This window comes from Stappia stellulata (genome assembly GCF_020176715.1).
Lineage (GTDB): Bacteria > Pseudomonadota > Alphaproteobacteria > Rhizobiales > Stappiaceae > Stappia.
This window is the reverse complement of record NZ_JAIVMF010000019.1, coordinates 1-55,198: the sequence shown is the minus strand read 5'-3', so window position 1 is coordinate 55,198 and position 55,198 is coordinate 1. Positions and strand designations below refer to the sequence as shown.

56 protein-coding genes (1 of these 56 cut by a window edge) are annotated in these 55,198 nt (G+C 66.7%); 28 read left to right on the top strand and 28 right to left on the bottom strand.

Translation table 11 applies throughout. The features are described 5' to 3' along the window. The 4 genes from LC092_RS18180 to LC092_RS18165 all read left to right on the top strand — a co-directional run. Positions 1-460, top strand: the final stretch of a protein-coding gene (locus LC092_RS18180) for a DUF1499 domain-containing protein (RefSeq protein WP_224808851.1). Its footprint begins 578 nt before the window's first position; only the last 460 of its 1,038 coding nucleotides appear in the window; its start codon lies off the left edge, out of view; it ends in the stop codon at positions 458-460. Positions 461-519: 59 nt separating this feature from the next. Next, positions 520-1,899, top strand: coding sequence for an aminotransferase (locus tag LC092_RS18175; RefSeq protein ID WP_224808849.1), 1,380 nt, complete (start codon positions 520-522; stop codon positions 1,897-1,899). A 218-nt stretch (positions 1,900-2,117) separates the two neighbouring features. Beyond that, positions 2,118-2,264, top strand: a complete 147-nt coding sequence (locus LC092_RS18170; RefSeq protein ID WP_224808847.1) for a hypothetical protein — start codon at positions 2,118-2,120, stop codon at positions 2,262-2,264. A gap of 269 nt (positions 2,265-2,533) precedes the next feature. Beyond that, entirely contained in the window at positions 2,534-3,511 is a 978-nt protein-coding gene (locus LC092_RS18165; protein ID WP_224808845.1) for a magnesium transporter CorA family protein, read from the top strand. Here the strand turns inward: LC092_RS18165 and LC092_RS18160 are convergent. Continuing rightward, positions 3,489-4,064 carry a GNAT family N-acetyltransferase gene (locus LC092_RS18160; RefSeq protein WP_224808843.1) on the bottom strand — a complete coding sequence of 192 codons (576 nt, stop codon included), beginning with the start codon at positions 4,062-4,064 and terminating at the stop codon, positions 3,489-3,491. The genes LC092_RS18165 and LC092_RS18160 overlap by 23 nt on opposite strands. Positions 4,065-4,284: 220 nt before the next feature. On the opposite strand from LC092_RS18160, the gene LC092_RS18155 reads away from it, so the two are divergent. From LC092_RS18155 to LC092_RS21200, 3 genes are all read left to right on the top strand, one after another. Next, complete coding sequence (locus LC092_RS18155) at positions 4,285-4,782, top strand: RT0821/Lpp0805 family surface protein (protein ID WP_224808841.1); 498 nt, start codon at positions 4,285-4,287, stop codon at positions 4,780-4,782. A gap of 117 nt (positions 4,783-4,899) precedes the next feature. Continuing rightward, positions 4,900-5,880, top strand: a complete 981-nt coding sequence (locus LC092_RS18150) for a DnaJ C-terminal domain-containing protein (protein WP_224808839.1) — start codon at positions 4,900-4,902, stop codon at positions 5,878-5,880. 15 nt (positions 5,881-5,895) lie between these two features. Further along, the gene (locus LC092_RS21200; protein WP_263627198.1) at positions 5,896-6,030 is read left to right on the top strand and encodes a hypothetical protein; all 135 of its coding nucleotides are present in this window, start codon (positions 5,896-5,898) and stop codon (positions 6,028-6,030) included. 19 nt (positions 6,031-6,049) lie between these two features. On the opposite strand, the gene LC092_RS18145 is transcribed toward LC092_RS21200, so the two are convergent. From LC092_RS18145 to LC092_RS18135, 3 genes are all read right to left on the bottom strand, one after another. Next, the gene (locus LC092_RS18145) at positions 6,050-6,913 is read right to left on the bottom strand and encodes an SDR family oxidoreductase (protein WP_224808837.1); all 864 of its coding nucleotides are present in this window, start codon (positions 6,911-6,913) and stop codon (positions 6,050-6,052) included. 66 nt (positions 6,914-6,979) lie between these two features. After that, a complete protein-coding gene (locus LC092_RS18140; protein ID WP_224808835.1) occupies positions 6,980-7,732 on the bottom strand; it encodes a crotonase/enoyl-CoA hydratase family protein in 753 nt (250 codons plus the stop codon). Positions 7,733-7,788: 56 nt separating this feature from the next. Beyond that, positions 7,789-9,558 carry an acyl-CoA dehydrogenase family protein gene (locus LC092_RS18135; protein ID WP_224808833.1) on the bottom strand — a complete coding sequence of 590 codons (1,770 nt, stop codon included), beginning with the start codon at positions 9,556-9,558 and terminating at the stop codon, positions 7,789-7,791. A 192-nt stretch (positions 9,559-9,750) separates the two neighbouring features. On the opposite strand from LC092_RS18135, the gene LC092_RS18130 reads away from it, so the two are divergent. The 3 genes from LC092_RS18130 to LC092_RS18120 all read left to right on the top strand — a co-directional run bounded on the left by LC092_RS18130 (position 9,751) and on the right by LC092_RS18120 (position 12,416). Next, complete coding sequence (locus tag LC092_RS18130) at positions 9,751-10,755, top strand: L-threonylcarbamoyladenylate synthase (RefSeq protein WP_224808831.1); 1,005 nt, start codon at positions 9,751-9,753, stop codon at positions 10,753-10,755. 372 nt (positions 10,756-11,127) lie between these two features. Beyond that, positions 11,128-12,057 carry a histone deacetylase family protein gene (locus LC092_RS18125; protein WP_224808828.1) on the top strand — a complete coding sequence of 310 codons (930 nt, stop codon included), beginning with the start codon at positions 11,128-11,130 and terminating at the stop codon, positions 12,055-12,057. A 77-nt stretch (positions 12,058-12,134) separates the two neighbouring features. Continuing rightward, complete coding sequence (locus LC092_RS18120) at positions 12,135-12,416, top strand: exodeoxyribonuclease VII small subunit (RefSeq protein WP_224808827.1); 282 nt, start codon at positions 12,135-12,137, stop codon at positions 12,414-12,416. Positions 12,417-12,428: 12 nt separating this feature from the next. Here the strand turns inward: LC092_RS18120 and LC092_RS18115 are convergent, their stop codons facing one another. The 12 genes from LC092_RS18115 to LC092_RS18060 all read right to left on the bottom strand — a co-directional run bounded on the left by LC092_RS18115 (position 12,429) and on the right by LC092_RS18060 (position 25,370). Continuing rightward, the gene (locus LC092_RS18115; protein WP_224808825.1) at positions 12,429-13,532 is read right to left on the bottom strand and encodes a class I SAM-dependent methyltransferase; all 1,104 of its coding nucleotides are present in this window, start codon (positions 13,530-13,532) and stop codon (positions 12,429-12,431) included. Positions 13,533-13,567: 35 nt separating this feature from the next. Beyond that, positions 13,568-14,827: a class I SAM-dependent RNA methyltransferase gene (locus LC092_RS18110; RefSeq protein WP_224808823.1), complete on the bottom strand. Its 1,260-nt coding sequence runs from the start codon at positions 14,825-14,827 to the stop codon at positions 13,568-13,570. 58 nt (positions 14,828-14,885) lie between these two features. Beyond that, a complete protein-coding gene (locus LC092_RS18105; RefSeq protein WP_224808821.1) occupies positions 14,886-15,629 on the bottom strand; it encodes a TlyA family RNA methyltransferase in 744 nt (247 codons plus the stop codon). Between the two features lie 21 nt (positions 15,630-15,650). Further along, positions 15,651-15,806 carry a hypothetical protein gene (locus tag LC092_RS18100; RefSeq protein WP_224808819.1) on the bottom strand — a complete coding sequence of 52 codons (156 nt, stop codon included), beginning with the start codon at positions 15,804-15,806 and terminating at the stop codon, positions 15,651-15,653. Between the two features lie 15 nt (positions 15,807-15,821). Further along, complete coding sequence (locus LC092_RS18095; protein ID WP_224808817.1) at positions 15,822-16,424, bottom strand: SCO family protein; 603 nt, start codon at positions 16,422-16,424, stop codon at positions 15,822-15,824. Between the two features lie 22 nt (positions 16,425-16,446). Further along, a complete protein-coding gene (locus LC092_RS18090; RefSeq protein ID WP_224808815.1) occupies positions 16,447-16,998 on the bottom strand; it encodes a copper chaperone PCu(A)C in 552 nt (183 codons plus the stop codon). A 128-nt stretch (positions 16,999-17,126) separates the two neighbouring features. Continuing rightward, entirely contained in the window at positions 17,127-17,534 is a 408-nt protein-coding gene (locus LC092_RS18085; RefSeq protein WP_224808813.1) for a hypothetical protein, read from the bottom strand. Between the two features lie 78 nt (positions 17,535-17,612). Further along, entirely contained in the window at positions 17,613-18,980 is a 1,368-nt protein-coding gene (locus tag LC092_RS18080) for an MFS transporter (RefSeq protein ID WP_224808811.1), read from the bottom strand. A gap of 233 nt (positions 18,981-19,213) precedes the next feature. Continuing rightward, on the bottom strand, positions 19,214-21,133 hold the full coding sequence (dxs, locus tag LC092_RS18075) for a 1-deoxy-D-xylulose-5-phosphate synthase (RefSeq protein WP_224808809.1): 1,920 nt from the start codon (positions 21,131-21,133) through the stop codon (positions 19,214-19,216). A gap of 323 nt (positions 21,134-21,456) precedes the next feature. Further along, complete coding sequence (ribB, locus tag LC092_RS18070; protein ID WP_224808807.1) at positions 21,457-22,776, bottom strand: 3,4-dihydroxy-2-butanone-4-phosphate synthase; 1,320 nt, start codon at positions 22,774-22,776, stop codon at positions 21,457-21,459. Positions 22,777-22,855: 79 nt separating this feature from the next. Then, positions 22,856-23,941 (bottom strand): chorismate synthase, encoded by a 1,086-nt coding sequence (aroC, locus tag LC092_RS18065; RefSeq protein ID WP_224808805.1) that lies wholly within the window; start codon positions 23,939-23,941, stop codon positions 22,856-22,858. Positions 23,942-24,101: 160 nt separating this feature from the next. Beyond that, positions 24,102-25,370: a DUF3095 family protein gene (locus tag LC092_RS18060; RefSeq protein WP_224808803.1), complete on the bottom strand. Its 1,269-nt coding sequence runs from the start codon at positions 25,368-25,370 to the stop codon at positions 24,102-24,104. 255 nt (positions 25,371-25,625) lie between these two features. Between LC092_RS18060 and LC092_RS18055 the strand changes: the two genes are divergently transcribed. Then, positions 25,626-25,886, top strand: a complete 261-nt coding sequence (locus LC092_RS18055; protein WP_224808801.1) for a DUF1344 domain-containing protein — start codon at positions 25,626-25,628, stop codon at positions 25,884-25,886. An 83-nt stretch (positions 25,887-25,969) separates the two neighbouring features. On the opposite strand, the gene LC092_RS18050 is transcribed toward LC092_RS18055, so the two are convergent. Further along, entirely contained in the window at positions 25,970-26,596 is a 627-nt protein-coding gene (locus LC092_RS18050; RefSeq protein WP_224808799.1) for a histidine phosphatase family protein, read from the bottom strand. Between the two features lie 86 nt (positions 26,597-26,682). Beyond that, a complete protein-coding gene (gene fabI / locus LC092_RS18045; protein WP_224808797.1) occupies positions 26,683-27,501 on the bottom strand; it encodes an enoyl-ACP reductase FabI in 819 nt (272 codons plus the stop codon). A 219-nt stretch (positions 27,502-27,720) separates the two neighbouring features. Between fabI and LC092_RS18040 the strand changes: the two genes are divergently transcribed. Next, positions 27,721-29,145, top strand: coding sequence for an FAD-binding oxidoreductase (locus LC092_RS18040; protein ID WP_224808795.1), 1,425 nt, complete (start codon positions 27,721-27,723; stop codon positions 29,143-29,145). A 92-nt stretch (positions 29,146-29,237) separates the two neighbouring features. Here the strand turns inward: LC092_RS18040 and LC092_RS18035 are convergent, their stop codons facing one another. After that, positions 29,238-30,017 carry an SOS response-associated peptidase gene (locus LC092_RS18035; RefSeq protein ID WP_224808793.1) on the bottom strand — a complete coding sequence of 260 codons (780 nt, stop codon included), beginning with the start codon at positions 30,015-30,017 and terminating at the stop codon, positions 29,238-29,240. 140 nt (positions 30,018-30,157) lie between these two features. On the opposite strand from LC092_RS18035, the gene LC092_RS18030 reads away from it, so the two are divergent. From LC092_RS18030 to LC092_RS18015, 4 genes are all read left to right on the top strand, one after another. Then, the gene (locus tag LC092_RS18030) at positions 30,158-30,676 is read left to right on the top strand and encodes a hypothetical protein (protein WP_224808791.1); all 519 of its coding nucleotides are present in this window, start codon (positions 30,158-30,160) and stop codon (positions 30,674-30,676) included. After that, the gene (locus LC092_RS18025; RefSeq protein ID WP_224808790.1) at positions 30,673-31,128 is read left to right on the top strand and encodes an NUDIX hydrolase; all 456 of its coding nucleotides are present in this window, start codon (positions 30,673-30,675) and stop codon (positions 31,126-31,128) included. The genes LC092_RS18030 and LC092_RS18025 overlap by 4 nt, the downstream gene beginning before the upstream one ends. A gap of 82 nt (positions 31,129-31,210) precedes the next feature. Next, complete coding sequence (locus LC092_RS18020; protein ID WP_224808789.1) at positions 31,211-31,657, top strand: TIGR02301 family protein; 447 nt, start codon at positions 31,211-31,213, stop codon at positions 31,655-31,657. 156 nt (positions 31,658-31,813) lie between these two features. Next, positions 31,814-32,086, top strand: a complete 273-nt coding sequence (locus LC092_RS18015) for a hypothetical protein (RefSeq protein WP_224808788.1) — start codon at positions 31,814-31,816, stop codon at positions 32,084-32,086. A 28-nt stretch (positions 32,087-32,114) separates the two neighbouring features. On the opposite strand, the gene LC092_RS18010 is transcribed toward LC092_RS18015, so the two are convergent. Then, positions 32,115-32,744 carry a LysE family translocator gene (locus LC092_RS18010; RefSeq protein ID WP_224808787.1) on the bottom strand — a complete coding sequence of 210 codons (630 nt, stop codon included), beginning with the start codon at positions 32,742-32,744 and terminating at the stop codon, positions 32,115-32,117. Between the two features lie 282 nt (positions 32,745-33,026). On the opposite strand from LC092_RS18010, the gene LC092_RS18005 reads away from it, so the two are divergent. Together LC092_RS18005 and LC092_RS18000 are read left to right on the top strand one after the other, a co-directional pair. Continuing rightward, on the top strand, positions 33,027-33,647 hold the full coding sequence (locus LC092_RS18005) for a hypothetical protein (RefSeq protein WP_224808786.1): 621 nt from the start codon (positions 33,027-33,029) through the stop codon (positions 33,645-33,647). Positions 33,648-33,694: 47 nt separating this feature from the next. After that, positions 33,695-34,078 (top strand): DUF427 domain-containing protein, encoded by a 384-nt coding sequence (locus LC092_RS18000; protein ID WP_224808785.1) that lies wholly within the window; start codon positions 33,695-33,697, stop codon positions 34,076-34,078. Positions 34,079-34,409: 331 nt separating this feature from the next. Here LC092_RS18000 and LC092_RS17995 read toward each other — a convergent pair whose 3' ends face one another. Further along, on the bottom strand, positions 34,410-35,684 hold the full coding sequence (locus LC092_RS17995) for a L,D-transpeptidase family protein (protein ID WP_224808784.1): 1,275 nt from the start codon (positions 35,682-35,684) through the stop codon (positions 34,410-34,412). A 359-nt stretch (positions 35,685-36,043) separates the two neighbouring features. Between LC092_RS17995 and LC092_RS17990 the strand changes: the two genes are divergently transcribed. Further along, complete coding sequence (locus tag LC092_RS17990; RefSeq protein ID WP_224808783.1) at positions 36,044-36,799, top strand: hypothetical protein; 756 nt, start codon at positions 36,044-36,046, stop codon at positions 36,797-36,799. 17 nt (positions 36,800-36,816) lie between these two features. Here LC092_RS17990 and LC092_RS17985 read toward each other — a convergent pair whose 3' ends face one another. Beyond that, entirely contained in the window at positions 36,817-37,599 is a 783-nt protein-coding gene (locus LC092_RS17985; RefSeq protein ID WP_224808781.1) for a class II glutamine amidotransferase, read from the bottom strand. A 267-nt stretch (positions 37,600-37,866) separates the two neighbouring features. Here LC092_RS17985 and LC092_RS17980 point away from each other — a divergent pair, with 267 nt between their 5' ends. The 7 genes from LC092_RS17980 (at position 37,867) to LC092_RS17950 (ending at position 45,337) form a co-directional block, all read left to right on the top strand. Further along, positions 37,867-38,775: a YgfZ/GcvT domain-containing protein gene (locus tag LC092_RS17980; protein WP_224808780.1), complete on the top strand. Its 909-nt coding sequence runs from the start codon at positions 37,867-37,869 to the stop codon at positions 38,773-38,775. An 8-nt stretch (positions 38,776-38,783) separates the two neighbouring features. Beyond that, positions 38,784-39,446 (top strand): HD family hydrolase, encoded by a 663-nt coding sequence (locus tag LC092_RS17975; RefSeq protein WP_224808869.1) that lies wholly within the window; start codon positions 38,784-38,786, stop codon positions 39,444-39,446. Between the two features lie 38 nt (positions 39,447-39,484). Next, positions 39,485-40,027 (top strand): tyrosine phosphatase family protein, encoded by a 543-nt coding sequence (locus tag LC092_RS17970; protein WP_224808778.1) that lies wholly within the window; start codon positions 39,485-39,487, stop codon positions 40,025-40,027. Next, positions 40,024-40,992: an NUDIX hydrolase gene (locus tag LC092_RS17965; protein ID WP_224808776.1), complete on the top strand. Its 969-nt coding sequence runs from the start codon at positions 40,024-40,026 to the stop codon at positions 40,990-40,992. Before LC092_RS17970 ends, LC092_RS17965 begins: the two co-directional genes overlap by 4 nt. 56 nt (positions 40,993-41,048) lie before the next feature. Then, entirely contained in the window at positions 41,049-41,720 is a 672-nt protein-coding gene (locus LC092_RS17960) for an RluA family pseudouridine synthase (RefSeq protein ID WP_224808775.1), read from the top strand. 218 nt (positions 41,721-41,938) lie between these two features. Beyond that, on the top strand, positions 41,939-43,153 hold the full coding sequence (locus tag LC092_RS17955; protein WP_224808773.1) for a cell wall hydrolase: 1,215 nt from the start codon (positions 41,939-41,941) through the stop codon (positions 43,151-43,153). A 321-nt stretch (positions 43,154-43,474) separates the two neighbouring features. After that, positions 43,475-45,337 (top strand): bifunctional diguanylate cyclase/phosphodiesterase, encoded by a 1,863-nt coding sequence (locus tag LC092_RS17950; protein WP_224808771.1) that lies wholly within the window; start codon positions 43,475-43,477, stop codon positions 45,335-45,337. Between the two features lie 27 nt (positions 45,338-45,364). On the opposite strand, the gene hyi is transcribed toward LC092_RS17950, so the two are convergent. The 3 genes from hyi to LC092_RS17935 all read right to left on the bottom strand — a co-directional run bounded on the left by hyi (position 45,365) and on the right by LC092_RS17935 (position 48,563). Further along, the gene (gene hyi, locus LC092_RS17945) at positions 45,365-46,153 is read right to left on the bottom strand and encodes a hydroxypyruvate isomerase (protein ID WP_224808769.1); all 789 of its coding nucleotides are present in this window, start codon (positions 46,151-46,153) and stop codon (positions 45,365-45,367) included. Positions 46,154-46,263: 110 nt separating this feature from the next. Next, entirely contained in the window at positions 46,264-47,400 is a 1,137-nt protein-coding gene (locus LC092_RS17940; protein ID WP_224808767.1) for an acyl-CoA dehydrogenase family protein, read from the bottom strand. Beyond that, positions 47,397-48,563, bottom strand: a complete 1,167-nt coding sequence (locus LC092_RS17935; RefSeq protein WP_224808765.1) for a CaiB/BaiF CoA transferase family protein — start codon at positions 48,561-48,563, stop codon at positions 47,397-47,399. The genes LC092_RS17940 and LC092_RS17935 overlap by 4 nt, the downstream gene beginning before the upstream one ends. Before the next feature lie 91 nt (positions 48,564-48,654). Here LC092_RS17935 and LC092_RS17930 point away from each other — a divergent pair, with 91 nt between their 5' ends. After that, entirely contained in the window at positions 48,655-49,563 is a 909-nt protein-coding gene (locus LC092_RS17930) for a LysR family transcriptional regulator (protein ID WP_224808763.1), read from the top strand. Between the two features lie 11 nt (positions 49,564-49,574). On the opposite strand, the gene nadC is transcribed toward LC092_RS17930, so the two are convergent. The 3 genes from nadC to nadA all read right to left on the bottom strand — a co-directional run bounded on the left by nadC (position 49,575) and on the right by nadA (position 53,290). Further along, entirely contained in the window at positions 49,575-50,441 is an 867-nt protein-coding gene (gene nadC, locus LC092_RS17925) for a carboxylating nicotinate-nucleotide diphosphorylase (protein ID WP_224808761.1), read from the bottom strand. After that, a complete protein-coding gene (locus tag LC092_RS17920) occupies positions 50,438-52,081 on the bottom strand; it encodes an L-aspartate oxidase (protein WP_224808759.1) in 1,644 nt (547 codons plus the stop codon). The genes nadC and LC092_RS17920 overlap by 4 nt, the downstream gene beginning before the upstream one ends. A gap of 123 nt (positions 52,082-52,204) precedes the next feature. Next, positions 52,205-53,290 carry a quinolinate synthase NadA gene (gene nadA / locus LC092_RS17915; protein WP_224808758.1) on the bottom strand — a complete coding sequence of 362 codons (1,086 nt, stop codon included), beginning with the start codon at positions 53,288-53,290 and terminating at the stop codon, positions 52,205-52,207. A gap of 488 nt (positions 53,291-53,778) precedes the next feature. Between nadA and LC092_RS17910 the strand changes: the two genes are divergently transcribed. Beyond that, positions 53,779-55,023, top strand: a complete 1,245-nt coding sequence (locus LC092_RS17910) for an MFS transporter (protein ID WP_224808756.1) — start codon at positions 53,779-53,781, stop codon at positions 55,021-55,023. The last annotated feature ends 175 nt before the right edge of the window (positions 55,024-55,198 follow it).

Below are 55,198 nucleotides of genomic sequence, written 5' to 3'. Positions count from 1 at the left end.
CGACGAGCCGACCCGCTTTCAGGCGGAAGCGGTCTCGCTCCTCTTTGCCTTTCGCGATGACGTGTCGGTGCGCATCCTTCCCGATCCGGTCGGGTCGCGCCTCGATATCCGCTCCGCCTCGCGGTTCGCGGAGCATGATCTGGGCGCCAATGCCCGCCGCATTCGCGGCTTCCTGGAAGATCTCGACGCGGTTCTGCTGGCGGCCTTCGGCGCCGTGGAGGCGATCGACGACGACGAGGACGTGCCCGAGCTGCCACCGCTCGATCCAAATGCGCCGCGCGAGGAAGACGACGGCCCTCCGCCGCTCCCCTCCACCAAACCGGAAGACGGCGGCGACCCCGCCCTCTCCGCAACGGATGGCCCTGCGACGGGCGGCGAAGCCGGCGGCATCGCCCCGCTGCCGGACGACATTTCGGAAATCTATCAGGACGATCCGGCGCCCGGCGCCGCGCAACAATAGCCGCTGCAAGGAACGGGGAATTGCCCCCGGCAGCCCGGCATATTCAGGAGACCGCGACCATGCCCTTGACCAACGTCCAGACCCGCGATGTGGAAGCGCTCCTGCATCCCTATACCGCGCTCCACACGCTGCGCGACACCGGCCCGCTGGTGCTCGACCACGGCAAGGGCGTCCATGTCTATGACACCCATGGCAAGGCCTATATCGAGGGCATGTCGGGCCTGTGGTGCGCGGGCCTCGGCTTCGGCGACGAGGAACTGATCGCAGCCGCCAAGGAGCAGCTCGACCGCCTGCCCTATTATCACCTGTTCGGCGGCAAGAGCATGGAGCCGGCGATCGAACTGGCGGAAAAGCTCAAGGAGCTCGCGCCTTTCGAGGCCTCCAAGGTGTTCTTCACCTCCTCCGGCTCGGAGGCGAACGACACCCAGGTGAAGCTTGCCTGGTACTACAACAATGCCCGCGGACGGCCGGAGAAGAAGAAGATCATCTCGCGGGTCAAGGCCTATCACGGCGTCACCATCGTCGCCGCCTCGCTCACGGGACTGCCCAACAACCACCGCGACTTCGACCTGCCGGTGGACCGGATCCTGCACACCGATTGCCCGCATGCCTATCGCTTCGCGGAACCGGACGAGGACGACGCCGCCTTTACCGCGCGGATCGTCGCCAATCTGCGCGCCATGATCGAACGCGAAGGCCCGGAGACCATTGCCGCCTTCATCGCCGAACCGATCCTGGGCGCCGGCGGCGTCATCGTGCCGCCCGATGGCTATTACCAGGCGGTGCAGGCGCTTCTGGCCGAACACGACATCCTGTTCATCGACGACGAGGTGATCAACGGCTTCGGGCGCACCGGCAACTGGTGGGGCTGCGAGACCATGGGCTTCGTTCCCGACACGATCTCCTGCGCCAAGCAGCTGACGTCCGCCTATGCGCCGCTCGGCGCGGTGATGGTGGGCGAGGAGCTGTATGACGCCTTCGTCGAGGAATCGCGCAAGATCGGCGTCTTCGGTCACGGCTTCACCTATGGCGGTCACCCGCTCGGCTGCGCGCTCGGGGTGAAGGCGATCGAGATCTACCAGAAGCGCGGGATCCTCGAGCGGGTGCGCGGCCTGACGCCGCAATTCGAGGCAAGGATGCAGCGCATCGCGGACCACCCGCTCGTCGGCGAAGTGCGCGGCAAGGGGCTGATCGGCGGCGTGGAACTGGTCTCCAGCAAGACCACGCGCGCGCCCTTCGATCCCGCGCTCGCCATCGGCGCGCGCTGCGTCGCCCACGCCCAGAAACACGGCGCGATCCTGCGGGCGGTCGGCGACACGGTGGCGCTCTGCCCGCCGATGATCATCTCCGAGGACGACCTTGACCGGCTGTTCGATTGCCTGGAGGCCGCCCTCAAGGACACGCTCGCGGAGCTGCCGGCGGGACTGCTGAAAGACTAACTTGCTGATTTTTTGTGCAATTTGAGCCTTTCCCGGCAAACAGCCACAGGCCGTTCCCTGCTCCAACTCGCGAATTCTTACAGGGCGAAAAGGAAAGTGACTGGATTCACAAGGTTTTGTGCCCGCATCCTTAGTTTCGTCCAATTCCGAGCCCCACTGTGCTCACGAGCTGACGGGAATACCCCCGGGCCGAACAAACCGACGCTGGACTGTCAAAAATGACCTCGAAGTCACATCAAACCGCCCCTGCCACGCCGCGCCCGAACCTCGACGCGCTTTACAAGCCGGTCGGCATCAAGTCGATCAACGCGGCGGCGCTTTGCAACAAGGGTGCGATGAAGACGGCGAGCGGTTCGGGCAAGTAACCTTGCTCGAGAACGCCAGCGACCGCCTCAGACCTCTGGCCGTCCGCCGTTGATCGCAACCGGCGGGAGACCAGTGTTGGAGGACCAACGTCGGGGGACCGGGCGAACCGGTCAGACTATTCAGGACGCGCGAACCGCGCGTCCTGGCGTTTTCCGGAACGCGGGCTTGGCGCGCATCCACGCGAGACGCAACGGTCATCTTCCTCCATCATGCTGCGACACGGGCCGGAACGCCACCGACCAGGGAGCGCAGCGGGAGTGCAAACGCGATGATGATCGCCTATGTGCGTGACGGGGCCGGACTGCGCCCCGCCACGAGCCAGTCCGGGAAAACGCCGATCCCGGCGGAAGCCGTCTGGCTCGACCTTTCCTCACCCGCCGCCGCCGAACGCCGCGCCGCCAGCGACTGGGTCGGCGCGCCCGTGCCCAGCGGCGAGGACATCGGCGCGATCGAGACCTCCGAGCGGCTCTACGAGGCCGGCGGCGCGCTGGTGATGACGGCGGTGCTGCCGCTGATCGCCCGCGATCCCAATCCGATGGTGTCCACCCTCAAGATCGTCGCAACGCCCGAGCGGATCGTGACGATCCGCCAGAGCGAGACGCTTTCCGTCGATCTTGCCGCGCGCCGTCTCGCGGCCGGCATGGTACAGGCCGCGAGCGGCATCGACATTCTCTTCGCCCTGCTCGACGCCATCGCCGACCGCGCCGCGGATGTGATCGAGGAGGCCTCTGCCGAATTCGACGCGATCTCGAGCGCCGTGTTCGGCCAGGGCATCGACAGCCGCAAGGCCGCCTCCTACAAGGCGACGATCCGCCGGATCGGAGAAATCGGCCTCAAGGTCGCGCGCATGCACGAATCCTGCGCAAGCCTCGAGCGGCTGTTCGTCTATCTGACGCTCCACGCCAAGACGCTGCGGCTCACCGGCGCCCAGCGCAGTCAATGCAAGGCGCTCGGCCGGGACATCCGCTCGATCCGCGAGCATGCCAATGCGCTCGACGCCAAGCTCAACTTCCTGCTCGATGCGACGGTCGGCCTGGTCAATCTGGAGCAGAACCAGATCATCAAGATCTTCTCGGTGCTCGCGGTGGTGTTCCTGCCGCCGACGCTGATCGCCTCGATCTACGGCATGAATTTCGAGGGCATGCCGGAATTGTCCTGGACCTACGGTTATCCGTTCTCGATCCTCATCATGATCGCCTCGGTGCTTGTGACCTTCCTGTATTTCAGGTGGAAGAAGCTTCTGTAGCCCCGGCAGGGGCATCGCGGTTGCGGCGGTAGAGCACCACCGGATCGCCGCGATAGCTCGTGTGCGTCCACATCCGAAAGCCCACCCGCTCCGCCAGCCGCAGCGAGGGACGGTTGTCCGGGGAAATCAGACATGCCACACAGGGCCGCGCGAGATTCGCGTCGCCCCAGGCAAGAATCGCCCGGACGGCCTCGCTCGCAAGACCGCGACCGTGCCACTGCGGCGAGACCAGCCAGCCGATTTCCGCATGGTCGGACAGGGACGGCACAATGTCGCGCTGATAATCGGCAAGCCCGGCCTCGCCGACAAAGGCACCGGTGGCCCGGTCCTCAAGAGCCCAGTAGCCGAAGCCGAGCATGTGCCAGTGTCCGGCGTAGCGCAGCAGTCGCCCCCAGGTCTCCTCGCGCGTGGCCGGCTTTCCGGTGATATGGCGCACGACATCGATGTCGCCCCACAGGGCATGGCAGGCGGCAAGGTCGTCCGGCCGGTGGGCGCGCAGGCGCAGGCGCGCTGTCAGGATCTCGGGCGGAGAGGAAAAACCGGGGCGCGTCATGAAGAAACCTGTCGGCTGAAACGGCGGGATGGCGGGCCGGCGCGGCCGCTGCCTCCTGATAACCCGCTGCGGGAAAATCGGAAACGAAATCGCAAATTGAACGGACTCACATTTTGTTAAGGCTTCTCCTTCACCCTGTTGCAAAGGCGTCACATCGACCGACGGTTGAACGATGCGCTGCGGGGTCCCTTGCCCCGCGCCGGCTGCGGGACTTCGCCCCATGACACACACACGCTTTGCTCTTCTTGCCAAGATCGCCCCGCGCAGCGGGGCATGCGTTGCGCTTGCGTTGCTCGCCGGGGCTTGCGGCGGCGTGTCCATGCCCGTGGGCAGTGCCGACATCACCACGCCGCTGGATCTCACCGGCTCGATTTCTGGCCAGCAAAACGACGCCGACGTCGACATCAGCCGGCAGGACCGGGCCGTGATCGCCAAGGCCATCGCCACCGCCCGCGACGGCGCCGTCGGCGCGCCGCCGTTTGCGTGGAACAACCCGCTGAGCGGCAATTCCGGCACGATCGTCGCCCTCGCCGACGAGACAGTCGCCACGGGCACCGGCTGCGCGCGCTTCGAGACCACCGCCAACACCATCGGCGGCGTGCGCGCCTATCAGGGCATTGCCTGTCAGGATGCCATGCAGGACTGGGCCGTGATACAATTGATGGCAAAGGACGGCACCGCGGCCGACAGCGACGGCGCCGCTTTCCCGAACGGCTGAGCCGAACGCGGACAGGCAAATCGACATCTGGATTTTATTCCTATCAATTCCCATATGGCTCTTGAGCACAACACGGGTATATACCCGTCATGACACTTCCTAACCGCGGTCGGAGCCATGCGTGACCCTTACAGCGTCCTCGGCGTCAGCAAGTCGGCGAGCGAGGCGGACATCAAGCGAGCTTACCGGAAGCTCGCCAAGACCTATCATCCGGACCAGAATGCCGACAATCCGTCGGCCAAGGACCGTTTTTCCGAGGCGAGCCAGGCCTATGAGATCCTCGGCGACAAGGAGAAGCGTGCCCAGTTCGACCGTGGCGAGATCGACGCGGACGGAAAGCCGCGCTTTCAGGCCCACGGCTTCGACGGCTTCAGCGACAGCGACATCTTTCGCCAGGCGCGCGGCCAGCGCGGCTTCCAGCAGGGCCAGGGCGGCGGCTTCGACGATATCCTGAACGACATTCTCGGCGGCTTCGGCGGACGGGCCCGGGGCGGCGGTTTCGGCGGCGGCGCAGGCCCCGGCATGGGCGCGGGAATGGGCGGCGGCCGCGGGCCTCAGCCCAAGCGCGGACAGGACGCCCAGATCACCGCCCGCGTCACGCTCGAGCAACTCGTGCACGAGCGCAAGGCGAGAGTGACGCTGCCGAACGGCAAGGCGGTCGACGTCAAGCTGCCCGACGGGACCGTCGACGGCGAGAAGATCCGCCTGCGCGGCCAGGGGCACCCGGGCGAGCACGGCGGCGGCACCGGCGATGCCATCGTCGAGGTGCGGCTGGCGCGCCATGCGCTGTTCACGCCGTCCGACGACGACCTCAAGCTCGAGCTGCCGATCACCCTCTATGAAGCCGTGCTTGGCGAGAAGGTCCGCGTTCCCACACTCGACGGGGCGGTCAACCTCACGATCACGCCGAAGGCCGCAGGCGGCAAGACGATGCGGCTGAAGGGCAAGGGCCTGCCGAACAAGAACGGCGGGCGCGGCGACCTGCTGGTCACCCCGCGCATCGTGCTTCCCGAGGAAGACGACCAGGAACTGGCGACTTTGATGCGGGCCTGGAAGGAATTGCGGCCCTATCGTCCGCGCGGTCCCGAGTTCGGCTGACGGAGCGCCTCCACCATGGCCACACCGCCGAAGAAACCCCGCCGTCCGGCCCATGACGAAAACCGCCATCCCGTGCTGCACGGGCTGGCGCTTTTCGTTTGCGTCGCGGCCTTTCTCGGCGCGCTGTTCTGGAAGGCGATGGGCTGGTAGGCCCAGCCTTCCTGCCCGCTCAGCCCTTGGCCTTGCCGAGGTTCGCCGGCGGTACGCTGTCGTCGGGCACGAAGAAATCCGGCATCAGCGGTTGCGACGGATCCACCCGGTACTGATCGAAATCCGTGACGCCGCGCGACGCCAGGAACGTGTCGTCGATCAGGAAATTGCCGGTGAACTCCCAGGCCGGGCTGGTGAAGATCGCATAGGCGGCATCGGAGAGGATCTCCGGCGTCCGGCTCTTGGACACCATGTCGTCGCCGCCGATGATGTTGCGCACCGCGGCGGTCGCGATCGTCGTGCGCGGCCACAGCGCATTGACCGCGATGCCCTTGCTCTTGAGCTCTCCCGACAGACCCAGCACGGCAAGGCTCATGCCGTATTTCGCGATCGCATAGGGCGTGAAGGGGGCGAACCACTTTTCGCTCATGTCGAGCGGCGGCGACAGCATCAGGATGTGCGGATTGGCCGCCTGCTCCAGATAGGGGATCGCATGTTTGGAACAGGCAAGCGTTCCGCGCGTGTTGATCTGATGCATCAGGTCGAAGCGCTTCATGTCGGTGTCGGCGAGCGGGGTGAGTTGGATCGCGCTGGCGTTGTTCACCAGGATGTCGATCCCGCCGAACCGCTCGGCCGTCTCCGCCATCGCCTGTTTCACGCGCTCGTCGTCGCGCACGTCGACCAGAAGCGGCAGCGCCTGCCCGCCCGCCGCCTCGATCTCCTCGGCGGCGGTAAAGATCGTGCCTTCGAGCTTGGGGTGCGGCTCCGCCGTCTTGGCGGCGATGGCGACATTGGCGCCGTCGCGTGCCGCCCGCAGGGCAATCGCCTTGCCGATGCCGCGCGATGCGCCCGTGATGAAAAGGGTCTTTCCCTCAAGTGACATTTTGTCCTCCCGGCAGGCGCCACCCGCGCCCGCTTTGCTGATGAGACGTATGCGCTTCCAGGATCCTCAGCCGGTCTTTCCCGCCTTGTCGAGGAAGGCGGCAAAGGCCCTGCGGGCGGTGTCCGACCGCAGGCACTCGGCAAACAGCCTGATTTCCTCTTCCATGCGCTCGCGAAGCGCGGACCGGTCGCCGATGAGGAGCGACCGCGACAGCCGCATCGCCTCCGCCGGTTTGGCGGCAATCGCGCGGGCGCAGGCAAGCGCGCGCGCCTCCAGATCCTCTTCCGGCGCGATGTGATTGACGAAGCCGGCTGCCTTGGCCATCACCGGATCGAAGCTTTCGCCGAGACACAGCAGTTCGAAGGCGCGGCTGTGGCCCATGCGCGCCGGCGCCAGCAGGCTGGCTCCCGCCTCCGGCACCAGCCCCAGGTCGATGAAGGGCGTCTTGAAGAGCGCCCTGGGGCTTGCGAACACCATGTCGCAGTGAAACAGCATGGTCGTGCCGACGCCGATGGCGAGGCCGTCGACGGCGGCGACGATCGGCGTCTCGCAGGCGGCGAGCGCGCGCAGAAAGCGCACCACCGGCGCGTCGGCCATGTTGCCGTCGGCGGCGAACGCCAGAAAGTCGGCGATATCATTGCCCGAGGTGAAGGCTCCCGGAACGCCGCACACGAGATGCACGCGCACCTCCGGGTCGGCGTTGCCGCGTTCCAGCGCCTCGGCCAGTGCGGTGTACATCTCGCCCGTCAGCGCGTTCTTTTTCGCCGGGCGGTTGAGGCGCAGCGTCTCCACGCCCGCCTCCCTGTGGATCTCGATCATCGTGGTCCTCGTCAGCTGCGGTTGACCGTCAGAAATGCCGAAGGGCGGCCCCCGCCTCAGGCCGCCGGATCATAGGCAAGCACGGCGGCGGACGCTTGCAGGACCTGCGCCTTGAGGGATGCCGCCTCGCCCAGATGGGCGGCGGCGAAATAGCGCGCAAGATGAACGCGACGGGCGCCGGCCGGCGTGTTGTCGCCAAGGCTTGCAAGCGCGCCCTTGGCAAGCATCGCGCCGCCGAAGACCGTGCCCAGCAGGCGCAGGAACGGGGTCGCGCCGGCGAGCGCTTCCTGCTGGCGTCCCTGGCCGAGCGCGTCCAGCAGCCAGTCGACCGTTTCGCGCAGATGCGCGATGGCCGTCTCAAGCTGCCGTCCGGTTCCGGAAAGGCCGGCCTCCGCCGCGCGCGCCGATACAGCGATCGCATCCAGCTCCGCCATCAGCCCGCGGATTGCCTCGCCGCCGGACAGCGGCAGCTTGCGCGCGACAAGGTCGATGGCCTGAATGCCGTTGGTGCCCTCATAGATCGGCGCGATGCGCGCGTCCCGCAGGTGCTGAGCGGCGCCGGTCTCCTCGACGTAGCCCATGCCGCCGTGGATCTGCACGCCGATCGAGGCCACTTCCACACCGATGTCGGTCGAAAGCGCCTTGGCGATGGGGGTGAGCAGCGCGGCCCGGTCGCTCCAGCGGCCGCGCACGGCGGCGTCGCCGTCGAGACGCGCCATGTCGAGCGCATGCGCGGTGCAAAAGCAGGTCGCGCGCGCCACCTGTGTCCAGGACTGCATGTCCAGAAGGCTGCGCTGAATGTCGGGATGGTTGGCGATCGGACTCATGCCCTTGCCCGTCTCGCCCGGTGCGCGCCCCTGACGGCGCTCCAGCGCATAGGCGAGCGCCTGCTGCGTCGCCCGTTCGGCCACACCAAGCCCCTGGATGCCGACCGAGAGGCGGGCGTTGTTCATCATCGTGAACATGCAGGCAAGGCCCCGGTTTTCCTCGCCGATCAGCCAGCCGACGGCGCCCCCCTCGTCGCCATAGACCATGGTGCAGGTGGGCGAGGCATGAATGCCCAGCTTGTGCTCCATGCCGGCGCAGCGCACATCGTTGCGCGCGCCCAGCGAGCCATCGTCCTCGACGAAGAACTTCGGCACCAGGAACAGCGAAAGCCCGCGCGTGCCGGCCGGCGCGTCCGGCAGGCGCGCCAGGACCAGATGGACGATGTTGTCGGTGAAATCATGCTCGCCGTAGGTGATGTAGATCTTCTGTCCGAAAATCCGGTAGGTGCCGTCGTCAGCCCGTTCGGCGCGCGCGCGCAGGGCGTTGAGATCGGACCCGGCCTGCGGTTCGGTCAGGTTCATCGTTCCCATCCATTCGCCCGAGATCAGCTTGGGCAGATAGGTCTCGCGCAGCTCGGCCGTCGCGTGTTTTTCAAGCGCCTCGACCGCGCCCATCGTCAGGGTCGGACCGATGGCAAAGGCCATGGAGCCGAAGTTCCACATTTCGAGCGCGGCGGCGTGAAGCATCATCGGCAGGCCCTGCCCGCCGTATTCCGGCGCACCGGTGAGCGCGTTCCAGCCGCCTTCGCTCCAGGCGCGATAGGCCTCCTTCCAGCCCGGCGGCATGGTGACCACGCCATCGGCCAGCCTGGCGCCGACCCGGTCGCCTACGGCATTCAGCGGGACGATTTCCTCCGCCGCGAAACGGCCCGCCTCTTCCAGAATGGCATCCACCAGATCGCCCGACAGATCTCCTGCCCCCTCTTGCGCGACGACATCGGCAAGGCCGGCGACTTCCTTCAGGGTGAATGCGATTTCCGAAACAGGAGGACGAAACATCCGGCGAAATCCTTCTTCTTTGTTTTCGCGGGCCGCTTGACGGATCGCAGCAGAGACCGCAGAACCGGCCCGGCAGTTGGCAGGGCGGAGGATGGTCCCTGTTGACGTAAACGTCAACACTCGAGACTTACCCGAGGCGTCTGCGCCCTTCGCGTTTCAGCCACCCCTATTCGACCCGACAGGCACATCCGCATGCTCCGCTGGACCTTATCTCCCGACGTGTCCGATCCCGGCGATCTGCCGGAATTCGCGCAAACCGTTGCGGCACTCAAGGCCGGGCGGCTTGTCGGCGTACCGACGGAAACGGTCTACGGGCTTGCGGCCGACGCCAGCAACCCTGCCGCCTGTGCCGCGATCTTCGCCGCCAAGGGCCGGCCTCATTTCAACCCGCTGATCGCGCATGTGGAAAACCTTGAGGCCGCGCAACGCCACGCGGTGTTCGATACGCGCGCGCTGGCGCTCGCCAGCGCCTTCTGGCCGGGTGCACTGACGCTGGTGCTGCCGAAGCGCGCCGACAGCCCGGTCTGCGACCTGGCCACGGCCGGTCTCGGCAGCATCGCACTCAGGGTCCCGGCAGCGCCGGTGATGCGGGCGCTCGCACGCTCCGTCGGCGCGCCGCTGGCCGCGCCGAGCGCCAACCGCTCCGGGCGCATTTCCGGAACAACGGCGGATGCGGTTGCCGACGACCTCGGTCCCGCGCTTGCGGTGCTGATCGACGCCGGACCGACGCCGGTGGGCGTGGAATCGACCATCATCGGCCTGACCGGGCCGGACCCGGTCCTGCTGCGGCCGGGCGGCATTGCCCGGGAGCGCATCGAGCAGGTGCTCGGCGCACGCCTTGCCGCGCCGCGCCCCTCCGCTGACACTTCCGAGGCACCGGTTGCGCCGGGCATGCTGAGCTCTCACTACGCCCCCGGCGCAAGCGTGCGTCTGGACGCAACCCACGTCCTGCCCGGCGAGGCGCTGCTCGCCTTCGGCGCCGACCTTCCCGAAGACGCCGACACGGCCGTTGCCGTGGAAAACCTGAGCCCTGCCGGCGATCTCACGCAGGCCGCGGCACGACTGTTTCAGGCCCTGCGCCGTCTCGACGCCTCGGGAGCGCGCAGCATCGCCGTCATGCCGATCCCGGAAGAGGGTCTCGGCGAGGCGATTAACGACCGGCTGCGCCGCGCCGCGGCCCCGCGCCCGGCGTCCTGAGGCGTCTGCGCTCCTGCCAGCAACGCGTCACTGAAATTATCACAATAAATTCTCCGGCAGATTGTCATCTTTTACACCTCGACACCGCGTGAGGGAAATTTTATTTCACAATTCGCCGCCAGCGCCTTCTAACGCCCCGGCGAATCATTTAGTATTACAAATGGAATGCAGCTTGCAGCGAACCTCCCCAACGGGCCGTCTCACGCCCGCACCTTGCGCCCCGGGACCGTCATGGAAATGCGGTCCCGGTTTTTTGCGTCGAGACCGCTGCCTATCCCCATGCCGGTTTGACCTCTCGCATTGACAGCCTCGCGCGCGGCCGGTCTGATGCCGGCAACAGCTTTGTCAAAAAAGCACTTTGAGGAAACGCGCTTGGCCACTCTCTTCCTGCACCATACATCCTACCTCGACCACCTGACGCCCGTCGGCCATCCCGAACGCCCGGACCGGATCCGCGCCATCGACCGGATCCTTGAGCACGAGCGCTTTCAGTCGCTGGAGCGTGACGTCGCCCCGATGGGACGCATCGTCGACATCGCCCGCGCGCATCCGTCGGACTATATCGACATGGTGCACACCTCCGCACCGACGGACGGGCTGGTGCGCATCGATGCCGACACGACCTTGTCGCCGGGGAGCTGGGAAGCGGTGATGCGTGGCGTCGGCGGTGCCTGCCGCGCGGTCGACGAGGTCATGCAGAAGAAGGTGACCAACGCCTTTTCCGCCAGCCGGCCGCCGGGCCACCATGCCGAGCGCGCCCGTGCCATGGGCTTTTGCTTCTTCAACAATGCGGCGGTGGCCGCGCGCTACGCCCAGTCCGCCTATGGCGCCGAGCGGGTCGCCATCGTCGACTTCGACGTGCATCACGGCAACGGCACCCAGGATATCTTCTGGAACGATCCGACGGTGATGTATTGCTCCACCCACCAGATGCCGCTCTACCCCGGCTCGGGGGCCGCCAACGAGCGCGGCGAGGCGGACACCATCGTCAATGCTCCGCTTGCCGCCGGCGACGGCGGCGCGGAGTTCCGCGAGGCGATGGAGATCGCCATCCTGCCGCGTCTGGAAGCCTTTTCGCCCGATCTTCTGATCATTTCGGCCGGTTTCGACGCGCATGTGCGCGATCCGCTCGGCGGCTTGCGGCTGGTCGAGGCCGACTTCGCCTGGGCGACCGTCAAGCTGATGGAGCTTGCCGACCGGCAGTGCGAGGGACGCGTCGTGTCGCTTCTGGAAGGCGGCTACGATCTGGAGGGTCTGGCGCGCTCCGTCGCGGCCCATGTCATGACCTTGATGAACGCCTGAGCGACCGCCCCCTTAAGCTGTTCACGACGCCGGCGGGCCGCTTGCCCCGCCGGCTGCCGGTCTTTACGGTTGAGCCCATGCACAATGACCCGCAGGAGCCCGTCTTGACCAGCGAGAGCACAGACCCGGGAATTGAGGCGCTGTCCTTCGAGGCGGCGCTGAAGGAACTCGAGGACATCGTCGGCCGGCTGGAACGCGGCGACGTGCCGCTCGAGGAAAGCATCAAGCTCTATTCGCGCGGCGACGCGCTGCGGCGCCAGTGCGACCGGCTGCTCAAGTCGGCCGAGGCCAAGGTGGAAAAGATCCAGCTTGCCGAGGACGGCAGCGCAGCCGGCACGGAACCGCTCGACGTCGACTGACCCGCTCCCTCCTCAGGCCTGTTTCTCGTAGACGGCGATGCGCGTCAGAAAGGCGCAGGTCAGGTCCCGGCGCCGCAGGCCCGCCGCCGCGAACGCCCCGTCGAGATCGTCCGTCAGATAGCCCGCGTAATAGGGCTCGTGAAAAAGTGCTGGAAACAGCTCGAGCAGACCGTCGTTTTCCGGCAGGTCGCCCGCCTGCAAGCTGTCGGCGAAGATCAGCCGGCCGCCGGGCTTCAGCACGCGGGCGAATTCGCCCGCCACCGCGCGGCGGATCTTCGGCGGCAATTCGTGAAACAGATAGACGCAGCTTGCAACGTCGAGACTGTCGTCGGCGAAGGGCAAGGCCTCCGCCGGCGCGGTGACGAAGGAAGCCCGGCCGCGGGCACGCTTCGGCAAGGCCGCGCGGGCATGCTGGAGATAGGGGTGCGACAGGTCCACACCGAGCCCCCGCATGCGCGGAAAGGCACCAAGCGCCGGCGCGAGCAGTCCGCCCGTGCCGCAGGCGATGTCGGCATAGGCGACATGGCGCTGATCGCGCTGGCGCAACAGCTGCGACAAGGGCACCAGCGCCTGGCGCCGCATCGCCGCCGTCGCTCCCTTGAACAACACCTCGACCTGAAAGTCGTAGATCCGGGCGCTGTCGCGCGAGAGCCAGCCGTCGGTCTGATAGTGAAAGTTCTGGCGATAGTAGCGCGGCAGGCCCTTCGGCGCCTCGCGCGTTGCCTCGAAGACCTCCTGATGCGCGCCCGTCACGCGCCGCCGGGCAACCTCCGGGACGTCCCGCAGGAAGCGCCGGCTGAGATCGAGAAACCTGAGCGGCGAGCCGAACTCGCCGTCCGGCACCGGATAGTGCCCCGCCTCGATATTGGCGAGGTCGCGGCGAAACAGATCCGCGATCTGCGCGAACAGGCGCCGCTGATCCGGCGTGTTGCGGCGCGGCTTTCGCGGCGCGGCGGGGGACGGAGCCTCCGCCTCTTCCGTCCGGTGCCGACGGGACACGCGGCGGGTGATCGCCTGCGCCAGTTCGCCATGAGCGGCGAACCACGTCACGCGCGCGCCCTGACGGGCCGCATAACGTGCCCGCCGTGTCCAGGTTGAAAGCGCGGTTTCCGACATCTCGGCCTCCTGTCCCTCAGGCAGGAGGCGTGCGATCAGTCGCGCGTCAGGCCTGCCACCACCTCAATATGGGGCGAAAAGCGGAACTGATCCACGGGCAGCACCGAGCGAAGCCGGTAGCCACCGTCAACGAGGTGGCGCAAATCGCGCGCAAGGGTCGCCGGGTTGCACGAGACGGCCACCACCGTCTTCACCTTGGAAAGCGCAAGTTCGCGCGCCTGCGCCTCGGCACCGGCGCGCGGCGGATCGAAGACGACCGCGTCGTAGCCATCGCCGAAATCGTCGAGATCCGTTGCGGTCAGCGGATTGCGGAACAGGTCGCGGCGCTCGCCCCGCACCTCGCGCAAGGCGCCCGCACCGGCGCGCATCGCCCCATCGAGGGCTTTCAGCGCGGCCCGGTCGCCTTCCAGCGCATGCACCCGGGCACGGCGGGCAAGCCTGAGCGCGAAAGTGCCGGAGCCGGCGAAGAGATCCGCGACATTGCGCGCCTTGCCCACACATTCCAGCACGCGCTTGGCAAGGGCCTGCTCGCCGGCCAGCGTTGCCTGCACGAAGCCGCCGGGTGGCGGAACAAGCGGCAGCCCGTCGACGGAGAGGATCGGCGCACGCGCCTCCACAAGGGTCTCGCCGTTGAGCGACAGGCGCGCGAACCCCGCTCCCATCGCCCGCTCGACGATCTGCGGCACGCTGCGCGGAGAAATCTTTGCCGGTGTCGCCAGCGCCACATCGAGGCCGGTCCCGGTCGCAAGAACGGTGAGGGTCACCTCCCCCTTGCGCGGCATGACCAGCGATGCCAGCTCGCGCAGATCGTCCATCGCCGCGACAATTTCCGGCAAGACCACCGGACAGACCCGCAGGTCCACCAGACGGTGGCTGGCGCGTTCGTGAAAGCCGAGCATCACCCGCGATCCGGCGCGCGCGGCGGCAAAGACCGCGCGGCGGCGTCCCTCTCCGGTGGCATCCACCGTCGGCTCGACAAGACCGTCGACATCGGCAAACCCGCGCGCGGCGAGAGCCGCGATCACCTGATCGCGTTTCCAGTCGAGGATCGCCCGCTGGTCCATGTGCTGAAGGGCGCAGCCGCCACAGGTGCCGAAATGCGGACACAGCGGCTCGACGCGCTCCGGCGCCGGCGTCAGCACCTCCAGGAGCCGCGCACGACCGTCGTCGCGGGCAATGCGCACGGTCTCACCGGGCAGCGTGAAGGGAACATGGACGGGGCCGTCGGCCGTCTCGGCGCGCCCCTCGCCCTTGTGGGCCAGGGTCTCGATGGTGCAGGTGATCTCGCTTGTCATCCGCGCCGGTTACAGGGATGCAGGCGGAAAGGCAAGACAATCGCGTATCGGGCGATCGTCAGCCGTCCTTTCGGCCGGCCAGCAGCCACTCGCGATTGCCGTCGCCGCCGGTGATCGGCGAGGGCTCGAACCCGATCGAGGACCACCCGGGTTGGGCATCGAACCACTCGGCCAGCGCCCGCGCGGTGCGTTCGGCAGCCTTCGGTTCGACCAGCCCCTTCTTGCCGACGCCTTCGCGGCCGATCTCGAACTGCGGCTTGACCAGAAAGACCCCGCGCGCGCCCGGTGCCGCCAGCTCCAGCGCGGGCGGCAAGGCAAGACGCAGCGAGATGAAGCTCATGTCGGACACGACGATCGCTGGCGTGTCCCCGTCGAGATCGTCACGTGTCAGCGCGCGGGCATTGACCCCGTCGCGCCGATTGACGCGCGGATCGGCGGCAATGCGCGGATGCAGCTGGCCATGGCCGACGTCGATCGCATGGACGCGGGCGGCGCCCGCCTCCAGAAGAACCTGCGTGAAACCGCCGGTAGAGGCGCCGAGATCGAGCGCGATCCTACCCGCGACATCGATCGCAAAGACTTCCAGCGCGGCCTTGAGCTTGAGCGCGGCGCGCGACACATAGGCCGCCGCCGGATCGCCGGTCTCCAGTGCCGCGTCCACCGGCACCTTCTGACCCGGCTTTTCAACCACCTGACCGTCAACACGCACGGTGCCGCGCAGGATCGCGTCGCGGGCACGGGCGCGGGTCTCGGCCAGGCCGCGCGCGACCATCACCGTGTCCAGCCGCTCGCGCTCAGCCATTGCCGGGGCCCCGCCCGCTGCTCAGAAGCAATTGGCCAGCCCCGTCAGCAGCCGGTCGACGAAGACGCTCTCGCCATAGCGCCACCACAGGGCGCCCGTTGCCGCGAAGAGGATCGCGACAAGAAGGGCGCCAAGCACCATCAGGGGCGTGCGCAGGGAGGCGGACGACGTGCTCATGACTTCCAGTGTCCGTCAGGAGCCGGCATCGATCAAGCGGCGCAGCTTGGCCATCGCGTTTTCATGCGCCTCGCCATAGGCGATGGTTCCCACGAAGCGGTTGTCGGCATCCATCAAAAAGACGGAGGCCGAATGGTCCATGGTGTAGTCGCCATCGTCGAGCTCCACCCGTTTGGCATAGACGCGGTAGGCCTTGACGATTTCATCAACCTGTTCGCGCGTGCCGGTCAGCGGGCGGATGCGCTGGTCGAAGGCCGCCACATAGTCGCGCATCACCTCGGGCGTGTCGCGTTCGGGATCGACGGAGATGAAGGCGAAGTCGATCTTGTCGGCATCCGCGCCCAGTTCCTCGATCCAGCCTTGCGCTTCGGCGAGCGTCGTCGGGCAGACGTCCGGACAGAAGGTGAAGCCGAAGAAGAACGCATTCGGCGTTCCCTTGAAATCCGCTTCCGTCACCGTCTTGCCGGCGGCCGCGTCGGTCAGGGTGAAGGGACCGCCGATGCTGGCGACGGGGGAAAAGGATCCCCCGCCTCCCGCTTCGCGGTAGTGGTTGACCGTCACGAACGCGACGGCGGCGATGACCAGGACGACAGCCGCCCAGGCACCGTAGCGAAGCATTTTCAATCCAGACATACCGTCCTCAGTTCTTGGGCTGGCCGTGTTTCATGCCGCCGCCGGCCTTCATGCCACCGTTCATCTGACCGTGGCCCTGCTGCATGCCCATTCCCTTGGCACCGATCTTCTCCACGGCAAAGGGCACCTCGACCGAACCGGCCTTTTCGAAGGTGAGCGTGACCGGCACGACATCGCCCTGCTTGAGCGGTGCATTCAGGCCCAGAAACATCACATGGTAGCTGCCGGGCTTGAGTTCCAGCGTGCCCTTGGCGGGAACGGCAATGCCGTCGGCCATTTCGCGCATCTTCATCACGCCGTCGACGACCGCCATTTCATGCAGTTCCGTCTTGTCGGAGACGCCAGCCTGCGCGGAGACCAGCCGGTCCTCTTCCCCGGCGTTGACGATGGTGATGAAACCGCCGCCGGCAACGGCGCGCGGCGGGGTGGCGCGCGTCCAGGCACCGGACAGCGTCAGATCGCCGAGAGCGATGTCCCCGGCCACGGCCGGCAGGGAAACGGTCGCCAGCGACGCGGACGCAAGGGCGGCCGCAACGAGAAGGGTCTTGAAAAACGTCATGTTCAGTCCATTCCGGAAATGTCGGCCTACGGTCGGCGGTCTCGCCGCGGCACGGCCGAAATCAATCAGGGACGGCCGGAAGACATCCGGCCCGCGCATCAAACCGGCAGAGCGACGCGGATAGCGCGTCAGCCGGCCGCGATCTGACCGCGGGGCGGGCCTCGAATAGCGCCAAGCGCGCCGAAGCGTTCGGAAGGACGCGTTTGCGCGGATGCGCGGCGCGCGGCAAAGGACGGCGCCTCCGGCCTCTGCGGGGTCCAGCCAACGGGACCCAGGCCCCGCAACAGCTGACAGGCGGCGCCATGAGGGCAGACCGGGCCGCAGGTGCAGAACCCGGCGTCATGTCCGGACGGCGCGGACTGCGAACTGCCGGGCGCGGCGACATCGTTCAGGCAAAGGATCTGAAGACCGGGCTCGGCTTGCGCGCGGGCCGCCGAAACGACCGGCCCGGCGATGCCCTGGAGCACGAGCGCAAGGATCGCAAGCACCGCCAAAGGCAGCGCCTCGCGTCGCAGGCTCTTGAAAAAGGTGCTCATCCCGATCATCGGCGCGACAATGCAGTAAAGCCATCTGCGCGTCGAGCGCTCAATTGCCGCAGCCGATGCCGGGCCGCGTCACGCGGTCTTCAGCGGGCTGGCCTCCGGCTCGTCCTCGTTCGACGCGGCCGCCACGACCTCGTCCATGATGTGCACCTCTGCGCCATCCAGCTCGTTCTCATAGGCCGGAAACTCTTCCGGCGGAATCACGAGCGAATCGTCAAGGTCGAGCGGCTCGGGCGTGATCACCGAACCGACCTGCGCGGTGGAGGCGTAGTCGTAATCGGTCTTCTCCTCGGTGGAGAGCGACGAGCGCTGGAACAGGCGCGAGACGATGTAGCCGCCCATCACCAGCTGGACCAGCGCGACCTGGAGGAACAGGCCAGAGGGTCCGACACGCGCCATCACCAGCGAGGCGCAGATCGGGCCGACCGCCGAGCCGATGCCGAAGGCGAGCGTCAGCCCCGAGGAGGTCTCGACGTAGTCGTCGGCATCTGCATAGTCATAGGCATGCGAGGCGGCGATGGCATAGGCCGGCTGGGTCGCCACGCCGATCATGAGCGCAAGCATCAGCGCCATGCCAAGGCCCGAAATCGTCAGCGTCGAGAAGATCAGGCTGACGATCACCGCCGTCACCGCCAGTCCAAGCAGCACGTAGCGGCGATCCATCCGGTCCGACAGGCGGCCGATCGGCCATTGCGACAGGGCGCCGGCGCCGACGAGGGTCGCCGCGAAGAAGGCCGCATTGTCGGTCGAAAGGCCGATCTGGATGGCATAGAGCGGCGCCATCATCCACAGGCCGCCCTGGGTCACGCCGATCAGCAGCACCGCGACCAGCGCCGTCGGCGAGGTGCGATAGAGCTTTGCCGGGCGGAACCGAACCACGGTGATCGGCGCGGGTTGGTTCGCCGTGGTCAGCGAGACCGGAATGACCGCGAGGCTCACCGCCACCGAGGCAACCGCGAAGGGCACGAAGGTGGAAATATCCATCGCCGTGATCGACACCTGGCCAAGCGTCATCGCGGTGTAGACCAGCACAATGTAGATCGACATGATCGTGCCGCGATTTTCGTTGCTCGCCTGCTCGTTCAGCCAGCTTTCCACGATCATGTAGAAGCCGGCGAGGCAGAAGCCGGAGACGACGCGGATCAGGCTCCAGGCAATCGGCTCGACCAGGATCGGATGCAGGATCGCGGCCGCCGACATCAGCGACACAAGCGCGGCGAAGGCGCGGATGTGGCCGGCGCGCATGATCACATAGGGCGCGCCGATGCAGCCAAGGACAAGCCCGACGAAATAGCTGGAGGAAATCACACCGATGGCGATGTCGGAGAACGCGGCCTGAGACCCGGCAAGCGGGAGCAGCGTGCTCTGCAGGCCATGTCCCGCGATCAGCAGGGCAATCGACAACAACAGCGCCGTTACGGGGGCCAGTGCTTGCGCCATGGACACACTCCAACCGGACAGAATTTCGGAAACCTGCGAGAGAAAGAAGAAACATTCTTCGCCAACCAAAAACGAACGCCGACGTGTGCCGACGCTCGCAACTGTCTGGCGACCCTCACAGATCTCCGGTCACCCTGTCAACAATGCGTAAACGCATAGCGGCCGCACATGGGTGTGGGTCACCACATGGCTTGACCGACCTACGGTCAGGTTTTGCCGGGAACCACGCCCCCTCAGGCGCGGCGAATGCCTGCCGCCGCGTCCTGTCCGAGCGCCTGAAAGACGGTCTTCATGATGCCTTCGGCATCGAGCCCCGCCTGGGCGTACATGCGCTCCGGTTTGTCGTGCTCGATGAAGGTATCCGGCAGGCACAGCGGGCGCACCTTCAGCCCGGCATCGAGCACCCCGCGCGTGGCGAGAAGCTGCAGCACATGGCTGGCGAAGCCGCCGACGGAGCCCTCCTCCACCAGCACCAGCACCTCGTGTTCGCGCGCCAGACGCAGGATCAGCGCCTCGTCGAGCGGCTTGGCGAAGCGCGCATCCGCGACCGTGGTCGACAGACCGGCCGCATCGAGTTCATCCGCCGCCGCCAGACATTCGCGCAAACGCCCGCCAAACGACAGCAGCGCCACCTTGGTACCCTCGCGCAGGATGCGCCCGCGTCCGATCTCCAGCACCTCGCCGCGCTGCGGAAGCTCGATGCCGATGCCCTCGCCGCGCGGATAGCGGAAGGATAGCGGGCCCTCGTCATAGGCGGCTGCGGTCGCCACCATGTGGCGCAGCTCCGCCTCGTCACCCGCCGCCATGACGACGAAGCCCGGCAGGCAGGCAAGATAGGCCGTGTCGAAACTGCCGGCATGGGTCGGTCCGTCGGCGCCGACGAGACCCGCCCGGTCGATCGGAAACCGCACCGGCAGCGACTGGATCGCGACGTCGTGGACGACCTGGTCGTAGCCGCGCTGCAGGAAGGTGGAATAGATCGCGCAGAACGGCTTGTAACCCTCGGTCGCCAGACCGGCGGAGAAGGTCACCGCATGCTGTTCGGCGATGCCGACATCGAAGATCCTCTTGGGAAAGGCCTCGCCAAAGAGATCCAGACCGGTTCCATCCGGCATGGCCGCCGTGATGCCGACGATCTTCTCGTCGCGTTCCGCTTCCTGGATCAGGCTTTGCGCGAAGACGCGGGTGTAGGACGGGGCATTGGCCTTGGGCTTTGCCTGCTTGCCGGTCACCACATCGAACTTGGCGACGCCGTGATATTTGTCAGCGGAGTTTTCCGCCGGCTCGTAGCCCTTGCCCTTGCGGGTCACGGCGTGGATCAGCACCGGTCCCTGATGGGTGTCGCGCACGTTCTTGAGAACCGGCAACAGGTGGTCGAGGTTGTGGCCGTCCACCGGGCCGACGTAATAGAAGCCCAGTTCCTCGAACAGCGTTCCGCCGGTCCAGAAGCCACGGGCATATTCCTCGGCGCGGGCGGCCTTTTGCTGGAGCTGGCGCGGCAGCACCTTGGCGAGCTGCTTGGCGGCGTCGCGCAGCGACAAATAGGCGCGGCCCGACACCAGGCGCGCCAGATAGGCGCTCATCGCGCCAACCGGCGGGGCAATCGACATGTCGTTGTCGTTGAGGATGACGATCATGCGCGAATGCTGTCCGCCGGCGTTGTTCATCGCCTCATAGGCCATGCCCGCCGACATCGCGCCGTCGCCGATCACGGAGATGATGTTGTTGCTGCCGCCGTCGAGATCGCGCGCAACCGCCATGCCGAGGCCGGCGGAAATCGACGTGGAGGAATGCGCCGCGCCAAACGGGTCGTATTCGCTCTCCGTGCGCTTGGTGAAGCCAGAAAGGCCATCGCCCTGGCGCAGGGTGCGGATCCGGTCGCGCCGGCCGGTGAGGATCTTGTGCGGATAGCACTGGTGGCCGACGTCCCAGATCAGCCGGTCCTTCGGCGTATCGAAGACATAGTGCAGCGCCAGCGTCAGCTCCACGACGCCAAGGCCGGCGCCAAGATGGCCGCCGGTCACGGACACGGCGTCGATCATCTCCGCCCGCAGCTCGTCGGCGAGCTGGCGCAGATCCTTTTCCGGCAGACGACGCAGGTCGGCCGGCGTGGAAACGGTGTCGAGAAGCGGCGTATCGGGGCGCTGGTACACGAATGTGATCCCAAGTGTTGTTGCGCGCCGGAGGATCCGGCTGGCGCGGTGCATACCACCAACGGCACATAGGGCGCAAATCCGCCCGCAACAGAGCTTCTGTCAGCAGGCCGGTTGCGCTGGCGATCCGCAATGCACAGTGCCGCAGCGTCAAAAAGCCGATAAAAACGGGGCACTCGGCATATAAATTCGACCACCTCACCCATTTAGGTGATGCACAGAAGGCCAAAAACTACTAAACAGAGGTTGTGGTCGATGGGGCCACGTGCACAGTGATCGACTTGAGGCCGAGCTTTCGCTCGGCCTTTTTTTTGAACGGATGTTCAAATTTCGCGGATTTCCGTGCCCTCGATCGCGATGCCGAAGCCTTCCAGTCCGACATAGTGGCGCTGGCGCGAGGCCAGAAGGGTGATCGAGTTGACGCCGAGATCCTTGAGGATCTGCGCGCCCAGTCCGATTTCGCGCCACTGTTCCTCGCGCGCCTGGGCCGACTGGTGCTCCTCGAGCTCGGCTGCCGCAAGATCGCTGCGCGCCCGCCGCGCCTGACGCGCGACGCCCACCGAGCCCTCACGCAGATAGACGACCACGCCGCGACCGCGGCCCGCGAAATCGCGCAGCACGTCGTCGAGCACCCGCGTTTCGCCGAAGACGTCGTCGAGCACGGATTCCAGCTGCAACCGCACCGGCACATTGCGCCCGTCGAGAATGTCGCCATAGACGACGGCGACGTGATGCATCGGGTCATAGGGCGTGGAATAGGTCACCGCGTAGGCCGGACCGGCGACGGTTTCGACCGGCTGCTCGCTGACACGCTCGACCAGCCGCTCCATGCGCTGGCGCCAGGCGATGAGATCGGCGACGGAAACCATCTTGAGGCCGTGCTCGGCGGCGAAATTCGCCACCTCGGCGCCGCGCTTGACCGTACCGTCGTCATTGACGAGCTCGGAGATCACGCCGACTTCCGGCTGGCCGGCAAGCCGGCACAGGTCGACGGCGGCTTCCGTATGGCCGGAGCGCATCAGCACCCCGCCCTCGCGGGCGACCAGCGGGAAGACGTGTCCCGGCCGGGCGAAATCCGCCGCACCGGCATTGGAGTTTGCCAGCGCGCGCACGGTGGAGCAGCGCTCCTCCGCCGAGATGCCGGTGGTCAGGCCGTGGCGATAGTCGACGGAAATCGTGAAGGCGGTCGACAGCGGCGCGTCATTGTCGGCCACCATCGGGTCGAGACGCAGCCGGCGGGCGGTTTCGCGCGTCATCGGCGCGCAGACGATGCCGGAGGTGTGGCGCACCATGAAGGCCATCTGCTCGGGCTTCACAAGCGAGGCGGCGACGATCAGGTCGCCTTCGTTCTCGCGGTCGTCATCGTCGGTCACGACAAGCATCTCGCCGCGCTCGAATGCGCGGATGGCCTCCGCGACACGTTGCTGGGACAGATCCAAAGCCACAGGTCCTTTCAGGCCGAGAAGATCGTTCGGGGTTACCGCGCCGCCCGTGGCGGCGGCGATGCGCTCTGCACTGTCGCGCGAGACCCAGACGCCCGGATCGTTGCACAATGCCGTCACCGCCGCCGGCGACAGGCCGGCACGGCGCGCAAAGGCGGATCGGGTTTCCTTGGACTGGGCAAGCCATTCATCGAGACGCATGCCGACACCCTACCCCAAACACCTTTCAGTAGCAATGAAAGGTGCGGTACTTTTTCAGCAATACTGAAAATCAAGAAGCCTAGCCGACCTGGCCGCGGTGGCGCAGCAGGTGGTCGGCCAACACGCAGGCAAGCATCGCCTCGCCGACCGGCACGGCGCGAATGCCAACGCAAGGGTCGTGACGGCCCTTGGTACGCACATCGACCTCCTCTCCGCCCCGTGTGACGGACCGGCGCGGCGTCAGGATCGACGAGGTCGGCTTAACCGCGAAACGCGCGACCACCGGCTCGCCGGAGGAAATCCCGCCGAGCACACCGCCGGCATTGTTGGACAGAAACTGCGGCCGGCCATCCGCGCCGATGCGCATCTCGTCGGCATTGGCCTCGCCGGTGAGTTCCGCCGCCTCGAAGCCGTTGCCGATCTCCACGCCCTTGACCGCATTGATCGACATCAGCGCGCTGGCGATATCCTGATCGAGCTTGCCGTAGAGCGGCGCGCCGAGACCGGCGGGAACGCCGTCGGCGACCACCTCGATCACCGCACCGACGGAGGAGCCGTCCTTGCGAATCGCGTCGAGATAGTCGGACCAGCGGGCCGCCGTCGTTGCGTCCGGGCAGAAGAACGGATTGTTGCCGATCTCGTCCCAGTCCCAGCGCGAGCGGTCGACCTTGTGCGGCCCGATCTGCACCAGCGCGCCGCGCACCCGCATGCCGGCAATCACCTTGCGCGCAATGGCGCCTGCGGCGACCCGTGCGGCGGTCTCGCGCGCGGAGGACCGGCCGCCGCCGCGATAGTCGCGAATGCCATATTTGGCATCATAGGTGTAGTCGGCATGTCCGGGGCGGTAGCTCTCCTTGATCTCGCCGTAGTCCTTGGAGCGCTGGTCGGTGTTCTCGATCATCAGCGAGATCGGGGTGCCGGTGGTGCGGGTCTCGCCATCCTCGTCGACCATCACGCCGGAGAGGATCTTCACCGCGTCCGCTTCCTTGCGCTGGGTGGTGAAGCGCGACTGGCCCGGCTTGCGGCGGTCGAGAAACGCCTGGATCTCCGCTTCGCTGATGGCAAGGCGCGGCGGGCATCCGTCGATGACGCAGCCGAGCGCCGGCCCGTGGCTTTCTCCCCAGGTCGTGACGCGGAAAAGATGGCCGAAGGTGTTGTGCGACATGGAAACTCGATCCGGGCGGGCGATGACACGATGCGCGGGGACCGTCCCCGCGAGTCCTCCCTTCTAGTGGGGGAATGCGAGGAGGGAAACCGGAAACTCGCCCGTGCGGATCACCCTGGGCAAAAGCCGGGCCTGTTCCCCACGCGGTTTGCGCCGCCGTTCAGCCGCTCCGCCCGGCGGCTTTTCCGCTGTCGCCCGGCTCGCCCTTGCCGGTCTCGGGCAGTGCGCTGCGGCGGGCGAGGGCTGCGGTGGCGCGCACATCGAAATCACGGGCCGCGCGGGAAAACCCGCCCCCTGCGCCATCGACGAAATGCACGTGCCGGCTCTCCTCGATGGAGAACACCAGACAGGTCATCAGGGCGGATCGCGACACATGCATGCCGTAGACGAGACGGTCGTCCGCCTCTCCCTTGCGCAGATAATTCTCGAGCGCGCCGCGCTGCAAGTCGTTCAGGTCGAGCACGAGACGCAGCGTGTCGTCGAACTTGCGAAAGTCGGTATTTCGGACAACCTCGTCGAGATAGCGCTCCGGCTCCAGCGGGCCGACCCGGCGACGGAGCGTCACCGCGACGAGGAAGACCATCGCCTCGAAGGTCGCCCGCGACAGCACGCGCCAGAAACCACGCGCCAAGCCAAGGGTTCGCGCCTCGCGCAACAGGCCCGAGGGCGGGAAGCGAAACCGCAACGACGTCCGGCGCACGGGCGCACTGCCTGGAACAGCGCCGGAAAAGTCGTTCTCCAGCAGCCGGTCGAGATCGGTGATCAGCCCCGCGAGGGCTTCGGGGCTGCTGTCCTGGGGCCGAAGCATCAAGGTGACGATATGCCCGTGCTCGGCGGGAACCGGCTCCCATCGGCAGGACAGACCGTCGAGTACCGTTGCGACGTCGCCGTCTTTCTCGCGCAACCGGTAGGGCGCGACCCGGTCCGGGTCCTTGAGGATCGTTTCCGCCATCGCGATTCCCCCGCCCGAGAACATGGCGAGATTGTTTCCAAGACTGAGTTGAAGCTTCGCCACCCTGAGATCGGCGCCGGCGCGTCTGAGATCCGCGACCGGGATCGCGGCGACACGAAGATCCAGACCGGCCGTTTCACGGGCGATCACCCGAACCCCGGCCAGCGCCTGTCCGGCCTCTTCGGCCAGATGCGGCGGCACGGCCGCCATGGCGCCGTCCCCGCCGAAGACGAAAGGGAGCTCGATGTTCTGCGACGCGTTCAGCACCGCCGCCACGGCCGCCGCCGCGATCATGTTGACCGTCTTGTAATTGCCGGCCGCCAGCGCGTCGCGCGAGCGCACGATATCGGCGGCAAGCAGGACCCAGCCATCCGGGAGGGGCGCATAGGAGCGCCGGTCGGCCACACCGGAAAACTCCGTGAACACCGGCAGGTCAGCGTAAAATCGAGTTTGGGCGCTCGAATGATCCGCCATCATTCGCCTATCCTTTCGCTCCGCCCCCACACGTGCGGTCTGCCTCACCAAGCCCTGCCTACCCCTAGATACGCGGAAATTGGCCAGATGGTTGCAAATCGGGCAAGCGAACACACAGATGTGTGAAGACCGCGAAGAAACCGCGTAAAGATCATCGGCCGGCTGCGCATTTGCCGCTTCGCCGCCACAGATTTCCGGTTTAAGGAAGATGTGAGATGGGGAGCTGCGCGCGTTTGGCGCGATCCGACGGAGAAGGAAATGACACGTCTTATTCTACAAGGCATTGCGGCCGGACTGGCGGTTGCCATGACGGTTGGAGCCGCGCTTGCGGGCGAGGTCGAGGCCACGATAGTCGAGATCGATCCGACCAATGCCGAAATGCAGCTTTCGGACGGAAACCGCTATGAGATCCCGGTCGACTTCTTCGTCGACGACCTCAAGCCCGGCCTGAAGGTCCTCGCCTTCTTCGACGAAAACGGCGAGCAGAAGACGCTCACGGATCTTCAGGTCCTCGACTAAAAGCCCCTCGATCCGGCCCATCGCGCGACCGGCGCGCCGCTCCCGTACCGGATGCGGCGCCGGTCAGATGGGTCTTCCCGGGGTCAGACCCAGTCGAGGTTGGACCCGTCCCAGACGAAGAACTGGTCCTGCGGCACATCAAGCTTCGGGACCTCGTCCGTCGGGATCCCGAGCAAAAGACCCTGAACCACGCGCATCACGCCACCATGGGAGACCACCACGGTCGGCCGCGTGACGGTCGCGAGCCAGGCCCCGATCCGGCCGGAAAGCATCTTGTAGCTTTCCCCTTCCGGAGGCACGAAGCCCCATTTGTCGGCCTTGCGCCGGGCGACAAGCTCGGGCGACTGTGCCTTCAGTTCCGGGATCGTGAACCCTTCCCAAACGCCGAATGTGATCTCGCGCAAGCGCTCGTCGACGGTGAAGGCGCTGTCCCCGCGCTCCAGCTCCGCGCACACGATCCGCATCGTCTCCAGGGCGCGCAGCATCGGAGAGACGGTGAAATGCAAATCGTCCAGCGACAATCCCGCCTGCTCGACATGCGCCTTCAGCGCCTTGCCGTTGCGCCGCGCCTGTGTCCGGCCGGTCTCGTTGAGCTCGATGTCCTTATGGCCCTGCATCCGCCCTTCGGCGTTCCAGTCGGTCTGGCCATGGCGTATGAAAATCAGGTAGGGCGGTGCGACACTGCTCGTGCCGCCGCTCGTCTCCGACATGACGTCGTCCTTCGGTAAATTCAGGCGCGGCTGCGGCGCATCGCCGAGATCGCCCGGACGCGCTTTTCACGCCGCTGCGGATGGGCTCAGTCCTTGACGACCGAAATATCCGGCGCGTCGACCGCCTTCATACCGACGATGTGATAGCCGCTGTCGACATGCTGGATCTCGCCGGTGATGCCGCGTCCCAGATCCGACAGCAGGAACAGGGCGGCATCCCCCACTTCCTCGATGGTGACCGTGCGGCGCAGCGGCGCGTTGTATTCGTTCCACTTCAGGATGTAGCGGAAATCGCCGATGCCTGAGGCGGCGAGCGTCTTGATCGGTCCGGCCGAGATCGCGTTGACGCGAATGCCGTCCTTGCCGAGATCGGCGGCGAGATAGCGCACGCTCGCTTCCAGGGCGGCCTTGGCAACGCCCATGACGTTGTAATGCGGCATGACCTTTTCCGCGCCGTAATAGGTCAGCGTCAGCATCGAGCCGCCGTCGGTCATCAGCTTCTCCGCCCGCTGGGCGACCGCCGTGAAGGAGTAGCAGGAGATCTGCATCGTGCGGGCGAAATTGCCGGCGGTCGTGTCGACGTAACGGCCGGTCAGTTCGTCCTTGTCGGAAAAGGCAATGGCATGGACGATGAAGTCGATCTTGCCCCAGGTCTCCGCCACATGGTCGAAGACGGCATCGATGGAGGCCTCGTCGGTCACGTCGCAATTGCCGGCGACGATGGCGCCCAGTTCCTTGGCCAGCGGCTCGACCCGCTTGCGCAGGGCGTCGCCCTGATACGTCAGAGCCAGTTCCGCGCCCGAATCGGCGAGGGCCTTGGCGATTCCCCAGGCGATGGACCGATTGTTCGCGACGCCCATGATCAGCCCGCGCTTGCCAGCCATCAGTCCTTGTGTACCCGCCATGCCATCTCTCCTGCACGCCCACGTAAAGGGCCGGACACCGCATTCGGCACGACCAGCCCACCCCTGCACAACCACCTGCACCAGGGACGCGTTCGTATGGCACAGCCCCCAGCCGCCTTCAAGCCACCCGCCGCCGTGCCAGCACGGTCGACGTGATGGCGAAATGTGATATTCGTCTTGCCGAATTTCCGGTTCCAAAACGATCAGGCCCACGCCCCCATGACCGACACTGCCCCCCTTTCCCGCCTCGTTGAAATCGTCGGTGAGCGCAATGCCTTGCACGCGCCGGAGGACACCGCTCCCTACCTGCGGGAGTGGCGGGACCTCTATGTCGGAACGACGCCCATGGTGCTGCGTCCAGGCACCCGCGAGGAGGTCGCTGCCATCCTCGCCCACGCCGATGCACACGGTCTGAAGATCGTTCCCCAGGGTGGCAACACCGGCCTCGTCGGTGGGCAGATTCCCAATGAAACCGCCACGGAAATCGTCCTCAGCCTGTCGCGTCTGAACAAGGTTCGCGCGATCGATGCGGACGGGTTCTCGATGACCGTGGAGGCCGGCTGCACGCTTCAGGCGATCCATGATGCGGCCGAAGCGGCCGACCGGCTGTTCCCGTTGACCCTGGGGTCGCAGGGCTCCTGCCAGATCGGCGGCAACATCGCCACCAACGCCGGCGGCACCGCCGTGCTCGCCTATGGCAACACCCGCGATCTCGTGCTCGGCCTGGAGGTCGTGCTGCCGGACGGGCGCATCCTGGACGGGCTGCGCAGCCTTCGGAAGGACAACACCGGTTACGATCTGAAACAATTATTTATCGGTTCGGAAGGCACTTTGGGCATCGTCACCGCCGCAGTCCTGAAGCTTTTCCCCAGGCCGCGCGCGCAGGACGTCGCCTTCATCGGCCTTGCCTCCCCCAAAGACGCGCTTGCGCTGTTCTCTCGTGCGCGCGCACGGGCCGGGTCTATGCTCACGGGCTTTGAACTGATGCCGCGAATCGGCGTCGAATTCGCCGTCAAACATCTGCAGGGTGCCCGCGATCCGCTGCAATCGCCCTCGCCCTGGTACGTCTTGATGGAGCTTTCCGCCGGTACGGAGGACGCGGAAGACGCCTCTCCGACCCGCGCCTTGATGGAGACGATCCTGGGCGACGCCTATGAGGCGGGACTGGTGGAGGATGCAGCGCTTGCGGAATCGGGCCAGCAGGCCGCCGATTTCTGGCATATCCGCCATGGCATGTCGGAGGTGCAGCGCGAGGAAGGCGGCTCGATCAAGCACGATGTCTCCGTACCGGTCGCCGATGTTCCGGCTTTTCTCGGCGAGGCGATCGCGGCGGTGGAAGCGCTCGTGCCGGGCTGCCGCCCCGTTCCCTTCGGCCACATGGGCGACGGCAACATTCACTTCAACGTCAGCCAGCCGCTCGATGCCGACAAGGCTGCCTATATCGCCCGCTGGGACGAGATGAACCAGGTGGTGCACGATGTCGTCGGAAAGTTCGGCGGGTCGATTTCCGCCGAGCACGGCATCGGCCGGCTGAAGCGCGACCTGCTTGCCGAGGTGAAAAGTGACGTCGAGATGGACCTGATGCGCCGCATCAAGGCCGCCTTCGATCCCAATTGCACCCTCAACCCGGGCCGCATCCTCTAGCGTCCGCAGACGCCTGCTAGGCGCCCGCACAAAGGCTCTCTAGCGTCCGCAGACGCCTGCTAGGCGCCCGCACAAAGGCTGGCGGCCGGCAGCTAGAAGAGGTCGAACTGATCGTCGGACGGCTTGCGCCCCTTGGCTGTCTGCCGTTTCGCCTTGGGCGGAGCCGGCTCCGCGGCGGCCTCGTCGCGGATCGCGCCCTGCGACGCGGCCACGGGCTCCACGAGGTCGGGCGCATCTTCAATTGCACTGTTCACCCGCGCGGACACCGGGACCGTCTCGAACAGGCTTTCCGGCGCCGGGCGCAACAGCGCCCGCGCTTCCTTCAAAGGCGTGTTCTGGACGTCGAGCCAGCAGTCGAAATCCTCCGGCGCGATCACCGCCGGCATGCGGTTGTGGACCGGCGCAACCGTTGCATTCGCCGCCACGGTCAGGATCGCGCCGGTCTCGATCTCGCCGCCGTCGGGATCGCACCATTCCTCCCACAGTCCGGCGAAGGCGACGATGCCGCCGTCGCGCGGGCGGATCCAGTAGGGCTGCTTGGGTCCGGCGTCCGGCCGGTGCCATTCATAAAAGCCGCTGGCGGGGATGAGGCAGCGGCGGTGGCGCATCGCGGCGCGAAACGAGGGCTTTTCCGCCGCCGTTTCCGCCCGGGCATTGATCAGCAGGCTGAAGCTTGCCGGGTCCTTGACCCAGCCCGGCACAAGCCCCCATCGCACCAGCACGAAGCGACGCGCACCGAAAGCCTCGCGGACCGTCGCGATCGGCTGGGTCGGTGCGATATTGTAGCGCGGCGGGAAATTCGGCGTGTCGGCATAGCCGAACAGCGCCCGGACCTCCTCAGGGGTCGCGGAAAGGGCAAATCGTCCGCACATCGCGTCGCAACCTCGCCTCGGGTTTCTCTCGGGGGTCGGACCGACCGCTGGCTTGCCTTGGTATCGCATTCTCCCAATTAGGCAATTTGAAACCCGATGGCGGTAAGACTGCAAGGTGAAAGTTCCGAAGAGACGGACAGATGAGCGAGACGCAACCAGTTCTTGGGGCAGGCCATTTGGCAACCGATCGGCTTGCCGCCGCGAATATCAATCCGCATACCGGCCTGGCGACCGACTATCTCAACCATTTCAATGAAGTGGTGATGATGCTCGAGATGCTGCCGGCGATGCCCGATTGCGCGGAAGACGTGCTCGCCTGGCAGCCCCTGAGCTACGAAGACCATTTCGAGGCCTCCTGCTTCAAGGAAAAGGGCCTGGCGATCGAGGCGTTTCACGCCGCCCCGCCACCGGTCCGCCGGGCGTTGCGCGATGTGGTCGCCACGCTCGACACGGCCGTTTGCGAAAAACAGGGCCGCCTGCGCGCCGCAAGCGAAATGGCGACGGGGATCGAAGACCTTGCCGCCACGCTTGCCATGGAGACGGTGGAGGAAATCAAGCCGCTGATCGCCAATGCCAGCGCCATCATCCACGGACACCTTGATCCGGCCGACGATGGCGAGGCCGATTCGCAGGCCTCCATCGACGCCCTCTTCGCGTGAGCGACACACCCCGCGATCCGCAAGGCGCCGGCCGAAAGCCGGCATCCGACCTGCCGCTTGGCGTCAGCGTCCTGTGCCGCGCAACAGATACCGTGCTGCTGGTTCAGCGCGGCAAGGATCCTTATCTTGGATACTGGAGCCTTCCAGGCGGCCGGGTCGAGGCGGGAGAACGCCCGCGCGATGCCGCCCGGCGCGAACTCCGTGAAGAGACCGGCCTTGAGGCCGACCTCGATCCGGACCCGGTCGAATGGGTCGAGGTGGACAGCCCGGCGCGTGATGCCGTGCCCGCCTTTCGATTTCGCATCGCCGTTTATCTGGCAACCCGGCCGCAGGGCACGCTCACGGCCGGAGACGATGCGCAAGACGCCGCCTGGGTGCGGATCGCCGATCTCGACGGGCGGCCGATGACGCCCGGAACGGCGGCGCGCATTCGCCGCCTGACCGGCGGTTAGGCGGCGCTACCCCTGCCGGAATTTCCGGATGCGCCCCTTGCACGCCGGACGCGCCCGGCGCATCTTTCCTGCGATGTTCGACATGATCCCTCTTCGCGCCCGCTCCCCCGCCCGTGACGGCGTCCGCACGCGCGGCCTTCGTGCTGCGTCGCTTGCCTGCGCGCTCGCACTGCTGATGCTTGGCAGCGGACTGCGCGATCCGGCCGCAGCGCAGGTGCGGCCGGAAGACCCGCCCTATGAGGCCGACCTGATGCGGCTTTCGGAGATCATGGGCGCACTGCATTACCTGAGGCCGCTGTGCGGCGCGGCCGACGGAACGCTGTGGCGCGACCAGATGCGCGCGCTGCTGGATGCGGAAGTCAGCGACGATGCACGCTCGCGCCGCTTCATCGAACGCTTCAATCAGGGATACAGGGGGTTTTCCTCGGTCTACCGACAGTGTACGCCTGCAGCGAAGACGGCCCTGGCGCGCTACATCGAGGAAGGCGGCGCGCTGATCCGCAACGTAACCACCCGCTACAATCGTTAACGTTTGGCCGTTGATTTCCCGCCCTGTCACCGCATTGCGTTAACCATAAATGGCGGATTTTAGCGGTTTAATTAAGGAATTGTTTACGCTCAGCCCCCGACTCACGCAAAGATGGTCCTCATCGCACACATCGAGCACGGACCAGGGCGGACAGACATGCGGGACACCGACCAGAGCGAATACGAGATCGAGGAGGTCGCGGTCACGGATCAGGACATCCGTCGGATGGCCCTTGGCTACATCGACGAGGCCTTTGCCGAAGCCGTCGCCTGCGGGATCGATTCCGCCGCCGTGTCGCATGCGGCGCTGTTCACCGCCTTCGCCGACCTTGTGACGACCTTCGGCGAAGAAGCGGTCGCGCAGATGGCGGAAGACCTGCCCTCGCGCGTGCGCCGCGGCGACTACACGCTGTTCAAGCCCCTGCACTGACGCCAGCACCTGTTGCTGCGAGGCCCGTTCAGCCCTCCAGGAAAAGGTGGAGGAAGATCGCGACGCCGAAAGCGATCAGCAGGCTGCCGGACGCGCGGTTGATCCACACCAGCCAGGCATCGGTCATGCGGCTGCGCAACCGCGACACCATGGCGGAGATGAACACCCACCAGCCGGTTGCCCCCGAAACGACGCCCGCCACCATGGCGGTCGCGCCGGCATAGTCGCCCGGGTCGGGCGCCCATTTTCCCAGACTGCCGAAGATCGCGAGAAAGCCGAGCACCACGCCGGGATTGGTGATGGTGAGGGCAAAGCCTGTCCCCATGCCCGCCCAGAGGCTGGTCGGCGGGCCGTCCTCCTCGCTGAAATGCGGATGGGCGGCTAGGATGCGCGCGCCGAAGAGGATCACCAGCATGCCTCCGGCGATCTGGATCAGACCGCTGTGGCGCTCGACGAAATCGGACACGGCCGTGATCCCGAAGGCGGCAAAGCCGGCATAGATCCCGTCCGCCGCCACGGCGCCCGCGCCGGCAAGCAGCCCCGGCAGGAAGCCATAGCGCAACGCCCGCTGGATCGCCGCGATATTGACCGGCCCGACGGGCGCGCTGGTTGCGACGCCGATCGCGATCCCGATCAGGAAAAAGACGGTTACCGACACAAATGCCCACTTTTCGCGTGTTCGACAGCAGGCACGCCCCTTGGCCCTTCCCGCCCGACGAACAAGGCTTATCTCATTGTCGGTACCCCACTCAACGCCCCCGGTGCGATAGGGATGGACACACGGACCGGACATTCACAAAGCTGTGTTTTCTTGCGGGGCCGGCTTGCTATAGGGTCGCGCGAAACCGCAACGCGATTGAAACCCGAGGTGACAATGACTGGCCTGCGAAGATTGGCGATCGGACTGTGCGCTTCGATTTTCCCCCTTGCGGGCCCCGCGATGGCGACGAGCGTCCAGACGGAGCGGATCCAGGTCGAGCCGCGCGACGTCGCTCCGTCCTCGCCCCTCATTCCCGACGCCGAGTTGAACGAAGCAACGCCGCTCGCCGAGCCGGGCACGGCCGCCGCCGGTGCGACCGACGCGCCGCAGGTCATGCTGCCCAAGGTCTATTACGGCGATGCGGAGCTGCCCAAGCCGGTGGCGCGCATGCGCGCGCAATTGCTGGAGGCGGCCCATTCGGGCGACATGGAGCGGCTGCGCATGGTGCTGGAAGGCAACGAATTGCTGCCGACCCTCACCTTCGGCGAGATGGACGACCCGATCGACTATCTGAAGTCGGCCTCCGGCGACGAGGACGGCTACGAGATCCTTGCCATCCTGGCCGAGGTTCTGGAGGCCGGCTACGTCCATGCCGATGTCGGAAGCTCGCAGGAAATGTATATCTGGCCCTATTTCGCGCGCACCCCCTTCGACCGGCTGACGCCGGAACAAAGGGTCGAGCTGTTCCAGCTCGTCACCGCGGGCGACATGGCGGACATGAACCTGACCGGCACCTGGACGTTCTACCGGCTCGGCATCGGCCCGGACGGAACGATGCATTACTTCGTGGCCGGCGACTGACGCGCGAGCTTGATTTTGGACGCACCGACGACAAGAGGATCCCGACGATGAGCAATCCCGCGCCCGGATTTGCCGCGCACCCGGACCATGCCATCAGCCTTCACCCAAGCACTGCCCTTGTTCGTGTCAGCCTCTACGATCAGCCCGTCGCCGAAAGCCGCCGGACCGTGATCCTGCGCGAATCCGGCTACCCGGACGTGCACTACCTGCCAAGGGACGACGTCGACATGGAGCGGCTCACCGCCTCCGATCACGCCACCTACTGCCCCTTCAAGGGCGAGGCCAGCTATTGGGACATCCACGTTTCGGACGGCGCGGCGGAAAAGGCTGCCTGGAGCTACGAGGCGCCCTTCGATGAAGTGGCGGCTTTGAAGGGATATATCGCCTTTTACGCCGACCGCGCCAATGTGGACATCGTCGAGGAAGGCTGACACGTGCGGCCGTCTTGTCGACGGACAGGCGCGGAACCGATAAAACGCCGGCGAGAATCGCCGGCGCGGAGGATGACGACAAAGCTTTGGAAGGGGCGTCGTCCCGGACGCAGCGTGAGCTGCGATCCGGGATCGGGGAGGCACGGCCTCGCGTTGGGCAATTCGCTGTAAAGCGTGGCCGTTGGGCTCTCCGATACCGGGTCGCGCTTGCGCTTGCCCGGTATGACGCAGGTGAGCGTTCGCACCCTTCGCCTTCAGACTGAGCGCCGGCAAGGATCGCCGGCGCTGTTTTTGATTCAGGACGCTTGCTCTTGTGCGCTATCGCTTGCGCCTACTGGCGGGTTGTCACCACGAAGTCGGTGCCGAGGCCGGAATGCAGGCGGAACGGGCGGTCGGTCACGATCAGCGACGATCCGAGCGCGAGGCGGTCCTCCACAAAGGCGCGGGCCTCGGGCGTCCATTCGATCCGCGAGAGCACGCTGTGGGCATCCGTGCCTTGCGTGGCCGCAGCGGTCACGCTCATCCAGCGCGGGGCGCTTGCCGTGCCGCCCTCGTCGATCACCGTGTAGATGTGCGTGCCGATCGGCGCATCCGGATCCTTCAGCACCACATTGGCGGAATAGATCTCCTTGAACTTGCGGCGCACGTAGAGGCGTCCGGTCGCGGGGCCGGTCTCGCCGGCCGCGGCATAGAGCGCCCGCAGCACCAGATCGCTCGGCTCGCCGGTCACGGGCAGCTCGGCGCCTTCCTGGAAGAGCTCGATCGCGGCGCGGGTCTTGCGGCCCATCACCCCGTCGACCGGCCCGGGCGCATATCCCAGTTCGTCGAGAACGCGCTGCATGTCGCGCAGCCGCTCGCGCGCCGAGGTGCGTGTGATCAGGATGCGCAGCGGATCGCGCGGCTCGGCCTTCGCGGTGTCCGCCGTCCGATCGATCGAGCCGACCGTCTCCGGCGCGTCGCCGGCGGCACCCGGAAGGGCCGGACGCAGCATGACCGCATCAGGATCGAGGCTCGCGACCTCGGTCTCGCCCGCGCCGGAGCGCGGCAGCGCCGCATGGAGGATGCCTTCGGGGCGCGTGCGTTCCCGCGTGATGATCACATGCCCGCCGCGCTCGGTCTTGCCGAAGAGATCCTTGGCGAAGCCACGCGGCAGCCGGATGCAGCCATGCGAGGCCGGATAGTTCGGCACCCGGCCCTCGTGCAGGGCGATGCCCGACCAGGTCAGGCGCTGCATGTAGGGCATCGGCGCATTGTCGTAGAGATTGGAAAAATGGCGGCGCCGTTTTTCCAGGATGCTAAAGATCCCGGTCGGCGTGCCGTAGCCGGTCTTGCCGGAGGAGATCCGCGTGCTCTCGATGAGCTGCGTGCCGCGATAGACGTCGAGCGTCTGGTCCTTCAGCGACACCAGGATCTGGAGCGGCGCGTCGGCCAGAAGGGCCGCGCCGGCCTTCATGCTGTCGCCGGCGACCGGTTCCAGCGGCTTGGTGTCACGCGCCATTGCCGGCGTTGCCGCAAGGGCTATCGCCAGTCCCAGCATCGCTCCGCGCACCGCGACCGACCGCCGTCGGCAGTCGTTTTCCGAAGTCTTGACTGTCATCTTGCTCATACGCACACCCATCGCCCTTTTTGTCCCCGGACCGTCATCATCGATAGCGCGGATCCGTGAATCCCTGGTTAGTTGTCGCAGGCTATGGCGGTTGCGGGGCCGCTTCCGTGACCGCAATCACACCTCGGCGGATCGGTGGGCGCAGGGCCAAAGCAGGCGAGGAGATGACAGCCGATTCGCCCTTGTCCACATAAAAACCGCAGAGTTTCCGCAAATTTCCTTGCGTTCCAGGCGCATTTCTTCGTTGCGACTCAGGGCGCGATTCGGAATCGTTTAACCAAGACGACCGAAAGCCGGTCGGCCAATCAAAAAAACATAACAGGAAGCGCGGAAGACGTGAGTCCGCGATGGAGACCGCTGTGTCTAAAACACCAACCGCCCTGGAACGCATAGCCCAGCCCATGTTCACCGACATCAACGACATTCGCATGTCCGACTGCCCGGTCGAAGTGGATGCCCTTCCGGTCGTCAATCGGCTCCTGGAGCAAAACCCCTGTTTCAGAAACGTCAGCGAAGCCTTCGAGGCCGGCCTGTTCGACATCGTGGAAATGAACTTCGTGGAATGCAATCCCGTGCAGGAGCGGGCACTGCGCGAGCTGGTTCACGTCCTGTCGCGCCGCATCCTCGATATCTTCGAGGCGTCGCTGCTGATGAAGCAGCTGGCGCTGGAGGACGGCACCTGCAAGCTCACCAGCGCGCAGATCACCGCCTTCGTGGAGACCGCCCGCGAGGAAGCGCAAATCCAGTGCCTCGACATCAACGAACTGCGGCCGAATTCCGAGGAAGCCGCCTATGCGGCGGTGCTCAGGACGATTTTCGACGAGTTGCGCGCCTATCTCGGCCTGCCGACGCTCGACCTGGAATTCCTGATCCCCGACCTCAAGGCCTGCATGGATCTCGTCGTGCAGCGCCATGTGTGGCGGCGCATCCGCATCGAGACAGAAACCCACCGCCGGGTCGGCGAGAACATCGAGGCGCTAATGGCGCTGGCCTCCGATATTGCCGACCATCGTATCCCGCGGCTGTTCACCATCCGCCCGATCCCGGCCCGCGCGCGCATCGCCAACCTGTCGGCCAATTTCGGCGGACGCGGGTCGCTGCCAAGCCCCGCCTGACCCGGCGCATGCCGGCCTCAGGCCTGCACGCCGAGCGGATTTCTGCGTTCGTCCGTCTCCGTAAGCTCATAAAGGACATCGGGCTCCACCGCGCGCCAGCGCGCGCAAGGCCCCTCCAGCGGCTCGGAGGCGAAGGCGCGCCCGCCGTGATCCAGACACTCCGACAGATAGAAGCTCGGCGCCTTCGCATCATCCGCATGACGAAAGGCGAAGATGCGCGCTCCGTCGGAAAACGCGCAGGTCAGCCGCAGGGGCTGCGTTCCGTCGCTCCGCTTGCGGGCAATGCCGGTGACCTGCGAAAGCGTGCGCTCCAGCGCCGCCTGCGGATCGTGGTCGAGACCGTTGGTCAGCATCATCAGGAAGAACAGTTCCGAATCGGTCGTGCCGCGCCGGGTGGCGTAATACTCGTCGGCGATACAGGCCTCCATGTCGCGACGCAGCCGCGGAAAGTCCCCCAGCCCGCCATTGTGCATGAAGGCCCAGCGCCCGTAGGCGAAAGGGTGGCAGTTGTCGCGCGACGAGGCCCCCGTCGTCGCCGCGCGGACATGGGCCAGGAACGGCCTTGAGCGCACCAGCCGGCACACGCTCGGCAGGTTGGTGTCGGCCCAGGCCGGAAGAACATCCTTGAACAGCCCCGGTTCCGGCAGATGGCCGTACCAGGCGATGCCGAAGCCGTCGCCATTGACCCTCAGCTTGGCTTCGCGCGCATCCTGGCTTTGCACCAGCAACGAATGGCGCGGTCTTGCGATGATGTTCTCGAGCGGGATCTCCGTCCCGAGGTAGGCGGCCAGGCGGCACATGGAGGACAAGGACCTTCTTTGCGGCCGGCACGATGCCGGCGAACGACGATATCTATCCGGATCCTACTGCGTCGCGCCAGCGCAAAGCATCGAAATCGCCCCACCGTAGGGTCGGTTTTTCGACCGCACGCACCGTCGCAGGGCCGGATCCTCGATCAGTCTCGCCGGGGCCACCGGTGCCGCGTTCATCGCTGTCGACACGGCCCCTCTTGTTGCCCGCCGCGATCCGGCCTATCTCGCGTTGAGGACGAGCGGCGGAGGATTCTCATGACCCAGACGGAACCCAACAGCGACACCGATACGGCCGGGGTTTGCGTTCCGCTGACCGACCGGCGGGTCCTTCGCGTCGCCGGGGCAGACGCGCGCGGGTTCCTGCAAAACCTGCTGACCTGCGATCTGGACGATGTCGATGCGCAGCGCGCGGGCTATGGCGCCCTGCTGACGCCGCAGGGAAAGATCCTGTTCGATTTCCTGATCTTCGCCGAGGGCGATGCCTATCTGCTCGATACCCATGTCTCCGGTGCGGCGGATCTCGCCAAGCGGCTCGGCTTCTACAAGCTGCGCGCCAAGGTCGAGATCGCGGATGTCAGCGACGACTATCAGGTGCTTGCGGCCTGGGGCCGCGACTGGCCCTCGGATGTCCCCGGCATCGCGGTGCCCGATCCGCGGCTTGCCGCCTTCGGAACGCGCATCCTGGCAAAAGCAGGCGCCGATCTGCCGGCCGGCTTCGAGCGGGGCGACGACGGCGCCTATCATGCGCGCCGGGTCGCCCTTGCCCTGCCGGAGGCCCCGCATGACTTTCAGCCCGGAGATGCCTTTCCCCACGACGCGGACATGGACGATCTCCACGGCGTCGCCTTCGACAAGGGCTGCTTCGTCGGTCAGGAGGTGGTGAGCCGGATGCAGCATCGCGGCACCGCCCGGCGCCGGATCGTGCGTGTTGAGGCCCATGCCCCGCTTCCCGCGCCCGGCAGTCCCGTCACCGCCGGCGGCAAGGCCGCCGGAACGCTCGGCACCACGGATGGCGCGAGCGGGCTTGCGCTGGTGCGCCTCGACCGGGTGCATGGTGCGCGTCAACGCGGCGAGCCCGTCCTTGCCGGCGAGGTCGCCATCGACGCGCAGCTCCCCGACTGGGCGCGCTTTACCTGGCCGAAGACGGCGGGCGACGACGCGTGAGCGATAAAATGTCGAAACCGGCCAGGGCCGCGACGCCGCGGGCGTGGCAGCGCATGCTCTCGGGGCGCAGGCTCGACCTGCTCGACCCCTCGCCGCTCGACGTCGAGATCGAGGACATTGCCCACGGTCTTGCCCGAGTGGCGCGCTGGAACGGGCAAACGGTCGGCGACCACGCCTTTTCCGTCGCAGAGCACTCCCTGCTGGTGGAGGATCTTGCCCGCGAGCTGACCCCGGACCTGTCGCCGGACGCGCGCCAGATCATCCTGCTGCACGACGCGCCGGAATATGTGATCGGCGACATGATCTCGCCGTTCAAGGCGGTGATGGGCGGCAACTACAAGGAGATCGAGGCACGGTTGCAGGCCGCGATCCATCTGCGCTTCGGACTGCCCGCCGTCACTCCAACGCGGCTGAAGACGCTGACCAAGCGCGCCGACATGATCGCGGCCTATTTCGAGGCGGTGGAACTGGCCGGTTTCTCCCATGCGGAGGCGGCGAAGATCTTCGGCAGGCCGCGCGGCTATCCCAGATCCGTTGACGGCGGCCCCCGTCTCGGCTTGTCGGCAGAGCCTTCGGCCCGCGCCCAGGAGCGCTTTCTGAAGCGTTTCGCCGAGATCGAATCCCTGCGGGCGCAATCTTCGATGACCGCTGCGCCACAGCGCCCTAGATAAGGCATTGTGTCGACAGGCTCCAACAACAAGGATACGCGATGATCACCGTTTGCTCGCTGGCGCGTTTGGGAGAAACCGTGGAGCGCACGCGTGCGCGCCACCTCGTCACCCTGATCAGCGGCGGAACGCAGGTCGCCCGTCCCGCGTCCATCCACGCCAACGATCATCTGTTCCTGACCTTCAACGACATCACCGCCCCGGCGGAGGGTCTGACGCCGCCGGGAGAGGACCATGTCCGGGAACTGATCGGCTTCGTGCGGCGCTGGAACCTGTCCGGCCCGATGGTGATCCATTGTTTCGCCGGGATCAGCCGCTCCACCGCGGCCGCCTATATCACGGCCTGCGCCTTGCAGGCGGACGCCGACGAAAAGGCGCTGGCGCAGGCGTTGCGGGCGGCGTCCCCCTCCGCCACGCCAAATCCGCGACTTGTCGCACTTGCCGACAGTCTTCTGGGCCGCAACGGACGCATGAGTGCGGCGATCAAGGAGATCGGGCGCGGCGCCGACGCCTATGAGGGAACGCCCTTCACCTTCGCGGTCGGCGGCACCTCCGCTCCCCCGGCCGCGTCGGCCCCGCGATGATCGAGATCGGACTGAACGCGGTCATCGTCGCCGTCGCCGACCCGCATCCGCAGGTGCTGACCATCGCGCCCGGCGGGCAGGCAGGGCCACCCTATGCGCTGCCGTTCGGCCCGTTCGACCCGACCCGCCACCGCACCTTCGAGATCGGCCTGCGCGAGTGGGTGGAGGAACAGACGGCGCTGAAACTCGGTTATGTGGAGCAGCTCTACACCTTCGGCGACCGGGGCCGGCACCACATCCACTCCGACGAGGGACCGCATGTGGTCTCGGTCGGCTATCTGGCGCTCGCCCGCCAGACGAGCCGCTCCGACGAGGCGCTGGCCCAGCAGCATGCCCAGTGGCGCTCCTGGTACGATTTTTTCCCCTGGGAGGACTGGCGATCGGGCCGCCCGGCCATGGTGACGCGCGAAATCCTGCCTGCTCTGGAACAGTGGATGGCCGCCCCCGTGCCGGCGGGAAGCCCGCCGCGCGCGCAGTCGCGCGAGGACCGGGTGCATCAAGCCTTCGACATTCAGGACGGGAGCTGGGACGAGGAAAAGGTGCTCGACCGCTGCGAGCTGCTCTACGAGGCCGGCCTTCTGGAGGAGGCGCGCCGCGACGGTCGCCCGGCCGCGCTGGAACGCAAGGCGACGCCCGCGCTCGGTCAGCCGATGCTCTACGATCACCGCCGCATACTGGCGACGGCGATTTCGCGGCTGCGCGCGAAGCTAAAATACCGCCCCGTCGTGTTCGAGCTGATGCCGCACGCCTTCACCCTCACCGACCTGCAGCGCTGCGTCGAGGCGATCTCGGGCCGCCACATCCACAAGCAGAACTTCCGCCGGCTGGTGGAAAAAGGCGATCTGGTGGAACCGACCGGTGAAACCTCGACCCAGACCGGCGGGCGTCCGGCAGCCCTCTTCCGCTTCCGCCACGAGGTCCTGAAGGAACGCCCCGCACTCGGCCTCAGGGTCGGCGGCCGCTGAGCGCATCCGCGCTGCCAAAGGCTTTGCGCCGGCGCGGCCTGCGCGATAGATGAACCATGCTCACCACCCCGCCCGTCCCGCGCGCCTATGCGCCGCCGCTCTCGCCCGACCTCGTCGTGCTGCATGCCGACGACGACCTTCTCGTGCTCGACAAGCCGAGCGGCCTGCTCACGGTCCCCGGCAAGAGCGCGGACCTGGCGGACTGCCTGATCGCCCGTGCCGAGGCACGCTTTCCCGGCGCGCGCATCGTCCACCGGCTCGACATGGACACCTCCGGGGTGATCGTGCTTGCCCGCAATCCCCACGCCCACCGTCACCTCGGCCTGCAGTTCGAGCGGCGGCACGTGTCCAAACACTATGAGGCGCGGGTCTGGGGACGCGTGGCTTCGGACTGCGGCACGATCAACCTGCCGCTGGCCTGCGACTGGCCCAACCGTCCGCGCCAGCACATCGATCCGGCCGGCGGGCGCCATGCCCGCACCGACTGGCGGGTGATGGCGCGCGACGGCGAGACCACCCGCCTGCGCCTCGAGCCGCTCACCGGGCGCTCGCATCAGCTCAGGGTGCACCTGCTGACGCTCGGCCATCCGATCCTGGGCGATCCGCTTTATGCCCATCGCGACGCGCTCGAGGCGGCGGAGTGGTTGCAGCTTCATGCCGCAAGCCTCACGATCCGCCACCCGACCGGTGGCCGGCCCTGCCATTTCACCTCCCCCTGCCCGTTTTAAAAAAACACCGTGACGCCAAGACCTTCGGTAAAATGTCACCGACCGCGTTAACCAAGATCGGGTGCAGCCTCGCGGCGAACGCAAAGGATTTCGCGGAATTCTTGGCGCATTAACTCTCTTTCAAGGTTAAGCGGCGACGATAACGGTCATGGCAGCGCGATCGCAAAGTCTTTCGTGCCGGCCCCTAGTGTATTTCGTAAGGACCGGAGTTGCCGCGCATGACTGGCACGGGAAGAACTGTATCCGCAGGACGCCGCAAGGCGAGAGGCCGCTTCGGCACGGCGGCACGGCTTGCGGTCCTGACGCCGGCGCTGTTCCTGGCCTGGAGCGGGACCATCGCCCAGCAGGATATCTCCGCCCTCATCGAGGCAACGCGAGGCGACGCGCCACGCTGGATGTCCGCCATCGAGGCGGCCCCCCACAGCAGCAGCCAGGCCCCCAGCCTCGTGCTCGCCGACGCATCCAAGTCGCGCAAGGGCGACACGCCGGACTATGCCGTCACCAACGCCGCGCCGGGCAGCGATCCGGCCGTGGTCCGCGGTCTGGAAACCTTCGTCAAGGACAGCCGTCCGACGCAGCCGCCGGCGCGCACCCCGGTGAACCGCGCCGCCAAGGGCGACCGTTTCGTCTCCATGGCGCCGGACCGGCAGATGGTCGGCGTCGCCGCGGGCTCCGTCTATGCGCTTGGCAGCATCCTCGAGACGGGCAAGCCGTCCGACATGCCGCGAGTCGCCTTCGTCCGCTCCACCATGCCGGAAGGCACCGCCGCCATGCTTGCCAAGGCGGAAGAAAACGGCTCGGCCAGCCCGCTCGACCTGACCCGGCTGGCCATGGCCCGCAACGTCGCCGCCACCAGCGTGTCACTGGCCTCCGCCTATGCGCCGGAAAACATGGCCGACGTGCGCGCGCCGTTCGAGGCGCTTCTCGGGGCGCCGGGCCTGTCCGAAGAGGTCGCCCAGGAAGCGAAACGCGACGGCGACCCCTACTGGTGGGCCACCAGCCCGCTGCCGAAAAGCGTCGTCACCGCCAAGGAGCAGCGCTGCCTCGCCGAGGCCGTCTATTTCGAGGCCCGCGGCGAGCCGCTCAACGGCCAGGTCGCCGTGGCCCAGGTCGTGCTGAACCGGGTGCGCAATCCGGCCTATCCGGACACGATCTGCAAGGTCGTCTACCAGAACCGCCACCTGCGCAACCGCTGCCAGTTCTCCTTTGCCTGCGACGGCATTCGCGACCGCACCGCAGAGACGAGACAGTGGGCACAGGCGCAGAAGATCGCCCGCGAAACGGTCTCCGGCCAGCGCTACCTGGAAGGCGTCGGCGCCTCGACGCACTATCATGCGACCTATGTGAACCCGCGCTGGGCGCGCCACATGAAGCGCCTGGAGAAAATCGGGCAGCATATTTTCTACAAGACCTACGGCGGCGGCTGGAGCTAAGGCGGCACCGCGCCAGACCTCGCGGTTCCCGGGGGATTGGCCGCGGCATTGCGCCACCTGTGAATAATATAAGCAAAAATACTTATGTAATATCCCGCAAAGAGATCGTTTACACCTTTCGGCGAGTGTCCGCCCGTCCGGCGCCGACAGCGGCGGGCATCATTGCGCAAGCAAGGTCATTTGACGGTCGCGGCGAAGCCCTGCGCGACCTGCTCGGCAGAAAACGCTGACAAAGGATGTTGCACCGCACCCGGCTTGATCACGGCAACCGGCAACGGATTGCCTCCGGTCAGGCCACCCCGTTGCGACAAGGAACCGAGGATGAGCGACGACGCGCCGATGCACGACTGGCATGCGCACCGCACGCCGGAGCTGTTCCTCGCGCAGGTCGAGGCCACGCTGGAACATGCATTCCAGCCGATCGTCGACATTCAGTCCGGCGCGGTCTACGGGTTCGAGGCCTTGTTGCGCGGCAGTGAGTCGCTCGGCTTTCACACCCCTTGCGCCGTCTTCGACTTCGCCGCGGAAAACGGATGCCTCGGCCCGACGGAAGCCGTGCTGCAACGCAAGGCGATTGCCCGTTTCGCGAAATTCGCGGATGCGCGCAAGGCAAAGCTCTTTCTCAATGTCGACGGCCGCGGCCTTGCCCCCGATGCCGCACCGCTCGCCGCCATGGTCGAGGCCATGGCGCGCAACGGCCTCACCCCGTCCAACCTGTGCCTGGAAATCCCCGAAATCGCCTCGCGCTTCGACGAGGGCGACCTCCACCGCTTCGTGCAGGCGGCCCGGGAGGAAGGCTTCAGCTTCGCCATCGACGACTTCGGCCAGGGACATTCGCAGCTTCGGCTGCTCTACCAGTACGAACCCGGCATCCTGAAGATCGACCGCTTCTTCATCACCGCTCTGCAAAACGACGCCCGCAAGCGGCTGTTCGTCTCAAGCGTGGTCGACCTCGCCCATGTGCTCGGCATCCGGGTGGTCGCGGAAGGCGTCGAAACGCCGTCGGAGCTGCGCGCCTGCCGGGATGTCGGTTGCGACCTCGTGCAGGGATTTCTCGTCGCCCGCCCCTTCGCGGATCCCTCGGAGGCGAAATCCGTCTACACCGAGATCGGAGAGCTCAACGAACGCAAGAGCGCGCGCAAGTCGGCCGATCTCGACGTTCTCGACCGGGAAATGGAACGGCTGGCGCCGGTGTGCCGGACCGCCAGCGTTGCCGAGGCGCTGGAGATCTTCCGCGCGAACCCGACACAGACCATCCTGCCGGTGGTGGACGAGCGCGACGAGCCGAAAGGGATCATCCGGGAATCCGACCTCAAGTCTTTTCTCTACATGTCCTTCGGTCGCGATCTTCTTCTCAACCCGACGATCGACAACCACCTGGGGCAGTTCATCCGTCCCTGTGCCATCGCCGACGTGCATGCGCCGCTCGACCGGCTGGTGGATGTCGGCGGCAGCGAGCCGAGCGACGGCATCGTGATGACCCGCGCGGGCCGATATGTCGGCTGCCTGTTGCCGAACGCGCTGCTGAAACTGTCCAACGAGGCCCGGCTGCGGATCGCGCAGGAACAGAACCCGCTGACGAAACTTCCGGGCAATTCGGCGATTTCCGACCATGTGGTGCGCACCTGCGCAAACGCCGACATCGACCGCGCCTTCATCTATATCGACTTCGACAACTTCAAGCCGTTCAACGACACCTACGGGTTCCGCATCGGCGACCGGGCCCTGATCCTGTTCTCGGACCTGCTGAAGCGCCAGCTCGATACCCCGGGCGCATTCGTCGGCCACATCGGCGGCGACGACTATTTCGTCGGCCTCGACGAATGGCCGCCGGAACGGCTGGCGGGACTGATGCGGGAGTTGCGCACCGACTTCGCCCATCAGGTGGAAAGCCTCTACAACGCCGAGCACCGCGGCCAGGGCTATATCGTGGCGAACGACCGGCGCGGGCGGGCGCAGACCTATCCGCTGCTGACCTGCTCGATTGCGGTGCTCCACATCCCCAAGGGACTGTCGATCGAAAACCTCGATCTGCTGAGCAATCATATCGCCCGTCTCAAGCTTCAGGCGAAGAGCGAAGCCGGCGGGGTCGCCGTTTCGAGTTTCGGCGAGGCGGAAGCGCTCGATGCCCCGGAGCGGACCGGCGAAAGCGCGTCGGTCCGCCCCTATCTCAGCATCGTCTGAGCGGCGTGGGCGGACGGCGTCGGCGCGTCAGGCGCGGGCGCGGCTCGCCTCGGAAAACCAGCCAAGCCCCGCCCCGGTGGTGGTCGCGGGCCGGTATTCCGCGCTGACCCAGCCGTCGTAGCCGATGCGGTCGAGATGAGCGAAGAGGAAGGGATAATTCAGCTCGCCCGTGCCCGGCTCGTGGCGGCCCGGCGTGTCGGCGATCTGGATATGGGCGATGCGCGGCAGGAGTTCCGCCAGCCGATGGGCGATGTCGCCCTCCATCACCTGCATGTGGTAGATGTCGTATTGCAGCGCCAGATTGGGCGAGCCGACCTCGTCCAGAATGTCCAGGGCCTGCGCCGAGGTGTTGAGAAGGAAGCCCGGGATGTCGCGGGTGTTGATCGGCTCGACGAGCAGGCGGATCCCCACCTCTCCCAGACGCGTCGCGGCATAGCGGAGATTTCTCACCAGCGTATCGCGCAACTCCGCCGGATCGGCACCCTCCGGCGCGATGCCGGCCAGGCAGTTGAGCTGCCGGCAGCCCAGAACGCTTGCAAAGCGCAGCGCCGTCTCCACGCCGTCTCGAAACTCCTCCACCCGGTCCGGAAGCGCCGCGATGCCGCGCTCGCCGGCGTCCCAGTCGCCAGGCGGCAGGTTATGCAGCACCTGCGTCAATCCGCGCCGGGCCAGCCGCTCCTGCAGGGCGCCCATCTCATAGGCATAGGGAAACAGGAATTCCACGCCGGAAAATCCGGCATCCGCCGCCGCATCGAACCGGTCGAGGAAATCGACCTCCGTGAAGAGCATGCTGAGGTTGGCAGCGAATTTCGGCATCACGGTCTCCGTCCGGCAAGAGACGTCTTTTCACAAAGCATAGACCGGCGGCGGCCAAACCGGAACCGCGTTCGCACCCGCATAGTAACCGGTGCGAACGCGGTGCCTGGTCAGGCGAGCAGGCCGCGCGCGATGATGGTGCGCTGGATCTCCGAGGAGCCCTCGTAGATGCGGAAAATCCGAAGATCGCGCAGGTAGCGCTCCAGCGGCATGTCGCGGGTATAGCCATAGCCGCCGTGGATCTGCAGCGCCTTGTCGGCGATCCGCCAGGCCGCTTCGGAGGCATAGAGTTTGGCGAAGGCGGACTCGGTCGAATACCGCCCGGCGCCCCCTCGCTTGCGCGCCGCCTCATAGCCGAGCGCGCGGGCGGCAGCGAGATCGGTCGCCATGTCGGCCAACATCCACTGCAGGCCCTGGAAATCGGCGATCGGATGACCGCCGACCCTGCGCTCCCTGGCATAGGCAATCGCGTCGGTGAGGGCGGCGGCGGCAATGCCGGTCGCCTGCGCCGCGACCTCGATCCGGCCGTTGTCCAGCACCTTCATCGCGGTGCGGAAGCCCGTCCCTTCGGCGCCGAGACGGTTTTCCGCCGGAACATGGCAATCGAGGGTCAGCGAGAACACGTGCCCGCCGCGCAGGCCCATGGTCTTTTCGTGCGGGCCGATCTCGATGCCGTCCATCGTCTTCGGCTCGATAACGAAGGCGCTCACGCCGCGTGCTCCGGCCGCCTTGTCGGTCTTGGCATAGACGACGATGAAATCCGCCGCGCCGGCGTTGGAGATGAAGCACTTCGACCCCTTCAGCCGGTATCCGCCCTCTTCGGGCACCGCGAAGCTGCGCATGTCGGCCGGATTGGAGCCGGCTTCCGGCTCGGTCAGGGCGAAGGCACCCAGCGCGCGGCCCTCCGCGGCCGCCGGCAGGAACCGCTCGCGCAGATCCCCGTCGTCGCCAAGCAGCAGGGAATCGGTGGCCAGGAAATGCGCGGTCAGCATGGAGGCGGTCGACCCGCAGGCGCCGGCAATCAGCTCCACCGCGCGGTAGAGCGCAGGCCCGGACAGTTCGACGCCGCCATAGGCCTCCGGCAGGTTCATGCCCATGATCCCCATGTCGCCCAGCGCCGGCAGGTGCTCGATGGCGAAACGGGCCTCCTCGTCGATCGCCGCCGCCTGCGGACGCAGGACATTGTCGGCAAAGCGTTCGATTTCGTTGACGATCGCCGTCTCGTGTTCGGCCAGGTCCGGTGTCATCGGGTTTCTCCTTCGCGCAAGCTTGCGAGGATGTCCTCGCGGTGTTCGTCAAGGGCCGGCGCCGGCCGGCCGCCGCTGCGCGCCGCCCCGCTGAAATGCACCGGCTGTTGCGGCACGCGCACCGGGCCGAGGCCGGGATGCTCGACCTCCACGGACAGCGCGCGACTTTCGGACTGCGGCGAGCGCCAGGCCTGAGCGGCCGTCTCGATCGGCGCGGCGGGAATACCGGCCGCCGCCAGCGCGTCGACCACCTCGGCCGCGGTCCGCGACGCCGCCCAGGCCTCGATAATCGCGGCCAGCGCCGGCTCGTTCTCGCGCCGCAGCGTGTCCGTCGCGAACTGCGGATTGGCTGCAAGCGAGGGCGCGCCAATGGCCGTGCAGAAGGCCTGGAACAGCTTGTCGTTGAGAACAGCGACGGCAAAATGCCCGTCCGCCGCGCGATAGGTCCCGAAGGGCGCGGAGAGCGCATGGCGGTTGCCGGTGCGTGCGGGATCGTCGCCGGCGAGCAGGACGCGGGCGGATGTCACCGGCATCATCGAGACAAGGCTGTCGAACAGGGCGACATCGACATGACGCCCCTTGCCGGTGCGCTCGCGCTCGAACAGCGCGACCATCGCGCCCCATGCGGCGAACAGCCCGCCGGCGACATCGCCAAGCGCCTCGCCGATCATGGTCGGAGGACCGTCGGGCTCGCCGGTCACATGCATCAGTCCCGACATCGCCTGCACGATGATGTCATAGGCCGGGCGGGCGACATTGGGTCCGCTCTGGCCGAAGCCCGAGACGCTGAGATAGACGAGACGCGGATTGTCGGCCCGAAGCGCGTCGGGGCCAAGCCCCAGCCGCTCCATCACGCCGGGGCGGAAGTTCTCCACCACCAGATCCGCCGTCCGGCACAGGGCGCGCACCGCCCTGATCGCCTCGGGATCCTTCAGATCGAGCGCGATCGAGCGCTTGCCGCGGTTGACCGCCTGGAACAACAGGCTCTCGCCGTCCCTGAACGGGCCGATATGGCGGTAGTCGTCGCCCTGCGGACTTTCGATCTTGATCACGTCGGCGCCGAGGTCGGCGAACATCGCCGTGCAATAGGGGCCGGCGAGAACCCGGCTAAAATCGATGACCCGAAGCCCGTCGAGCGGGCGGGTCGACCTGTCGGCGTCCATCGTGCGGTCCTTTCCCGGCTGTCGCAGAAGGGGTCAGGATAGGGACCGATTTGCTATAGGCAGAAATATTGATTTCTCATAAAATGAATAAATGGAACCTATACCCTTCGGCTTTCGCCAGATCGACTATGTCATCGCCGTCGCCGAGACCGGCAGCACCGCAGCCGCCGCACGGCTCGTCAACGTGTCCCAGCCCTCGGTCTCGCTCGCCGTCTCCCGGCTGGAGGAAACCCTGGGTCAGCCGCTGTTTCGCCGCGCCGCCGGTCAGGGCATGACGCCGACGGCCTTCGGGCGGCGCAAGCTCGTCGAGTTTCGCAGCCTGCGCGCCCAGATGCGCGCGCTGCTTGCAACCGACGACGGCAGCGGTGCCCTGCCCCCGGTGCTGGAGCTCGGGGTCTTTTCCACCCTCGGGCCGCGCTATGTGCCGGCGCTGATCCGCGCCTTTCGCACAAAGCTGCCGGGCGCAAGGCTGCGCCTGCACGAGGCGGATCTGAAAACCCTGCATGCCTGGCTGGAAAGCGGGCGGATCGATCTGGCGCTGGTCTATGACTTCGGTGCGGCGGCCGACGTGGAGATGGTGCCGCTGATCGACGTGCCGCCCTATGCCCTGGTCGCCGGCGACCATCCGCTTGCCACCCGCCAGAGCGTGGATCTCGCGACACTCCTTCGCGACCCGCTGATCCTGGTGAACCTGCCGCAGAGCCGGGACTATTTTCTCTCCGTCATCCAGTCGCGCGGACTGACGGCGGAGATCGCGCTGGAAACCGGCTCGACGGAAATGCTGCGTTCCATGGTGGCAAGCGGCCTCGGCGTCGGCCTACTGGCGACGCGCCTGCCCTATCGCACCACCTATGACGGCGGCGAGGTGGCGCATCTGACGCTGGAGGATCCGGTTCCGGCCCACCGGGTGGCGCTTGCCCGTCCCGCGCGCCTGCCGGGAACCTGGGTCGCGCGCGCCTTCGAAGAGGTCGCCGGCGAGGTCTTCGCGCGGCTGCAATAGCCGGTGGGGCCTCAGCCGATCTCGATATCGAGGCCGAGGTCGAGCACCGGCGCGGAGTGGGTGATCCAGCCGACGGAAATCAGGTCGACGCCGGTCTCGGCAATGGCCGTGACACTGTCGAGGTTGACGCCGCCGGAGGCCTCGAGCGTCACAGCGCCATCGGCCATCGCGACCGCCTTGCGCAGGGTGTCGGGCGTCATGTTGTCGAGCATCACCACGTCGGGCCGCGCGGCAAGTGCCTCTTCCAGCTGGGCCAGCGTGTCGACCTCGACCTCGACCTTGACCAGATGACCGGCGAAGGCGCGCGCCGCCTCGATGGCCGCGCGCACGCCGCCAGCAACCGCGATGTGGTTGTCCTTGATCAGGATGGCGTCGTCGAGCCCGAAGCGGTGGTTCGATCCTCCGCCGCAGCGCACGGCGTATTTTTCGAACGCCCTGAGGCCCGGCGTGGTCTTGCGGGTGCAGACGATGCGCGCTTTCGTGTGCGCGACCAGATCGGCGAAGCGGGCCGTGGCGCTCGCCACGCCCGAGAGGTGGCCCAGGAAATTCAGCGCCACGCGCTCCGCCGACAAGACGCCGCGGGCCGGCCCAATGATGCGCATCGCGACATCGCCCGGCGTCAGCCGCGCACCGTCTTCCAGGAGCGTCTCCACCGAGATCGACGGATCCGCCAGCCGGAACGCGGTTGCGGCAAGGTCGAGGCCGGCGAGAACGCCGGGCTGCCGCGCGGCGATGACGGCACGGGCGCGGGTGTCGGGTCCAAGCGTTGCCTGGGCGGTGATGTCGCCGGCGCGGCCCCAGTCTTCCAGCAGGGCGGCACGAACGGCATCCTCGACCATCAGCGCGGGAAGGACGGGGCGATGGGCTGCGGAACTCATGCCTCGTCTCCGGAAATCGGCTGATCGAGCCCGCGTGCGGCCACCGCCGCGCGCCCGATGTCGCTCTCCACCGCCGCCCGCACGACCTCGTCGACCTGGCTCATGGTCAGGAAGGAGCGGTGCGCTTGGTCGGGATCCAATTCGGGATGATCGGAGCGCCAGTGCCCGCCCCGGCTTTCGGTGCGCAGCAGCGCGGCGGCGGCCACCACCTTGCCGGCGGTCATCATGTTGAGGATCGAGCGCCGCGCGCAGCGCGCCTCCAGCGCATCGAGCACGGCGAGCGTTGCCGTCAGTCCCTCGCCGGTGCGCTCCACGCCGACGCCCGCCGACATCACCTCGCGCAGCACGGTGATCGCGGCGCGCTCGACCTCGTTGCGCCGGGTCGGCTCCTGGATGCGGTCGTCGATGCCCGGCCAATGCGCGCTGCGCGGATTGGGCATCTGGTTCTGGATGTCCTCGGCAATGCGGGCGGCGAAGACCACCGTCTCCAGCAGCGAGTTGGAGGCCAGCCGGTTGGCGCCATGGGCCCCGGTCGAGGCGACCTCGCCGGCGGCCCAGAGATTGTCGAGCGAGGTGCGGCCGTTGGCGTCCGTCAGCACACCGCCCATGTGATAATGCTCCGCGGGCGCGACCGGGATCGGCTGGGTGACCGGATCCAGCCCCGCCGCCTGACAGGCGGCATAGACGGTCGGAAATTTTTCGGCAAAGGCTGCGCCGATGGCCTCGCGGCAATCGAGGAACGCACCGCGCCCGGCCGCATTCTCGCGAAAGACCGCCCGTGCGACCACATCGCGCGCGGCCAGCTCCTTCAGCGGATCGATCGCCTCCATGAAGCGTGTCCCGTCACCGTTGATCAGGGTGGCCCCCTCCCCGCGCAAGGCTTCGGAGGCGAGCGGCGCCGGATCGTGCCCGACGTTGAGCGCGGTCGGGTGAAACTGCACGAACTCCGCATCGGCGATCACAGCGCCGGCACGCGCTGCCATCGCCAGGCCCTGGCCGTTGGCCTCGGGCGGATTGGTGGTGACGGCGAAGAGGTGACCGATGCCGCCTGAGGCCAGCACGACGGCATGCGCCGGGAAGGCAAGACGCTCGCGGTCGCCCCGGCGCCGGGCCAGCACGCCGGTGACGAGCCGTCCCTCGTGCAGCAGCTCCTCGCCGAGGTAGCCTTCCACCACGCGGATCGACGGCGTCTCGCGCACGGCGGCGACCAGCGCATCCATGATCGCGCGGCCGGCCATGTCGCCGCGCACGCGCACGATGCGATTGACCGAATGCGCCGCTTCCCGCGACAGCTGGAGACGGCCTTCCAGATCGGTATCGAAGGGCACGCCGTAGCCGAGCAGGTCGCGGATGCGCTCGCCTGCCTCTTCCGTCATCAGGCGGACGATTTTCTCCTCGCAGAGCCCTCCGCCCACGGCGATCGTGTCGGCGGCATGGGAGGCGGCGCTGTCTTCATCGGAAACGGCGGCGGCGATGCCTCCTTGCGCCCAGGCAGAGGACGCGCCCTCGCCGATCGGCGATGCGGAGAGGATCGTGACCGGGCGCGGCGCGAGCTTGAGTGCGCAGAACAGGCCGGTCAGCCCGCCGCCGAGAATGACGACATCGTCGATATGCGTGGTCACATTGCGGGCAGACGTCATGGCGCGAGTATCCGGCACGATGCATTACGGAAAACCGCCGTCCGCGGGATGCACGGACGGCGACAAGGAAGGGCCGGGCCGCGCGCCTGGCGACCGTGAGGCAGAAGCGCGCGAACCGAGTCGTCAGCTCTTCAGGTGGATCATCCGCTCGACCGCCTGGCGGGCGCGGGCCGCCACCTGCGGATCGACCGTGACTTCATCGCGCATTTCCACCAGCGCGTCGAGGATCTTCGACAGGGTGATGCGTTTCATGTGCGGGCACAGGTTGCACGGCCGCACATAATTCACGCCCGGCGTCTCGGAGGCGATGTTGTCGGCCATCGAGCATTCGGTGACCAGCATCACCTTCTCCGGGCGGTTGGTCTTCACCCAGTTGATCATGCCGGCGGTCGAGCCGGTGAAATCGGCCTCGTCGACCACCTCGGGCGGGCACTCGGGGTGCGCAATGATCTTCACCGACGGCTCGATCTCGCGGTACTCGCGCAGTTCGGCTGCGGTGAAGCGCTCGTGTACCTCGCAGGCGCCGGCCCAGGTCAGGATCTCGACATCGGTCTGGCGCGCGACATTTGCCGCCAGATACTGGTCGGGAATAAGCAGCACCTTGGGCGCGCCCAGGCTTTCCACCACCTGCACCGCATTGGCCGAGGTGCAGCAGATGTCGCATTCCGCCTTCACGTCGGCGGAGGTGTTCACATAGGTGACGATCGGCACGCCCGGGTGCTTTTCGCGCAAGCCCCGCACATCGGCGGCAGTGATCGATTCCGCCAGCGAGCAGCCGGCGTTCATGTCGGGGATCAGGACCGTCTTGTCCGGGCTGAGGATCTTGGCGGTCTCGGCCATAAAGTGCACGCCGCACTGGACGATCACGTCCGCGTCGGTCTTGGCCGCCTCCTTGGCAAGCTGCAGGCTGTCGCCGACGATGTCGGCCACGCCGTGGAAGATCTCCGGCGTCATATAGTTATGCGCCAGGATGACCGCGTTGCGCTCCTTCTTGAGCACGTTGATCGCATGGATCACCGGTGCCAGCACCGGCCACTCGATCTCCGGGATGAAATCCTTCACCTTCTCGTAGATCGGGGCGGTCTCCGCGGCGATCTCAGGGGTATAGGCAAGGGGCGGGCGGGCCACCGCCGGAAAGCCCGTGGCCTTTGCGGATGCGGGACGGCGGGCTTCGGCGCGGGCGCCAGTGGAGATTACAGTGGTGGTCATGACGACCTCCCTTGACTGATCCTGGACCGCATGTCGCGATCCACTCGACCCTGAGCTTGGCGTCTCTCTCGGCGCTTATACTCATTTTGAGCATAACCTTACGTTTAAAAAACGCGGCCATGGCCGTCGGTTATGCTCTTCGAGGGTATATATAGGGATGCGATACCAGATTGCCAAACGCTTTCTTGCCACCCGGGCGAACCTCCTGAACGCGCTGCGTCATCAACCTCCGCGGGCGCCCCGCCCGACGGCACCGAAGCCGGTTCGCGCCGGGACCGTGCATCGCCATGCCGGAAGGCGCCACCTATCCGCTTCGTGAATGCCACCCATCAGGATGTTTTGCTTTTCGCGCGTTCGCGCAGCGCATAAGTTCATCGAAACACGACGCCCTCCTGCATGAGGCGCGGGATCGCCAGACCCCGCCGCCGCAGGACAGACCGTCTCGGAAAACCCGCCCTCCCCGGCCGATGATCAGCACGGACACACGCATGACCTCCGCTTCCCCCCGTGACGCCGCCATCAAGGACGGGCCCAACATCCCGCTCATCATCATTTGCGGCTGCCTGATCGCGCTGATCGGCTTCGGACCGCGGTCCTCGATGGGCCTGTTTCTCGCGCCGATGACCGATGCGCGCGACTGGTCGCGCGAGGTGTTCTCGCTGGCGCTTGCCATCCAGAACCTGATGTGGGGCGCGGGCCAGCCGATCGCCGGCATGATCGCCGACCGCTACGGCACGGCGCGCACGGTCACCTTCGGCGCGCTGCTCTACATCGCCGGCCTGGTGCTGATGTCCTTTGTCGAATCGCCGATGCTGCTGCATGTCTCCGCCGGCGTGATGGTCGGGCTCGGCGTCGCGTTTTCCTCGTTCTCGCTGGTGCTCGCCGCCTTCGGGCGCGCCGTAACGCCTGCGAAACGCTCGCTCGCCTTCGGCGTCGGCACGGCCGCAGGCTCCTTCGGGCAGTTCCTGTTCGCCCCGCTCGGCCAGGCCCTGATCGACGGCTTCGGCTGGCATCAGGCGCTCCTGATCCTGGCCGGCATCGTCGCGCTGGTGCCGCTTCTCTCCATCGCGCTGAAAGGAAAGCCGAAAGCCTTTTCCGCAAGTTCCGGCGAGAAGGACCAGAGGCTCGGCGAGGCGCTGGCGGAAGCCTTCGGCACGCGCGGCTTCCTGCTTCTCACCTTCGGCTTCTTCGTCTGCGGCTTTCACGTCGCCTTCATCACCGTGCATCTGCCACCCTATATCGTCGACCTCGGTCTCGACCCGAGCTGGGGGGCGATTGCCATCGCGCTGATCGGTTTCTGCAACGTCTTCGGCGCGCTGGCCGCCGGCTACATCGGCGGGCGGTTCTCCAAGCCCTATTTCCTGTCGCTGATCTATCTGGGGCGCGCCGTTGCCATCGCCATCTTCCTGATGGTGCCGGCAACCCCCTTCACCGTGCTCACCTTCGCGGGAACGATGGGCTTCCTGTGGCTCTCCACCGTGCCGCCGACCTCGGGTCTGGTCGCGGTGATGTTCGGCCCGCGCTACATGGCGACGCTCTTCGGCTTCGTGTTCTTTTCCCACCAGATCGGTGCGTTTCTGGGCGTCTGGCTCGGCGGGCGGATCTACGACCAGACCGGCTCCTACGATCCGATCTGGTGGATGGGCATCGCGCTCGGCATTTTCGCGGCGCTGGTGCACTGGCCGATCAAGGAAGAGCCGGTCGCACGGCTTGCCGGCACGCCGGCGGAGTGACGCCGGGCCTTCGCGCCACCCACCGACGTCATCCCCGGCTCGATGTTCAGACTTGGGAGATGGTTGACACCTGTTCGGAGACATAGGTGACAAGTTTATAGCGCAGAGAGATCGATGTTTGCGACACGATTTGCGCCGAAGTAGATGCCTAGGATGTCGTGGTTTGAGGTTGGCC

What these genes read in the sequence shown, in the direction of transcription:
- LC092_RS17970 (WP_224808778.1), top strand. Translation starts at nt 39,485, where the DNA reads ATGATCACCGTTTGCTCGCTGGCGCGTTTGGGAGAAACCGTGGAGCGC.
- LC092_RS18110 (WP_224808823.1), bottom strand. Translation starts at nt 14,827, where the DNA reads ATGACAAGCGAGATCACCTGCACCATCGAGACCCTGGCCCACAAGGGC.
- LC092_RS18095 (WP_224808817.1), bottom strand. Translation starts at nt 16,424, where the DNA reads ATGCTTCGCTACGGTGCCTGGGCGGCTGTCGTCCTGGTCATCGCCGCC.
- LC092_RS18130 (WP_224808831.1), top strand. Translation starts at nt 9,751, where the DNA reads ATGCTCCGCTGGACCTTATCTCCCGACGTGTCCGATCCCGGCGATCTG.
- LC092_RS18120 (WP_224808827.1), top strand. Translation starts at nt 12,135, where the DNA reads ATGCACAATGACCCGCAGGAGCCCGTCTTGACCAGCGAGAGCACAGAC.
- LC092_RS17955 (WP_224808773.1), top strand. Translation starts at nt 41,939, where the DNA reads ATGACTGGCACGGGAAGAACTGTATCCGCAGGACGCCGCAAGGCGAGA.
- LC092_RS17975 (WP_224808869.1), top strand. Translation starts at nt 38,784, where the DNA reads ATGTCGAAACCGGCCAGGGCCGCGACGCCGCGGGCGTGGCAGCGCATG.
- LC092_RS18155 (WP_224808841.1), top strand. Translation starts at nt 4,285, where the DNA reads ATGACACACACACGCTTTGCTCTTCTTGCCAAGATCGCCCCGCGCAGC.
- LC092_RS18005 (WP_224808786.1), top strand. Translation starts at nt 33,027, where the DNA reads ATGGCGACGAGCGTCCAGACGGAGCGGATCCAGGTCGAGCCGCGCGAC.
- LC092_RS17985 (WP_224808781.1), bottom strand. Translation starts at nt 37,599, where the DNA reads ATGTGCCGCCTGGCCGCCTACCTCGGGACGGAGATCCCGCTCGAGAAC.
- LC092_RS18170 (WP_224808847.1), top strand. Translation starts at nt 2,118, where the DNA reads ATGACCTCGAAGTCACATCAAACCGCCCCTGCCACGCCGCGCCCGAAC.
- LC092_RS18135 (WP_224808833.1), bottom strand. Translation starts at nt 9,558, where the DNA reads ATGTTTCGTCCTCCTGTTTCGGAAATCGCATTCACCCTGAAGGAAGTC.
- LC092_RS18105 (WP_224808821.1), bottom strand. Translation starts at nt 15,629, where the DNA reads ATGGCTGAGCGCGAGCGGCTGGACACGGTGATGGTCGCGCGCGGCCTG.
- LC092_RS17935 (WP_224808765.1), bottom strand. Translation starts at nt 48,563, where the DNA reads ATGGACGCCGACAGGTCGACCCGCCCGCTCGACGGGCTTCGGGTCATC.
- LC092_RS18060 (WP_224808803.1), bottom strand. Translation starts at nt 25,370, where the DNA reads ATGATGGCGGATCATTCGAGCGCCCAAACTCGATTTTACGCTGACCTG.
- ribB (WP_224808807.1), bottom strand. Translation starts at nt 22,776, where the DNA reads ATGCGTCTCGATGAATGGCTTGCCCAGTCCAAGGAAACCCGATCCGCC.
- LC092_RS17995 (WP_224808784.1), bottom strand. Translation starts at nt 35,684, where the DNA reads ATGAGCAAGATGACAGTCAAGACTTCGGAAAACGACTGCCGACGGCGG.
- LC092_RS18165 (WP_224808845.1), top strand. Translation starts at nt 2,534, where the DNA reads ATGATGATCGCCTATGTGCGTGACGGGGCCGGACTGCGCCCCGCCACG.
- LC092_RS17940 (WP_224808767.1), bottom strand. Translation starts at nt 47,400, where the DNA reads ATGACACCGGACCTGGCCGAACACGAGACGGCGATCGTCAACGAAATC.
- LC092_RS17960 (WP_224808775.1), top strand. Translation starts at nt 41,049, where the DNA reads ATGCTCACCACCCCGCCCGTCCCGCGCGCCTATGCGCCGCCGCTCTCG.
- LC092_RS18000 (WP_224808785.1), top strand. Translation starts at nt 33,695, where the DNA reads ATGAGCAATCCCGCGCCCGGATTTGCCGCGCACCCGGACCATGCCATC.
- LC092_RS21200 (WP_263627198.1), top strand. Translation starts at nt 5,896, where the DNA reads ATGGCCACACCGCCGAAGAAACCCCGCCGTCCGGCCCATGACGAAAAC.
- LC092_RS18015 (WP_224808788.1), top strand. Translation starts at nt 31,814, where the DNA reads ATGCGGGACACCGACCAGAGCGAATACGAGATCGAGGAGGTCGCGGTC.
- LC092_RS18050 (WP_224808799.1), bottom strand. Translation starts at nt 26,596, where the DNA reads ATGTCGGAGACGAGCGGCGGCACGAGCAGTGTCGCACCGCCCTACCTG.
- LC092_RS18080 (WP_224808811.1), bottom strand. Translation starts at nt 18,980, where the DNA reads ATGGCGCAAGCACTGGCCCCCGTAACGGCGCTGTTGTTGTCGATTGCC.
- LC092_RS18160 (WP_224808843.1), bottom strand. Translation starts at nt 4,064, where the DNA reads ATGACGCGCCCCGGTTTTTCCTCTCCGCCCGAGATCCTGACAGCGCGC.
- LC092_RS18030 (WP_224808791.1), top strand. Translation starts at nt 30,158, where the DNA reads ATGAGCGAGACGCAACCAGTTCTTGGGGCAGGCCATTTGGCAACCGAT.
- LC092_RS17980 (WP_224808780.1), top strand. Translation starts at nt 37,867, where the DNA reads ATGACCCAGACGGAACCCAACAGCGACACCGATACGGCCGGGGTTTGC.
- nadC (WP_224808761.1), bottom strand. Translation starts at nt 50,441, where the DNA reads ATGAGTTCCGCAGCCCATCGCCCCGTCCTTCCCGCGCTGATGGTCGAG.
- LC092_RS18100 (WP_224808819.1), bottom strand. Translation starts at nt 15,806, where the DNA reads ATGAGCACGTCGTCCGCCTCCCTGCGCACGCCCCTGATGGTGCTTGGC.
- LC092_RS18140 (WP_224808835.1), bottom strand. Translation starts at nt 7,732, where the DNA reads ATGATCGAGATCCACAGGGAGGCGGGCGTGGAGACGCTGCGCCTCAAC.
- LC092_RS17920 (WP_224808759.1), bottom strand. Translation starts at nt 52,081, where the DNA reads ATGACGTCTGCCCGCAATGTGACCACGCATATCGACGATGTCGTCATT.
- LC092_RS18055 (WP_224808801.1), top strand. Translation starts at nt 25,626, where the DNA reads ATGACACGTCTTATTCTACAAGGCATTGCGGCCGGACTGGCGGTTGCC.
- LC092_RS18035 (WP_224808793.1), bottom strand. Translation starts at nt 30,017, where the DNA reads ATGTGCGGACGATTTGCCCTTTCCGCGACCCCTGAGGAGGTCCGGGCG.
- LC092_RS17910 (WP_224808756.1), top strand. Translation starts at nt 53,779, where the DNA reads ATGACCTCCGCTTCCCCCCGTGACGCCGCCATCAAGGACGGGCCCAAC.
- LC092_RS18150 (WP_224808839.1), top strand. Translation starts at nt 4,900, where the DNA reads ATGCGTGACCCTTACAGCGTCCTCGGCGTCAGCAAGTCGGCGAGCGAG.
- LC092_RS18085 (WP_224808813.1), bottom strand. Translation starts at nt 17,534, where the DNA reads ATGAGCACCTTTTTCAAGAGCCTGCGACGCGAGGCGCTGCCTTTGGCG.
- LC092_RS18175 (WP_224808849.1), top strand. Translation starts at nt 520, where the DNA reads ATGCCCTTGACCAACGTCCAGACCCGCGATGTGGAAGCGCTCCTGCAT.
- LC092_RS18145 (WP_224808837.1), bottom strand. Translation starts at nt 6,913, where the DNA reads ATGTCACTTGAGGGAAAGACCCTTTTCATCACGGGCGCATCGCGCGGC.
- fabI (WP_224808797.1), bottom strand. Translation starts at nt 27,501, where the DNA reads ATGGCGGGTACACAAGGACTGATGGCTGGCAAGCGCGGGCTGATCATG.
- LC092_RS17930 (WP_224808763.1), top strand. Translation starts at nt 48,655, where the DNA reads ATGGAACCTATACCCTTCGGCTTTCGCCAGATCGACTATGTCATCGCC.
- LC092_RS18090 (WP_224808815.1), bottom strand. Translation starts at nt 16,998, where the DNA reads ATGACGTTTTTCAAGACCCTTCTCGTTGCGGCCGCCCTTGCGTCCGCG.
- aroC (WP_224808805.1), bottom strand. Translation starts at nt 23,941, where the DNA reads ATGTCGCACAACACCTTCGGCCATCTTTTCCGCGTCACGACCTGGGGA.
- LC092_RS18020 (WP_224808789.1), top strand. Translation starts at nt 31,211, where the DNA reads ATGATCCCTCTTCGCGCCCGCTCCCCCGCCCGTGACGGCGTCCGCACG.
- nadA (WP_224808758.1), bottom strand. Translation starts at nt 53,290, where the DNA reads ATGACCACCACTGTAATCTCCACTGGCGCCCGCGCCGAAGCCCGCCGT.
- LC092_RS17950 (WP_224808771.1), top strand. Translation starts at nt 43,475, where the DNA reads ATGAGCGACGACGCGCCGATGCACGACTGGCATGCGCACCGCACGCCG.
- LC092_RS18040 (WP_224808795.1), top strand. Translation starts at nt 27,721, where the DNA reads ATGACCGACACTGCCCCCCTTTCCCGCCTCGTTGAAATCGTCGGTGAG.
- LC092_RS18115 (WP_224808825.1), bottom strand. Translation starts at nt 13,532, where the DNA reads ATGTCGGAAACCGCGCTTTCAACCTGGACACGGCGGGCACGTTATGCG.
- LC092_RS17965 (WP_224808776.1), top strand. Translation starts at nt 40,024, where the DNA reads ATGATCGAGATCGGACTGAACGCGGTCATCGTCGCCGTCGCCGACCCG.
- hyi (WP_224808769.1), bottom strand. Translation starts at nt 46,153, where the DNA reads ATGCCGAAATTCGCTGCCAACCTCAGCATGCTCTTCACGGAGGTCGAT.